Source organism: Sporobacter termitidis DSM 10068 (genome assembly GCF_900130065.1).
Taxonomy (GTDB): Bacteria; Bacillota; Clostridia; order Oscillospirales; family Oscillospiraceae; genus Sporobacter; species Sporobacter termitidis.
Genome location: NZ_FQXV01000004.1, coordinates 228,745 through 286,415, shown reverse-complemented (window position 1 = coordinate 286,415; position 57,671 = coordinate 228,745). Strand labels below are relative to the sequence as shown.

Genomic DNA, 57,671 nt, shown 5'->3' with positions numbered 1-57,671 from the left:
ATACTCCATTGTTATCCCCCCTGCCCTTCGCTCATGTCGGTTTGTCCAGTGTATAAAATTTGCCGCTCCAAGTCAATACGGGCTTGAAGCGGCTTGGTTTCATGCGCGGGGCTCTCAGGCGTCCTCGGTGACGACAAAGTCCCGGAGGCGGCCGTACGTGTCGGGGTTTAGAACGGCCTCGATCTCGATACCGCTCTCCAGATAATCCGTCCGCAGGACGGACGCCTCCTTGTGCAGCGTCTCGACGACGCCGCCCTTGTCGTAAGGGAGGCGGAGCGTGACCTTCCTCTTCGTCTTCTGGAGAATCTGCTCGATCTTTTCAAGCAGATCGTCAAGGCCACGGCCCGTTTTGGCGGAAAGCTCGACGATGTCGTCCCCGCGCGGGTGCGTGACGGACAGGTCCAGGTCGCACTTGTTGAACGCCTCCAGCCGGGGCGTCTCCTCCGCGCCCAGCTCCAGGATGAGCTCATCCACGACCTCCGCCTGCTGTATCCACAGCGGATTCGAGGCGTCGATAATGTGGACGATGAGATCGGCGTATCTGAGCTCCTCCAGCGTGGCCTTGAACGCGTCCACCAGGAGGTGTGGCAGCTTGCGGATAAAGCCGACCGTGTCGGAGACGAGGACGGTGAGCGTGTCGCTGATCTTCAGCTGGCGCGTGGTGGTGTCCAGGGTGTCGAAAAGGCGGTCCAGCGCCGGGATGCCGGCGTCGGTGAGCTTATTCAGGAGCGTGGACTTGCCGGCGTTGGTGTAGCCGACGAGGGCCACCACTGGGACGCCGTTTTTCTCACGCTTGCGCCGCTGGGTGGAGCGGATCTTGCGGACCTCCTCCAGCTCCTCCTCCAGCTTGGAGATTTTCCGGCGGATGTGCCGCCGGTCCGTTTCCAGCTGCGTTTCGCCGGGGCCGCGGGTACCGATGGGGGCCGAGGTGCCCGCCTGGCGCTCCAGGTGGGTCCACATGCCGGTGAGCCGCGGCAGAAGGTATTTATACTGCGCCAGCTCCACCTGCAGCCGCCCTTCCCGCGTGCGGGCGCGCTGGGCAAAGATGTCCAGGATGAGGCCGGAACGGTCCAGCACGCGGACGCCCAGGTCCTCTTCCAGAGCGCGGGCCTGCGACGGCGACAGCTCGTTGTCGAAGACGACGAGCGTGCAGCTCTCCGCCTGGACCAGCGCCTTCACCTCCTGCACCTTGCCCTCGCCGATAAACGTCCTTGGGTCAGGCGTCTGTTTTTTCTGGAGAATACGCCCCATGGAGACGCCGCCCGCCGTTTCCAGCAAAGCCTCCAGCTCGTCCAGGCTCTCGTCCGTCGTGCGCTCCCTGAACTCCATGCTGTCGGCGGATAATCCCGCCAGCACGGCTTTTTCCAAGTCTTTATTTGTTGTGTTGTCTATAAATTTCACCTGTTTCTTAAGCTGTATCGTATAAAGCTGATTTTGCATCCGCGCGAAAGCGGCGCGGCGCAAAGCACTCCTTCAGGCAGACTAAAGGGGGTCCGGGGCGCAGCCCCCGAATCGGGGCCTGGGGCGGAGCCCCATCAAGGGGTCATAGGGGGCGCAGCCCTGTGAGCGCCAGCGAGATTTATGCCGAGGCGGAATTCATTTCCGCCGGCAGATTAAATTAAAAGGGGCCCCCCGCGCGGCCTGCCGCGTGGGGAAATTGGGCGGGCTATTTGGATAATACCTCGACGATCTCCCCCACATACATGCGGTGATAATCCCCGTTTTCATACGTGCCGGCAATCTCGGGCACGAGGAATTTCTCCGGGTCAAAGTCCTGAAAATAGATTTTCCTGCAGACGAGCACCAGCTCCGCTTCCTCGAAATAGACGGCGCCGCTGTCGGCATAGCACGGCGTCAGGCCCGTCTCCTTGACCTTGTCGATATCCCTGCCGCTCTTGGAGCCGCAGAGAAACAGCGCGTCCCTGTATTTTTCGCCGAAGAAGCTGAGCGTATAATACTGCCCTTCATCCATGAACTTGCGGGTATACCGCTGCGGCCGGACATAGCAGTGCGTCACAGGCTTCTGCCAAAGGACGCCCGCGCCGCCCCAGCTGGCGGTCATCGTATTGAAACCAGATTTGTCGCCGCCGGTGACCAGCATCCACTTGTCGCCGATCAGATCGAAGATGTTTCCCTGAATGTCCTTTGCCCCGATTTTTTTAAACATGTGCACAGCCTCCTGTTACATTTCATATGCGTTCATTATATCGCATGAGGACAAAAAAATATACCCGCACGTAAAGTGCGGGCAACTTTCTTTTGGTTATCTCAGGCCGAACTTCTTGTTGAACTTGTCAACGCGTCCGCTGGTGTCAATCAGCTTCTGCTTGCCTGTATAAAAAGGGTGACACTTCGAGCAGATTTCCACTTTGATATCCTTCTTTGTGCTTCCCGTCTCAATAACCTCGCCGCAAGCGCACTTAATCGTCGTCTGCTGATAGTTGGGATGAATCCCTTCCTTCATCATGTTCACCTCTTTCGTATTATGATGCGCAGGAAGAATAATAGCATAGATCACACGAAATTGCAACATCTATTTACATCTTTTATTCAACCTCGGCCACAGCGTCGAGCGCGAAGAAATAAATGAGCCTGCTCCGCACCGGGAGACCGACGATGCGCTCCATGGCGCGGGCGTAGGCGGTCAGCTGCGGCGCGTAGAGCCTTGTTTTCTCCGCGACCGTCTCCGGCGTGACGTGGTCCGTCTTGAAGTCGATGACGTGGAGCGCGCCGCCCTCCTCAAAGCAGCAGTCGACGACGCCCTGAAACAGGAGCTCGTCGTCTCCCCCGTCCGCAAAATACGCGTCAGCCCGGACAAGGAGCGAAAACTTGAACTCCCTGTAAAGCCTGTCGGCGCCCATGACGCGCTTTCCCAGCGGCGAGTCAAAGAACGCCAGAAGCTTCGCCGGGTCGACGGCGTCGGCCTGTTTGGCGCTCAGGTAGCTCTTCTCCCGGAGCCGCCGCAGCTCCTCCCTGACGCTTTCCAGATCGCCGCACTTATCATAGTCGATAAACTGCATGGCCAGATGGAGCGCCGTCCCGCGCTCGGAGGGCGTCAGCGCCGTGCGCCGGGTGATAAAGGCCGGGCGCTCGGCGGGCGGGCGGTGCCTGGCCGCTTCATGGAGCTGCGCCGCCTCCTCCGCCGCCTCAAAGTCGGCAAAGCGGCCCTTCAGGCCCGTCGCGGTCAGCTTGGAGGGGATTTCCGCGGCTTTTATGTACGGATACTGGTAATCCAGGTTCCGCCGCAGCGCCGCCACGTCCTCGGCCCGCGCCGCGATATGCGGCTCGGCGGGTAGCGCCTTCCGCCGCCGCGCCGCCGGGGCCTCCGTTATGACGATTTTTCTGATATCCCAGGGCGCGCCGCAGTCTGTGGACAGCGGCACGGGCGCAAGGCGCAGGCATTCGGCCTCCGGACGCGTCAGCGCCGGGAGCAGGACAAGGCTTGCCATGCCGGCCGCGTTTTCCAGCACCTGCGGCGCCACGGGCGCCACGGCGTCCTTGGACAGCTTTAAAAGCTCCTTGTCGGCGTCGGCAAAGGTGGAGACGACGACGAGCTTTTCCCGGGCGCGGGTCATGGCCACGTACAGGACGCGCAGCTCCTCCGACAGCATCTCCTGATTGAGCTTCCGCGCTACGGCCATCCGGGCCAGCGTCGGATATTCGATCCGCCGCATAAGATCGGTCCGCTTCGCGCCGACGCCCAGCGCCGCGTGGATGAGAAGCGGCGCCGCCGCGTCTTTTTTATTGAATCGCTTCGTCGTGTCCGCCAGAAAGACGACGGGGAATTCCAGCCCCTTGGACTTATGGATGCTCATGATCTTCACGGCGTCCCCGGACGGCGTTTCGCTGCTTCCAAAGGGCTCCTCGCCCTTTTCCATCAGCTTGCGCACCAGCGTCATGAAGCCGAAAAGCCCCTTGTAGCCGCCTGCCTCACACCGGACCGCCAGCTCCACCAGGCGCATCAGGTTGCTACGGCGCCCGCCGCCGCCCCGGAGGGCGCCCATGACGGCCAGCATGTCCGTCTTGTTGAAGACGTGCCAGATAAACCGGTCGGCCGGCATGTCGGGCGCGATGAGCCGGAAGGACGCCAGCGCGTCGAGGAATGCCCGGCACTTGTCGTTCGTCTCCGCCGCCTTGACCAGCGCGCCGTAAAAGTCGGCGCTTTTGTCGGCGGCGCGGATCACGGCCAGCTCGTCGGGCGTGAAGCCGTAGACGGGGCTGCGCAAAACGGCGATCAGCGGGATATCCTGCATGGGATTGTCGATGACGCCCAGGAGCGAGAGCGTGACGGAGACCTCCAGCGACGCAAAGAAGCCCTCGCCGCCCGGCAGCGCCGCCGGGATGTCCCGATCCGCCAGCGCTTTTTCGTATAAGGCGGCCTTGTCCTTCACCGAGCGCAGCAGGATGGCGAAGTCCCCGCAGGCCACGGGCCGCGTCCCGCCCTTCCCGTCCGGCACCGGCGTGCCGCTTTGGAGCATTTCCGCGATCCTGGCGGCGATAAAATCGGCCTCTACCGCCGTCTTCTCGGGGCTCTCCTCGTCCTCTTCCGTCTCGATGCCGCGCATGTCCAGCACATCGAGCTCCACGGCCGGCTCCGGCGATTCCCCGTCCGTCCTGCCGGGGTAGAGGAACTCCCGTTCCGTATAGGCCATTTCGCCGAAGTCCTCGGACATGACGTTTTTAAACACGTGGTTGACCGCCTCGAGGACGCCCGCCCTGGAGCGGAAATTCGTCGACAGCAGGACGCGCCGCCCCTCCCCCGGCTCGGCTTCCTCCGCGTCCTTATAGCTTTTGTATTTTGCGAGAAAGATGGTCGGGTCGGCCAGACGGAACCTGTAGATCGACTGCTTCACGTCGCCGACCATGAAGATGTTCTCCCCGCCGCGCGACACGGCGTTGAAGATGAGTTCCTGGACGCGGCTCACGTCCTGATACTCGTCCACCATGATCTCCCGGTAGCGCCGGGAGACGGCCAGCGCCGTTTCCGTGGGAGCGCCGGTCTCAAAGTCGGTCAAAACCCGCGCCGCCAGATGCTCCAGGTCGGAGAAATCCACGAGGCCGCGCTTCTTTTTGGCCTCCGCGTATGCCTTATCAAATTCCAGCACCAGCTTCAAAAGCTCGGTTACCGCCGGGCGCACCGCCGCCATGTCCTCCAAAAGGCCCTCGGAAGCGCACTCGAAGACGGCGGCGAGCTTTTTGAGCGCGTCCCTGCACTTGGTGCGGATTTCCTTGAGGTCTTCGTAGCCCTTGACGTTTTTGGCCCGCGGGAAGTCCACATTGGCGCACCCCCTGGCCTCGTCCCAGGTGCGGGACAGGGCCGAGGCGAAAAGCTCCAGCCCGTCCAGCGTGGCGCCGATGCTGTCCCCGTACGCTTTTTCAAAGTCGGGATGCGCGGTCGTTTCCGAGCGCAGCCGACGCATGACGCCGCGCCAGTAGAGGGCCTTTTTCCGCGCGTCGTCCATGAGAAAGCGGCCCCACACCGTTTCCGAGGCGTCGCGCAGCGCGCCGGTGTCCAGTGCTTCGAGCTGTTCCTCCGCCCATTTCTGGGGGGCGGCGTGGCTTTGCAGCTTGGCGTACGTCTCCAGGACGATTTCCTTCAGCCTTTTGTCGTCCCGGCCGGCCGACATGGTATCCACCAGCAGCGCAAAGCCGGGCGTCTCCGCGACGGTCTCGTACCGCCGGTCCAGAAGGTCCTCCAGAACCTTGTCCTTCATGATCGCCGCCTCGCTCTCGTCGGCCACGCGGAAATCGGGGGTGAGGCCGGCCAGGTGGGCGTTTTCCCGCAGGATATCGGTGCAAAAGCCGTGGATGGTGCCGATGGAAGCCTCGTAAACGAGGGCGGCCTGCCGGCGCAGGTGCCTGTTGTCCGGCTCCAGCGCGAGCTTTTCGGAAAGCTCGTCCAGAATCCTCGACCGCAGCTCGCTGGCCGCGGCGCGGGTATAGGTGATGATCAGGAAATCGGTGACGTCGCAGCTGTCCTCCCGGCCTGAAACGTACCGCAAAAGGCGCTCGACGAGCACCCGCGTCTTGCCGGAGCCGGCCGCGGCCGATACCAGGAGCGCGCCGCCCCGGGTCTCGATCGCCGCCAGCTGCCGGGGCGTGAATTCAGAAATTCCGCTCATTCTTCCGCCTCCCCCATGATCCTGTGCCAGGCCTCGTCCGTTTTGACCTTTTTCAGGTAGCGCCGCCTGTCTCCGTCGGCCTCGCTGAAATGGCAGGCCTGGGCAAAGTCGCAGAACAGGCAGGCGTTGTCGTTTTGGTTTTTAAAATATGGCTCGGCCTGGATGGCGCCTTTACGCACGTTCCCGGCGATCTCCAGGAGCATTGTGTCGATGTGCTTTGACAGCCTGCCCATCTGTTCGAGCCCCGCGAGGCTCTCGCCGGAAAGCCCGTCCTTCGTGCGCTTTACCGGCAGGTATTTCTTGTCCGGACCGTGCTCCATGGCCTCGATGACGTCGTCGTCACCTAGAATCAGGCCGCTGCGCCGGAGCTTTTTGGCGCGGGCGTCGGCAATCTCCTCATCGCAGGCGTCGCGGGAGGCCTGGATGAGCTCCTCCCGCGCCGGGGCGTACAGGACGCCGGCGGGAACGATCTCCCCGCCGTAGCGCGCCGCGCCGTTTTTATGCAGGGAGAACAGATAGATCAGCATTTGCATGTTCATGCCGTATAAAACGTCGGACAGACTGAAGGATTTTTTACCCGTCTTGTAGTCGACGATGCGGAGATAGAGCCTGCCGTTATGCTCCCAGCCGTCGACCCGGTCCACGAAGCCCTTGATCTTCACGTCCATCCCGCCGCCCGCGAGCACATAGGGCGGCAGCTCGGCCGTGTCGGAAAAGCCCAGCTCGAAGTCCAGCGGCCTGAAGCCCGAATTTTTCAGTTCCCGCACCATGTCCAAAACAATGAACGACGCGTCCTTGACGAGCCTGTTGAAGAGATATTTGAACCGGCTGGACTTGTCCTTGAAATTGTCCAGCACCTGGGTCACGTATTTTTCGACGTAGATTGACGTGAGCTCCAGGCACTCCGCGTCGGTGACGCCGTCGAACCCGGCGCCGTCCCGTATCTCCCGGGTGACGTTTTCCAGGAGGTAATGCATGAACGTGCCCGCCGTGGGCGCGTCAAAGCCATACGGCTTGCGGGGGCGCGCGTTCAGCCCGTACTGCAGGAAATACAAAAAGCGGCAGGCGTAGAACTTATCGATCCTGGACGCCGACATCACAAGGTTTTGCCCGTATAACGCCGATGCCCGCCCCGTCGACAGCCGCCCCCGGTCCAGCCGCTTGGCGCCGGCGATCCTGTCAAGCTTCCCGGCAGTCTCCGGCTGCTCTTTAAAATATTCCGCCGCGGCCGCGGCGACGCCGTCCGCGCCGCTCCGGTGGGACGCGGCCAGCTCAAAGGCCGGAAGGCGCGCGCTTTGCCGGAAGGCGCAGGCGTCGTCGGTCTGCTCCTCCAGGGAAAACATGGCCCTCAGCCGCCGCACCACAAAGGACGGGCGCTTTTCCCCCCCGCCCGCGCCGGACCTGGGATAGGTGACGACAAGCCTGTCCGACGGAATGGTGAGCGCGGCGTAAATGAGGCTCAGCGCACGGTACAGCCGCTCCTCCGCGGAGCCCGGGAGCGTCAGGCCGAGACTCAGGATATCCCGGCGCTCGCCGTCGGACAGCAGCCCGTCGCCGCCCCCGGCGGCCGGCAGCGCGTCGTCGCTGGCGCCGATGACGATGAGACACTTGCTCCCGCGCCGGCGGATGCGGGTCATATCCCCCAGGCCGGCCCTGTCCAGCGAGATCGGGATGGAGCCCAGATCGTATTGGGAAATGAGCAGCTTCCACAGCCGCAGGAATTCGGCGGTGCTCCCACCGGCATCGCCGAGAATCTCGTAAAACTGTTCCATCGCGCGGATGAGCACGTCCCAGAGCTGGGCATAGGTGTCGCTCAGCTGGAGCTCGCCCTTTTCCAGAAACGCCGCGGATTTTTCCGCGATGCGCTCGGGCAGGCCAAGCTTTTCCAGGAAATAATAGACCGCCCGGATTTTTTCGCCGTATGTTGAAGCGGACTTCAGCGCCCTCTGGAGTCCCCGCAGCGGCAGCATGACGGCGCGGCGAAGCGCGTTGATCCGCTGAAGCCGCGCCGCGTCGCCGCCGCTCTGGTCCTCATAGCCCGAGGGCGGAAGAGTCCAGTCCTCGTCCCGCGCCCAGATACCGCCCTTCAGATTCCACTTCAGGACGTAATTTTCCAGCGCGTCGACATCGTCCGGCACAAGGCCGGTGAGCCCTGTTTTCAGGTAGGCGAAAACGGCCTCGTATTCCCAGCCGCCGGTGACGATCTCCAGGGCGTATTCCACGAGGGCCACCGGCGGCATGGCGCGGATGTCCTCTTTATTGCCGACAAAAACGTCGACGCCGTATTTTTCAAAAATGTTTTCGGCCAGCGCGCCGTATTGGCCCCAGTCGCAGACAGCCACGGCGATATCCCGGAGCCTGTAGCCCTCCCGGAGCAGCGCCAGCACCTTTGCCGCCGCGTATTCGCACTCCAGGTCGGGCGTAAGGGCGCGGAATATCTCGACGGCGCTGCTGTCGCCCTCAAACTTTTCCGAGTCATATAAAAACAGGTTCTTTTCCAGGAAAAGAAGCGCGTCTGCCTTGCCGCCGGTTTCGACGCCCGGCGTGACGAGCTCCGCGCCGACGCCGAGAGTGGACGCCATCCGCAAAAGCTTGAGCGCCGTTTTTCGCGCCGGCTCAAATATCTCCTCGCGCTCAACGAGCCCGTCGCACGTCAGGCAGACGGTCATCCCGGCGTCCTTTTTCATGAGCTCCTCGATGACCCGCAGCTCCTGCGCCGTAAAGTCCGTAAAGCCGTCAAACCAGAGATGGCCGCCGTCAAACACAGCCGAATCCTTGATGGCGCCGGCCAGGCGGCCGAGCCGGCCGTCCGGGTCCGCCATGTCGCCCGTAAAGCAGGCGTCGTAGGCGGCCGTGATGAGCTGAAGGTCCAGGAGCTTTTCCCTTAGAGGGCTTTCCGCCGCGGCCGCGGCCTTCTCCAGGTCGTCGGGCGTAACACAGGCGCTTTTGAATTCCTTTGAAACGGCGACGAGCCGCTCCAGGAAATCGGCCGTCTGTTCGTTTTTCCCGTACATCCGCAGCCGGCCCGACAGATTGGACACGGCGCGGCTCATCAGAAGAATCCGGCCGCCGTCGTCCAGCATTTTCGCGCCCAGACCGCCCGTCTCGGCGAAAACGCGGCTGCACAGCCTCGAAAAACTCAGGACCTCGCCGCGCAGACTCAGCGTGTCGCCGCAGATTTTGAGAAGCTGCCGCTCGGCGTCGTGGGAATACTGTTCGGGAACGATAAAATAAAGATGCTGCCGGCCCTTTTCCATCTCCGACCTGAACATGTCCATGGCGTATGTCGTTTTGCCGGAACCGGCGCGTCCCAGGACGAGCTTGAGCATATGGCACCCTCCCGCTATCGCTTTGATATGTTCCCATTATAGCAAATTTCAAGCCGTCTTTGGCCGGCAAATCGGACAATTTTTCCGGTGCGGGCCGGGAACTCGATATTTTATGGCATTTTAACCCAAAATTAATACAAATTCTGTCGAACTTGATACTTTTTTAATCAAATTGTAACGTATTTGGGGGCCACGGCGTGTATAATGTCACCATAAGAACAGCGTATCTTTTAGAGGATTGGGAGTATATATCTTGACTTGTCTGAAACGTCTTTTGCCGGCGCTGATCGTACTGGCGCTGCTGGCCGGAATCTCGGGCTGCGGCATCAAGCTTCAGTATCAGGGCGAGCCCGGCGGCGCAGCTTCGCCCAGTGCCGGCGCAGGCGTCTCAACGCCGCCCAGCGCGGATGCGTCCGCATCGCCGGAGGATGACGGCGGTGCGTCTCCGTCGCCGTCCGTACCGCCGTCGCCGGAGAATCTCGTCCCGTACAACGGCGTCGTCGAGCACCTCTTCTTTCACCCCGTCGTCGCTTATCCTGAGCTGGCCTTTGACGGCGACAGCCAGCAAAAGGGCATCGACGAATACATGGTGACCGTCAGCGAATACGACAAGATGCTGCAGAGCATGTATGACAAAAATTACGTCATCGTCGACTGGAACGACGTCTGGTCCGAACAGACCGACGTTGCAGGCAACGGCCGCATGGTGAAAAACACTCTGATGATCCCGGCGGGCAAAAAGCCGCTCATTCTCTCCTACGACGACGTCTGCTACTACGACTATATGCGTCAAAACGGCTTTACGTACAAGCTCGTCATCAAAGACGGCGCGCTTTGGAGCTACGGCCTTGACCCCAAGGGCAGCGCCGTCTATTCCCAGGACCTGGACGCCATCACGATCCTGGACAAATTCGTCAAACAGCACCCCGACTTTTCTCTGAACGGCGCCAAGGGCTGCTTATGCCTGACCGGATACCAGGGGATTCTCGGTTATCGCACGATGACGGACGTGAACAATAAGACCCCCCAGGCCGAGGCGGCGCGGCAGAAGGAGATCGAGGCCGTGAAGCCGATCATCGCCATGCTCAGGGCGACCGGCTGGTACTTCGGCTCCCACTCCTGGGGCCACATCAACCTGTCAACGGTGAGCCTTGCCGCCGTGCAGCGCGACACGGAGCGCTGGTTTGACGAGGTCGGCTCCCTGATCGGCCCGACGAAGCTGATGATCTATCCCTTCGGCGCGCGGCCGGACGGCGGCGACGTCACCAAGACCGGGCCGATCTTCAAATACCTGCAGAGCAAGGGCTTCCGGGTTTTTGCCTCCGTGGGCATCGACGCCTTCTCCAAGATCAAGCCCGATATCGACGCCGTCATCAACGACAGGATGCACGCCGACGGAGACACCCTCCGCGGCCAGCGCGACAGATACCTCAAGTTCTACGACGCAAAGCTCGTCTTCGACACCGCCCGCCCCAACTACGGCGTCAGCTGGGACAAATAGATAGAAAATACCGCCCGGTCTACGCAGACAGGACGGTATTTTTATTGATGTCGACAGGCGCGGCGGGAGCAAGCCCCTACCCTACAGTGCTGCTATGTATAGCGTACCCATCACAGCCCGTCGGGGAAGCTGGTGGACGCATGGGGCTCGTCGAGGGGGATCGGGCCGCCGCCGGCCTGGATGGATTTGAGGAGCCAGGCCATATTGGTGCCGAGGCGCCGCATGATCTGCATGCCCTCCAGGTCCTTTTTCACGTCCTCCGGCGTAAAGCCGTGCACGCCGTTCCAATATTGGGAGGAGACGACGGGCATCTGGGTGATGGTAAAATACTTGTTGATCCGGTCAAACGCGGTGGCGTTGCCGCCCCGCCGGCAGCTGACGACGGCGGCGCCCGGCTTGTATTGCAGCTTATCGCCCGACGAATAGAAGAGCCTGTCGAGCAGGGCGCTCAGCGCGCCGTTGATGCCCGAGTAGTACACCGGAGAGCCGATGACGATGCCGTCGGCCTCGGCGCAGCGGGCCGCCATCTCGTTAAGTATGTCGTCGTCAAAAACGCACCGGTCGAGCTCGCTGCACTTTTGGCAGGCGGTGCAGCCGTGGACCGGCTTGGTGCCGATCTGGAATATCTCCGTGTCGACGCCGTTTTTCTCGAGCGCGCCGGCGACTTCCTTCAAGGCCGTGTAGGTGCAGCCTTCCCTGTGGGGGCTGCCGTTGATAAGGAGAACCTTCATTTATAGATCATTCCTTTCGGTTTATTACAAGCTTGTCGGCGTTCTCCAGCCCGTTTTCCGTGAGCCGGTATACCTTTGCGGAGACCTCGTCGATATACTTTCTGTCGTGGGAGACGCTGATGATCGCGCCGCGGTAGGATTTGAGCACGTCGCGGATGACGGGGTTCGACATGGGGCTGAAGTTTCGGGTCGGCTCGTCCAGCACCAGGACATTGCAGCCGTCCAGGATCATTTTGACGAACATCAGCTTTGCCTTTTGCCCGCCGGAAAGCTCGCCCACCGTGTGCTCCATCTCGTCGGACGTGTATTTCATGCTGCCTAAGTAAGAGCGGATCTTTGTCCGTTCCGCCTTTTCGCCCGTGTGGTTCAAAAACTCAACGGGCGTTACCGACAGGTCCAGCAGCTCCTCGTAATTTTGCGGCATGTAGCCGCATTTAATATCCCGCCGCGCCAGCAGCTCCTCAGCCAGGAGGCGCAGAAGCGTCGTTTTGCCGGCACCGTTTTTGCCGATGATGCAGATCTTTTCCGGTCCGGTGACGTTCAGGCGGATATCCTTTGACAATACCCTTCCCTCGACTGTGAGCGTATCAAGGTGAAAATCCAGGATAGTCTTGCCGTTGGGCACCGAGGCGCTGTCCTCAAACCTCATGAGGATGGCTTCCTCCACATCCGGCAGCTGCGTCATCTCCGAGCTTTCGCGCTCGATGCGCTTTTCCAGGGATTTGACGGCCTTCATCTTCTTTTTGAGAAGCTGCCCGCCGTGAGGGTCGCCGCGGGAAATCGTCTCCTGGCGGTGCTCCACCGTCTGCTGGATACGCTGGAACCGCTCCAGCTTATCGTCCAGCGCGCGTTTTTCCTCCCGGGCCATCTGCTCCTGATGGGTAAGCCTGTTCAGGCGCGTCTCGACGTATTCTCTGTAAGGCAGCTTTGCCACGGTGTAGCGGGGCATCGTCTTCCGGCGGACCTGCTCGATGTGGATGATGACGTTGGCCGTCTTTTCAATGAGCGTCTCGTCGTGGGACACGAAAAGCACGGGCAGGGCGCATGTTTTAATAAAATTCTCGAGCCATTCCAGCGTCTCAATGTCGATGTCGTTGGACGGTTCGTCCAGCAGCAGGACGTCCGGCTGCTCTATGAGCAGCCGCGCCAGCTGGAGCTTGACGCGCTCGCCGCCCGAAAGCGCGCCGACGCGCTGGTCGGCGTAGAATAAATCCTTGCTGAGCCCGAGGCGGCCGGCGATGGACGAGAGCTCCTTTGGCGTCTGGTCATAGAAGTCCGGCACCGCGCTGAAATAATCGCAGACGGCCAGCGCCTTCTCCCCGTCGCTCAGCTCCTGGGCCAGATAGCCCAGGCGTGTGCCGTGCTTTACAATTTCACCGGTGTGCTCGGCATAGCCGTCCACAAGCCCGGGGTCGCAGATCAGCTTTAACAGCGTCGATTTCCCGTTCCCCTCCTCGCCGATGATCACGGCCTTGTCGCCGTCGTTCAGCGTGAAGGAAAAGTCCGAAAGGATCGTCCGCAGGTCTTTTTTCAGCGATATGGTGAGGTTTTTTATTTGCAGCATTTTTTTCTCCGTGTTCTGAAGCTTATCGTCACCTATGATACAACAAATTGCCGCGCAGAGCAACAGCGCCGTAGCGGCAAAAGACTCCCCGCCTGACGGCCCGGAATGACGTTGTCATCCCGGGGGGCTATTGCCCCGGAGAATCCTTTTGATGCTGTTATCTCATCGACGATGCTATGTCATTACCGCCCATTTATGTCATTCCCTCGAAGGCGGGAATCCAGGCCCCCGTACAGGAGAACGTGGATTCCCGCCTTCGCGGGAATGACAACATTTTGGAAACAGCCTTACTGCAATGACAATATCTTTGAAGCGGACCGCGCCGCTATATCTTCAGAAAGGCTTTCAGCTTGTCGAGCAGCTCGATCGACTTGAATTTCAGCACATATTCCGGTTTGTCCTTTGTGATCAGCTTGACCTGATCGTCGGTGAGAATCTTCAGTGTCTGGGCGTCGCTGGTGGCCGCCGTGGTGCAGAGCGGCGGGAAGATGACGCACCACCAGTTGTGTCCGGCGCCGGCGCCGATCACCACGCGGAGCGAGGTATACTTTCCCGCCGGCAGCGAGAACGTGTCGTACTCCCGCGTCGGGAATTCCTCCACGGCGATTTTCCCGGTCACGTTGTAATCGTAGCCCTCCGACGTCACGACCTGCTTTGAGTCGGCGACGATCTCATCCATATGGGCGTTGATCAGCCCCACGGCCTCGTCCCGGTCGGTAACGCCGTTCAGCAGGACAGTGATGTCGCTGAGAATTTTGTCGCGGACCTTGAGCTTGAGCGCCTGGTCGGCGTCGGAATCGGAGTTGGCCACCACATGCAGCCGGATGAGCTTTTCGGACAGATTGTCCTGATCCTTCGACAGGGCGGCGCCGCACAGAAATGTCACGGCGAGCGCGAACATGAGCGCCAGCTCCCATTTTTTCAATTTCATAAGTAAAACCCCCACGATAATTTATGTATCCTACACAAATTATCGCCGGGGTTTCTGTATCCTATACCAATTTTTGGAATTATATTGAAATTCTGCTTGAAATCTCTGTTAAATAGCACTCACTGTACTGCGCTTTCAGCGCCTCGAAGGCGTCTCCGGCGGATTTATCATCCTGAAAAAGCCCGAAGACGGCGGAGCCCGTCCCCGTCATGGCGGCGCCCAGCGCGCCGTGGTCTCCGAGGGCATCCTTGATCTCGCCGATAGGGCCGGTGCCCTTTGGCAGCACGTCTTCAAAGACGTTGTACATCCGGCGGGCCACACCTGCCAAGCTCCGCTTGTTCAGCGCCTCGACGAGGCCGTCTGTATCGGGGCGCAGATGGATCTTGTCGCAGACGATGCGTGAAAACAGCTCCGGCGTCGAGATGGCAAACGCCGGCTTGCAGATGACGATCCGGCAGTCCGGCAGCGGGGGCAGGTCGGTGAGCTTCTCCCCGCGCCCCTCGGCCAGGGCCGTGCCGCCGGCAACACAAAAGGGCACGTCAGAGCCGATCTTCGCGGCCAGCTGCTCCAGCGTTTCACGGCCGAGCTTCGCCTCAAACAGCGCGTTCAGCGCGCGCAGGACGGCGGCGCCGTCGGTGCTGCCGCCGCCGAGGCCGGCGCAGACGGGAATACTCTTTTTGATGTCGATATCGGTCCTCCAGCCGGTAATGCCCGTGTGGCTGAAGAATACGGACGCGGCGCGGGCGGCGATGTTCCGCTCGTCGCCGGGGAGGTATTTCAGGTCGGTGGTCACACCGATTCCCTCTCCGGGCGTACATGTCACGGTAAGCTCGTCGTGCAGCGCGACGCTTTGCATGACCATGCGCATGCTGTGATAGCCGTTTTCCATACGCGCCACAATGTCGATGGACAGGTTGATTTTCGCAAATGCTTTTTCCTTAATGATCATTTCTCTGTCTGCTCAAACAGCATCCCCATCAGTTTTATGCCGGCGTCGACAAACGTCCCGGCCTCGCCGTCCGGCTCGGAATAAGTATGTCCCGATTTCATGTCCTTCCGGCTGTCGTACAGGAGAAACGGCACCGGATCGCCGTCATGCCCGCGGGTGGACGTGAGCGTTTTATGGTCGGACAGGACCAGGAGCCTGTAGCTGAAGTCGGCCGCTTCGAGCTTTTTGATCAGCGGCGCGACCACGCGGCTGTCGATCCACTCGATGGCCTGGAGCTTCCCCTTGAGGTCGCCGTTATGGGTGCACTCGTCCGGCGCCTCTATATGGACGGCGGCAAAGTCATGGGTTTTCAGGGCGTCCAGCGCGGCGTCCACCTTGCCCTCGTAATTCGTCTCCAGTTCGCCGGTGGCGCCCTCCACAGTGATCACATCCAGGCCCGCCAGCGCGGCGATGCCGTGACAGAGCGGCACCGCGGAGACGACGGCGCCCGTTTTCCCATAGGACGCGTAAAACTGCGGCAGGGCCACAGCCGTCCCTTCGGCCCAGAACCAGACGCCGTTGGCCGGCAGCTTCCCGGCGGCCCGCCGGGCCTCGTTGATCGGGTGGTGCTTTAATATCTCGTGGGCTTCGATCATCAGCTCCTTGAGAACGGCGGCGTTGCCGCAGCCGGCCGGCAGCAGCGGCCCGATCGTCTCGCCCAGATGATCGTGGGGCGGCCTCAGGACGATTCCCTTGATGTCGGCCCCCTTCTGCACGGCGATATGCCGGAACGACAGCGCCGGATACACGGTCATCCCCGCCTCCTGCGCCAGCTTCTTGAACCGGGGATGGTCAAAGAGACCTTTGATAAGCCGCGCGGATTCCGCCCCCTCGATGGAGCCGGCGGAGTGAGAGAGTATCTTTTTCTCCTCGAAAGGCGCGCCTGTGTCCTCGTATGTGACCATGTTGCAGCGGTACGCCACGTCGCCGGGCGACAGCCTGACGCCGCCGGCGGCGGCCTCCAGCGGCGCGCGCCCCGTATAGCAGACGCGCGGGTCACAGCCGAAGATAGATAAAATCGCGGTGTCGCTCCCGGCCGGCAGTCCTTCCGGGACGTTCAGCACACTGCCGACGACGCCCCGCGCCGCCAGCGCGTCCAGCGCCGGAATCCCGGCAAACTCCAACGGCGTTTTTCCGCCCAGCTCCGGTACGGAGTTGTCCGCCATACCGTCGCCGATGACCAGCAAATACTTCATCTCACATGCACCTCTCTTTAAATCCTGTTATTTTGTTTTTTTAAAGTCCGGCATCTGATTAAATCTTTTTTAAAAACCGCCCCAGCCGGTCCAGCGCCTCGGAGATATTGCCGATGGACGAGGCGTAGCACATGCGGACAAAGCCCTCGCCGCTGGCGCCGAACGCGCTGCCGGGAATGACGGCCACCTTTTCCTCCAGGAGAAATCTTTCGCAGAATTCCTCGGAGGTCAGGCCGGTATTCCGAATACACGGGAACATGTAAAACGCGCCCTTCGGCTCGAAGCAGGAAAGCTCCAGCGACCGGAACCTGTCCAGCAGGAACCGCCGCCTGTAGTCGTAATCGCGGCGCATGGTCTCAACGTCGTTGTCGCCCTCGCTTATGGCCTCGATCGCCGCGTACTGGCTCGTGGTCGGCGCGGACATGATGGCGTACTGGTGGATCTTCAGCATCTGCACGATGACCTGGGAGGGCCCGCAGACATATCCCATGCGCCAGCCGGTCATCGCGTGGCTTTTGGAAAAGCCGTTGACAACGACCGTGCGCTCGTACATATCGGGTATATTCGCCATGGAGACGTGGCGCTGGCCGTATGTAAGCTCGGCGTAAATTTCATCGGACAGCACCATGATGTCCGTGCCGCGCAGCACCTCCGCCAGAGCCTCCAGATCGGGCTTTTCCAGAATACCGCCGGTGGGATTGTTCGGGTACGGCAGCACGAGGAGCTTCGTTTTCGGTGTGATGGCCGCCCTGAGTTCCTCCGCCGTCAGGCGGAATTCGTTCTCCACCTTTGTCTCGACGTAGACCGCCTTGCCGCAGGCCAGCTCCGTGATGGGCCCGTAGCAGACAAAGGACGGGACCGGGATAATGACCTCGTCGCAGGGATTGACGAGCGCGCGCACGGTCAGGTCGATGGCCTCGCTCCCGCCGACGGTGACGATGATCTGGTCTTTAAAATTATACTCAAGATTGAAACGGCGTTTCAGGTACGCGGAGATTTCCTTGCGAAGGCGGGACAAGCCGGCGTTGCCCGTATATTTCGTAAAGCCCTTTTCCAGAGAATAAATGCCGGCGTCGCGGATGTGCCATGGCGTGACAAAATCCGGCTCGCCGATGCCTAAGGAAATAGCGTCGTCCATCTCCTCGAGAATATCGAAAAACTTGCGGATGCCGGAGGGCTTCAGCCCCTTGACATTGTCGCTGAGTAAATTTTTGTACTCCATCATATGAAAAGCATCCTCTCTTCCTGCTCGGGCGCGACGGTGAAAACGCAGCCTTTCTCTTTGTATTTCTTGAGAATAAAGTGCGTTGCCGTGGCTGTGACGCCTTCGATAGGCGCAAGGCGGGCAAAGACGAACTGCGCCACGTCCTTCATGGACTTTGCCGTGATGTAAACGGCCAGATCAAAGGCGCCCGACATCAGATACAGGCTGTCGACCTCTTCGTACTGGTAAATGCGCTCGGCGATCCTGTCGAAGCCCTCGCCCCTCTGTGGCGCGATCTTGACCTCGATGAGGGCCGTGACTGCTTCCTCGGCGGCCTTGTCCCAATCCACAAGCGCCGTATATCTTAAAATGACGCCGTCGGCTTCCGCCTTGGCGATGGCTGCCGCCACGGCCGCCGCGTCCATCCCCAGCATGGCTGCGATCTGCGGGGCCGTCAGCCGGCTGTCTTTTTCCAGAAGCTTCAGAATTTCGTTCATTGCAATACCCCCATTTTCAATATAAATCCCGGCATCGGATATTTTTGAAACCATACCAAAGCCGGCTTACGGCAATGGTATGGTCATGAGCTCTTTATCGCTTTAGTCTGGCTGAATACATTACCTGTATTGAGGTATTATACATTGATTTGCGCGCTGAATCAAACAATAATTTTTGAAATTGCCAAAGGCGCCGGCTACAAATGCGCCGGCCGATTTTCTGTGAAATGGCCCTCGTGCATATAATAGAGTCCGCCCGGTTATATTATGCATGTAACAAAAAAGGAGGAAACGGCTATGATTATGGATAGAATCGCGCTTGTCCTTGCAATCATCGGCGGTCTCAACTGGGGTTCTGTCGGATTGTTCAAATTCGATTTCGTGGCATATCTGTTCGGCGGTCAACTGTCTTCTGTCAGCAGAGTCATATATACCCTCGTCGGTCTTTCGGCTATTTGGCTGATTTCACTGTTATTCAGACACCGCGAAGAAGAACGCGAAGATCGCGTATAAAGATATCCAGAGGAAGACACTCCTCTGGATACATACTAAAACCTAATTCCGGCTGTTCCGCTCTGGACGCCGGAATTTGCTTTTTTTTGCTTTTTGTGCATAATTAGACCATACGCCAATCATTATGGGAGGTCTCGTATGGTACGCACCGTCAAGCGGCTGCCGGAAATCGCGGCGTTGAACGTCATGCTCTGCCTGCTTGTGGTCTTCATCCACGTCACGTCGGTGCCCGTCACCGGCTACGACAAGAGCAGCCTGCAGTTTGCCGCGGTATTTTTCCCGTGGCGTTTTTCCGGCTTCGTCGTCCCCGGTTTTATTTTTTTGAGCGGACTACGGATGTTTTTGAAAGGCGGCAATATCGATTACGGAAAATTCTATTTAAGCCGCCTGAAAAGAATCGTCCTTCCCTACATAGCTTGGAATGTGATCTATTACCTCTATTTCATCCTGAATGGCTACGTCCCTTTCTCGCTGCCGGCGCTGGGGCTTCATCTCTTCCGGGGCGATCTTGTCGGTCCGTTTTATTTCATTGTCGTGATCGTCCAGCTTTACGCGCTGGCTCCCTTGTGGTCTCTGCTCGTCAGAAAGGCGAATGTTCCGGCCGCGCTCCTTATCGCGGCGGCGCTCACCTTTTTTCTCGGACAGCACCTGCCGGGACTCCTTGCCCGCATATTCCCCGGCGCGGCGTTCCAATATAACGACAGGGTGCTGACGACGTACCTGTTTTACTGGGTCGCCGGCTGTTTTGCCGGGGCAAATTACGAAAGGGCCAAGGCGTGGCTGCTCGAACAGAAAAAGCTCGTTTTTATCGCCTTCGCGCTGGTGGGGCTGGCCGAAGAAATTTTCAGCTATATCTCCTTCTCCGGCCTCCGCTATATCGGCTGGCTGGAGAGCCTCCACTTTTTCTACTGCGTTACCGCCGTTTTCTTTTTCTTCACGGTCCTTACATACCGCTACCGGAATAAAGACCTGACAAGCCGGCTCGCCGCAGGGATAGACGGCGCGGCCTATCCGATCTTCCTCGCCCACTGCCTGGTGCTCTTTGTCGTGAACGACGTTATGGCGCGGGCCGGCGTGGGCAGCATCACCCTGGCCTACGCGATCCGGATCGCGGCGGTCTACACGGTCACGCTGGGCCTCTGCATTTTGTGGGAAAACGCCGCAGCGGGCATCAGGCGGCGGCGCGCCGCGAACCGGGAAAAACCGGCGCTGCGCGTTTGACGGCCGAAACGCTATGGACGGCAGGATAAAGGGCGATCACAGATCGCCCCTACGGTACGCGTCACGCGGGCGATCTTTGATCGCCCGTTTTTTGCAGCGAAAGGACGCCGGAGCGTCCTTTCCTTTTTATTACTTTTCTTTTTCCGCCGCTTCCAGCGCGCGCACGCGCTTGTTGTACATCGGCAGGATGATAATAAAGCTGACGAAAGCTAAAACGACCGGAACGATAGCCGATTTGAACATGAACGCGAAGCTCGTATGCTTGTATACGACGCTGCCCAGCAGCGGGCCGAGGAAAAGCCCGACGTCCATGCCGACATAGATCGTGTTGCTGGCCACGCTCCGCTTGAGCGGCACCTCCGTCTGGATGCACATGGCCTGCAGCGGCGGCTGCGTCGCGCCGACGCCGATGGCGGCGACAACGGCCCCGACCAGCGCCATACCCAGGGTTTTGCTGAAGCCGACAATGAGAAACGACACCGCAAACAGGGCCATGCCGGGCAGAATGACCTTCGCCACGCCCAATTTGTCGGTCAGCAAGCCGGAAAGCGGCCGGGAAAAGATCAGCGTCCCGGCCATCACCAGATAGAAAACGCTGACGTTGCCGATGCCCTGCTCGTCGGCGAAGTTGACGATATACGAGTTGTACAGCGCGTAGCTCATGATCACGAAAAACATGACGACCGTCACCGGAACGGCATATACCGTAATGATGTTTTTATACCAGACGCCCGTGCTGGCCACGTCCTCCTTCGTTTTGGCGTCGGGCCGGAGCATGACGCTGGGGATCACCGCCAGCGACAGAACGACCGCCGCGAACAGGAAGACCAGGGTAAAGCCGAAATCCTCGTTGTTCAGCGTCTTTATGCCGAAATTCAAAAGACTCGTCCCGATAAATGGGCCGAACGCCGTGCCGATGGCGCCGCCGATCCCGAAGATGCCGATGCCGGAGGCCATTTTTTCCTTCGGTAGGCTGTCCGCCGCCACCGTCATGATCAGCGAGCCGACAAAGCTGTACTGTACGCCGTTTAAAAATCTGAAGACGACAAAGGCCGGTATGCTGTGAAACAACGCGTATCCGATGTTGACGACCCCGCCCAGGGCATAGATGAAAATCATCAGCTTCCGCTTGTCGATCTTCGTGATCATCGGGCCGGAGACCGGCCGTATCGCCAGGGCTACGGCAAAGAACATGCCTGTCAAAAGCCCCATGATGACAGGCGCCGCGCCGAGAAACGTCGCATAGGTCGCCACGAGCGTGTTGACGGAAAAGTGCGCCACGCATAAAAAAAGATTGGCCAGAACGGCACAGATAAAATTTCTGTTCCAGATCGTCACCTTCGCCGGTTTGAGTACCACTGCGGGGTCCATGAATAAGCCTCCAATTCAATCGCGGGAAAATTTCAATTGGTACAATTCTATCAGCTGCACCCCGGCGCGTCAAACAAATACGGCGAAGGAACCATAAAAGATTCTTCGCCTCCGACTGATAAAGACAAAGCCTCGCAGAGTTTGCCGCCGAAGCGGCAAATAAATTCATCATTTGTCACGCAGGAGGACATGCGCCTCCGGAGTGAGCTTCTCATGCAGCGCGCGGCTGAGCGCGCTGCATGCATCCCCTTGCCGATAAAGCCCAAAGGGCTTTATCGGCTACTCGTCACCGACAAGATCGCCGTATTTTCCCCGGAACAGCACCTTCAGCGGGTTTTTCGGCGGGCCCTCCAGCAGCTTGCCGTCGTGGGCGTACCGCCCGCCGTGGGCCGGGCAGTCCCAGGTCTTCTCGGCGTTGTTGAAATTGAGCTCCGTGCCCATATGGGTGCAGGTGATGTCCAGGATCGTCACATCGTCGTTCAGGTCCCGGTAAACGCCCGCCTTCTCGCCCTTGAATCGGATCACCCGTCCCTCGCCCGGCTGCAGGCCCTTGAGGTCTTCCGTCCCCTCCAGCTTCGATTTGATGAGCTCGACGATGGGAGACAGCGCACCCTGGAGGGCGTTGGCAGGAGATGAGAAAAGGTCTGGACGCATTTTTGAATAGAGCTTTTCATGCTTGCAGCCGCCGGTCGTGATAAGGTCGGCGAGCATGCTGCCCGCCAGCGAGCCGCTGGAGAGCCCCCATTTGCGGAATCCCGCGGCCACGTAGATCGTCGAGTTTTCCGACAGCCTGCCGATATACGGGAGCTGGTCGGGCGTCTCGTAATCCTGCGCCGACCACATGGCGACGACTTCCCGGACACCGGCGAGCCTGTCGGCGTACTGCATGAGATTTTCAAAGTGCTCCGTCTGATCCCCGCTGTCCCGGCCCGTGTCGTGGCCTTCCCCGACGACGATCAGAATACGCTCGCCGTTCTCGACGTGCGTCCGGAAGGAACGCGCCGGGGCGCCGGCGTTGATAAAGCTGCCGTCCGGCCAGTCCCTTTCGGCCCGGACGGCGATGGCGTAGGTGCGCTTGGGATACAGCCGCGCGAAAAACAGGTTGGGGCCGTCGTAAACGGGATACTGCGTGGCCTGCACGACGTGGCGCGCCCGGATGACGCTGCCATCCTCGCAGGTGACGGCCTTGACGTCGCCGTTTTCAATTTTGACCGCCTTTGTGCGGTCATAGAGCACGGCGCCCTGCGCCTGCGCCGCCCCCGCCAGCCCGGCCACATACCGGACGGGATGGAAGACGACCTGATCCTTAAAGCCCGTCATGATGAAGTTGGGGACCGGAAAATCGGGGTTCCTGAGGAGTGACGCGTCGATGCCCGCCTTAACGGCCGCTTCATGCTCCTCCTCGACCGCCGCCACGTCGCCTTCAGCGGACGCGTAGATATAGGCGGTGTTCTCCCGCAGCTGGCAGTCGATCGCCTCTTTTTCGACGGTCCGCCGGACAAAATCCACCGCTTCCCGCTGGGACCCGGCATAGTCCATGGCGGCCCCAAGCCCGTATTTCCCGATGATTTTGGAGTAAATGATGCCGTGCTGCAGCGTGACCTTGCCGGTGGTATTGCCCGTGGTGCCGCCGCAGAGCGCGCCGGCCTCAATAAGCATCGGCTTGACGCCCTTTTGCGCCAGGCAGTACGCGCACGTCACCCCTGTAATGCCACCGCCGATAATCAAAACGTCCGTTTCGGTACTTTCGCCAAGGCTTGGGCAATGCGGTCTGACCGCTGTTTGATTCCAGTATGATATGGTGTTGTTCTTCAAATCCGTAACCTCCCGGGATACTCCTCAAAATTTGATAAGCGCTTGTGACTATACTGATTAGTGTCGATAAACACGCCGTAATTATGCGTGCGCTCTCATATCCCGGCTTTTTTGTGCATATAGTCTAGCATGACTATTGCTGGGAGTGATGTTTTTGAAATCCAACATCGAAGAACGCGCCTGTGATTTGGCAGCTTACATAATAGAAAGCAAAGCGACGGTGCGCTCAGCAGCAAAAAAATTCGGGATTAGCAAGAGTACGGTGCATAAAGATCTTTCCGAGCGGCTGGAACACATCAACAGGCCGCTATACCTCCAGGTCAAGGAGGTTATGGAATTCAACAAAGCCGAGCGGCATATACGGGGCGGACTCGCCACAAGGCTAAAATACAAAGGTGTCTGATGAAGTGAAGCCCGGCTGATGCCGGGCTTCACTTTTTGATGCGCGGCGGACTGATTTTTTATACGATCTGAGCTACCGCTCTCCGGGCCGCGTTCTTGACTTTGCCCGGGGCCATGCTAAAATTTACCCTATGGGATGAAATTCTTGCCAATGAAAGGAGACTGAGCGCATGAAATACGAAAGGCCGTCCTTCCGCGCCCCAGGCGTGCCGACAGAACGGAAAAAGCTGTTATTTTTAAGCGAGGAGACCGACGTGCCGAAATTCGATTACCCCGTCACGCCGCTGGAAAACTTCCGGCTTGCCGCCGCGCACAAAACGCCGTACTGGATGCCGAATTCCATGACCGACGACCAGTTCGTCGCGGCGCAGGAGCTTGTCACCGGCGACGTGCGCGGCATGCAGGTCAGCGCCGACTTTACGCGGGTCGTGACGGAGAGCTACACCTTCAAGGACTGGTTCAACACCGATTGGACATGGGTCCCCTCCGCCGGCGGACCGATGCTGACGCCGGGCACCTGCCTGTGCCAGGACATCACCGCCTGGGAAAAGACGGTCAAATTCCCGGAGCTTCGGGAGTGGGACTTTACGACCTTTGCCGACAGCTTTATGAAAACGGTCTACGACCCGGCAAAGGTCCTGCACATCGACCTGGGCCAGGGCGCCACCGAGCGTCTTATCTCCATCGTGGGCGGCTATACGGAGGGCATGCTGGCCCTTGCCATGGAACCCGACGCCGTCCGCGATTTCCTGAACCGCTTTGCTGATTTCACCATCGAGTACGTCGACCTGGTCACAAGCCTGTACCCGGTAAACATGATCACCTATCACGACGACTGGGGCACAGAGAAAGACACCTTCTTCAGCGAAAAAATGATGGAGGAGATCGTTTTCGGACCTACCAAACGCATCATCGACCATATCAGATCGAAGGGCGTGCTGTTTGAGTTCCACTGCTGCGGCAACATCACGCGCTTTATCCCCTACATGATCGGCCTCCAGGTGGATTTTCTGCAGATCCAGCGCCGCGCCGTCGACATTCCGGCGATGAAAAAGAAATACGGCGACAGGATCGGCTTTAACGTCTGGCCCGAGGCGCTCGAATTCGGCGTGCCGCATCCCAAGGACGAGCTGGTTCAAAAACTCAGGAACACGGTGGACCTCTACGGCACAGGCGGGGGCGCCTACGTCAATATCATGGAAAGCGACCCCGTGCTCATCTGGGACATGGTGAGCGAGCTTTACGCTTACAGCCGCGAGTTTTACGACAGCGAGCGCTGAAATTTTTACACCAAACTATTGACACCTGAGTTTAATGGCGTTAGACTAAACACAGTCTAACGCCATTAAACTCAGGAGGCGATATTATGGAAGATTATAAATTGGGCGCTATGGAAACAAAATTCGCCGAGCTGATGTGGGCGCGCGAGCCCATATCGTCCGGCGCGCTGGTAAAGCTCTGCGAAAAAGAGCTGACATGGAAAAAATCGACGACATACACGATGCTGCGCCGTCTTTGCGACCGGGGGATATTTCAAAATAAAGACGGCACCGTTACATCTCTGATGAGCAAGCAGGAATTTGCCGCCCTGCAGAGCGAAAAGTTTATTGCGGAGACCTTTGACGGGTCGCTCCCGCAATTTCTGGCGGCGTTTACCCTGCGAAAGAGGCTGTCCGAAAAAGAAATCGGTGAACTGCAAAGGCTGATCGACACGAATCGGGGTGACTCCTGATGTGGATGTCCGCGCTGCTGTTTAAAATTCTGAATATGAGCCTTACGGCGGGAATCGTTATCGTGCTCGTGCTGATTGCCCGCTTACTGCTGAAAAAAGCGCCGAAGATATTTTCATACACTCTATGGGCCGTCGTGTTGTTCCGGCTGGTTTGCCCCGTGTCCTTTTCATCTCAGTTTTCGCTGATGGGCCTTTTTCCGGCCCCCGCCTCAACGGCCGGCAGCAGCGCCTACAGCAGCATCAGCTATATTCCATCGGATATCGTTCACGCGCCGTCCCCGCAAGCGGATTTGCCTCTTCCCGGAGCGGCCGGCACCGAAAACGACGCCTTGCCTCAAGGCGGGGCGCAAGCTTCCGCGGACCCGCTGCAGGGCTGGATCGCAGCCGCGGCGTTTTTATGGCTCTCGGGCATTGCGCTGATGCTTATATACAGCGCGGTATCGCTGATTCGCCTGCGAGGAAAGCTCGTCGGCGCCGTATGGCTGCGGGACAATATCTATCTTGCCGACCATATCGCCTCGCCGTTTGTCATCGGCCTCTTTCGTCCGAAAATATATCTGCCGTCAACACTGCGTGAGGAAGAACAAAGCTATGTCCTCCTGCATGAGCAGACGCATATACGAAGGCTTGACCACGTTTTTAAAATACTGGCTTTTCTCGCGCTGGCCGTACATTGGTTCAATCCGCTCGTGTGGGCGGCGTTTGTGTTTGCCGTCAAGGACATGGAAATGTCCTGTGACGAGCGCGTCTTAAAGCAAATGGGAGGTGAGATCAAAGGGGCTTATGGGGCGTCGCTTTTCTCTCTTGCAACAGGCCGGCGTCACATTAACGGCAGCCCGCTGGCGTTCGGTGAGGGAGACATCAAGGGACGCATCAAGAACGTCATGAACTTCAAAAAGCCCGCGGCCTGGGTTGTCGTCATTTCGGTGCTTGCGGTCATTATCGCTGCCATATGTCTTTTAGCAAACCCGATAAAGAATTTGGAATCACCTAACGCGTCATTACAGGACATTGATATTAGTCCGTTTACATACGTTTTTACATCAAGAATAGTCGAATCACCTGGTAAACAACACGCTGTCCAGATCACAATCTATAAGGATGCTGAAGATAGCGACAGTACCTACATTATGGGCAACATTGGTTCTTTGGATGATAGAAAAGGTTACACCAAGGATTCAAGAACAATCTTCTGGCAAAAAGCAGATAGTAATAGTATTGAGGATAAAACCGTTGATGGCGAAACCCTGGATAATTGGATTGAAGTCGCATGGCTTGACGAACAAAACATAAACATAAACGGGATTTCTCTCAATATAAATAATGTCTATGATTATCGCAGAGACCAAAGCACGTTGAGCGCAGCCAACTCGGAAAACACAACCGGTAAAAGCGAGTCTTTCGATTACGGTGGACTCCATCTTCAAGCGACAAACGTGAGTAATGTCCGAACGGAAAGCACGGTGGACGAGGGAGGAACAGGTACCCGGGAATATACCGTTTTTGTCTGCAATCCCGGTGCTGTCGTTAAAGTTCTGGATGCCGATATGAGCGATCCTGCGTATAGTGAGGATGGAAAGGCGCATCCGGAATGGGCTGTAGCAACGACGGCAAGCGAATTGTCGGGCGAGCGGATATATATCGTAGACGGCATGGACCCATTTGAAATTACCCCCGACACGCTTGGAATCTATGACCCGGAATCCAGCGCGTATGTATTGAGATTTGAGATAGCGGGCGTATTCAAAGCAAATGTGGCGGCCGCGTATGTGGATGAGACGCTGTCGGAGACGGAAGCGCGGGCCCTGCAGAGCAGGATTGAGCAGAACCCCAATGTGGAATACGCCGATTTCGTGACCCGTGAAGAGGCGATGAAGATCTTTGAGGACAAATACACGGACAAGTCCCTGTTCGAGAACATCGACTCCAGCGCTTTCCGCCACAGATACTACATCTACATACGCGATATTTCCCTGGCCGAGTAGACGACGAACGATATTTCGCACATCGCCGGCATCGCCATGGTCAGTGCCGGCGAATAACACAGGGCCGTAATCAACTTATGGGCAGGCTTTTTATATAGTGTTTTATTCTTAATTTTAGTACTTCCGCACTTTTGTCTCATCAGTATCTTTACATTCGACTTATTATTTCCGATAATATATACAGATAATTAAGTAATTTAGTTATCAATTGGAATGAGTCGGGGTATCTGTTATGAATATGTACAACTGGATCGAACAGGTCATATACACTGAGCGGAAAAAGCCTTTGCCGATCCTGAGCTTCCCGGCGGTACAGCATCTTTACGTCACCATGCGGGAGCTTGTCGCCGACAGCAATCATCAGGCCATCGGCATGCGCGCCATCGCCGACAACTACGACATGCTTGCGGCGCTGAGCTACATGGATCTCTCCGTCGAAGCCGAGGCCTTCGGCGCATACACTGTCTTCAAGGCCGACGAAATCCCCACGATTATCGGCAAGCTGATTTCGACAGAAGCGGAAGCGGAGGCTCTGGAGGTGCCGGAAGTCGGCGCGGGCCGGACGGGCGAAAATGTGGAGACGATCCGAAAAGCACAGATGCTCATCAACGACAGGCCCGTCATTGCGCAGTGCATCGGCCCATTCTCCCTGGCCGGCCGCCTGCTGAACGTCAACGATATCATGCTGCAGTGCTATGAAAATCCCGAGCTTGTCCATATGGTCCTCAAAAAAGCCGCGGCGTTCATTACCGCATACGCCACCGCCCTTAAAAAGATCGGCGCCGACGGCATCATCATGGCGGAGCCGCTGGCGGGACTCTTGTCCCCCCAACTCATCAAGGAGTTTTCAACGCGCTATGTGCGCGAAATCGTCGGGACGCTGCAGGATAAGCATTTCATCGTCATTTATCACAATTGCGGGGGCGCCGTGCCGCATCTCATGGGTTCCATCATGGATACGGGCTGTTACGCCTTCCACTTCGGCGACGCCGTCGATATGGCGAGCATGCTCGAAAAAATACCACGCAACTACCTTGTCATGGGCAATATCAGCCCGGCCAGAGTCTTCAACAAAGGCACCGCGGAGCAGGTCCGCCTGGAGACGCTCAAGCTCCTCAACCAGTGCGGCAGCTACAATAATTTCGTTATTTCCTCCGGCTGCGACATTCCGCCGGACGTGGACCTGGACAACGTCAACATGTTTTTCAAAACCGTCGAGGGCTTTTACTACAGGCAGAGCCTCAGAAACGCGATATCGTAAGGCAAGACGCAGAAAGCCCGGCGGTTTTTTTCCGCCGGGCTTTGCCGCCGCTATTTGCGGCGGCCTGTTTTTTTATTCCGGTCCTTTTGAGGGACGGGTTTGCTGCTGTTTCCCGACGGCCGCCGCTGCGGCGGGACGAGGCAGCGCTTGCCGTAGCCGATCAGGTCTTCCCTGCCCGCCTCGCGCAGTGCCTCAAGGACGAGCTGGCGCTTATCGGGCCGCTTCCACTGCAGCAGCGCGCGCTGCATGGCCTTTTCGCGGGGCGATTTGGGCACGTAGATAGGCTGCATCGTGCGCGGGTCGTAGCCGGTGTGGTACATACAGGTGGACAGCGTCCCCGGCGTGGGATAAAAATCCTGCACCTGCTCGGGCTGGACGCCGCGGCGGTTTAAGTATTCCGCCAGCTGGACGGCATCTGACAGCGTCGAGCCGGGGTGGGACGAGATGAGATACGGCACGAGAAACTGTTTTTTCCCGTACCGCTCGTTCAGGCGGTTGTATTTTTCCTCAAAACGCGTATAAACGTCATGGTGCGGCTTGCCCATGTAGTCCAGCACCTCGTCGACGCAGTGCTCCGGGGCGACCTTCAGCTGCCCCGAAATATGGTTTTTGACGAGGTCGGCGAAAAACTCGCCGTTTTTGTCCGCCATCAGGTAGTCGAAGCGGATGCCGGAGCGGATGAAAACCTTTTTGACGCCGGGGATGGCGCTGAGCTTGCGCAGCAGCTGCAGATAATCCGTGTGGTCCGCCTCGAGATTTTTGCAGGGTGTCGGCGTCAGGCAGCTTTTATCGCGGCAGAGTCCGTTTTTCAGTTGGCTTTTACAGGATGGGCTCCGGAAATTCGCCGTGGGGCCGCCCACGTCGTGGATATACCCCTTGAATTCCGGGTGCTTCACAAAGCCCTCGACCTCCCGGATGAGGGATTCGTGGCTCCGCGACGTCACCATCCGCCCCTGATGGAACGCCAGCGCGCAAAAATTGCAGGCGCCGAAGCAGCCCCTGTTGTGGATGACCGAGAACCGGACCTCCTCGATGGCCGGCACACCGCCGAGACTGTCGTATATCGGATGGACCTCGCGCGTGTACGGCAGCGCGCTGACGCGGTCGAATTCTTTCGTCGTGAGCGGCGGCTGGGGCGGGTTGACGACCAGCACCTTGTCCCCGCAGCGCTGGAGGATGGCCTTCCCCCGCACCGGGTCATGCTCCTCGTACTGAAGCTTGTTGGCCTCGGCGTATTTCCGCCTGTCGGTGGACACGTCCTCGCAGGAGGCGCACTCGACGTAGGGAAACCGGCAATCATCGATTGTGGCGGCGGCAAAGCCTGTGCCCCTGATGTCCGTCAGCTCCTGCACCCGGTTGCCGCCGGCCAGGCGCCCGGCAATCTCGCGCGTCGCGTTTTCGCCCATGCCGTAAACGAGCAGGTCGCCCCTGGCGTCAAACAGGATCGGCCGGCGCACCTTGTCCTCCCAGTAATCGTAATGGGCAAAGCGCCTGAGGGACGCCTCCAGCCCGCCGATGACCACCGGCAGGTCGGGGAACGCCTCCCGCACCCTGTTGGCGTAGACGATGGTGGCCCGGTCCGGCCGGAGTCCGGCCTTTTTCCCGGGAGAATAGAAATCCTCGCTGCGCGGCTTCTTCGCCGCCGTATAGTGGGCCACCATGGAGTCCAGATTGCCCGCCCCGATAAGCGCGGCGTACCGCGGCCGCCCCATCGCCAGAAAATCCTTGGCGCTCCTCCAGTCCGGCTGCGCCAGCACGGCGACCCGGTATCCGTCCGCCTCCAGCACACGCCCGATGACAGCCGTGCCGAAGCTCGGGTGATCCACGTACGCGTCCCCCGTTATAAGCAGAAAATCATAATAATACCAGCCGCGGGAACGCATGTCCTCCAGCGAGACCGGTAAAAAAGCGCTGTTTGTCATAGTCGCCTCGTTATCCCCTACCGCACCGTGATGTCGAGTTCCAGCACAATGTACCGGCCGCCGTCGCCGGTGTATTCGCCGGTCTTCTCAAAGCCGTACTTGGTGCAGAAGCCGAGCGTCTGCTCATTTAACGCGTTCACCGTCATGCGGAGCTTCTCCCGGCCGAGGGGCCTGTAGACGGAGACCGCCTGGCCCAAAAGCTGGACGGCGATGCCGGTGCGGCGATGCTCCGGAAGCATATAGAAGAAATCGATGACGCCGGCTTTTTCGTCCGCGCCGCTTTCCACGTCCAGCTCTACAAGGCCGGCGGGCGTATCGTAGATCAGCGCCAGCGACAGGGCCCGCGGGTGCGCCGCGGCGTGACGGTGGGCACGCTCGAGCCAATAGCTTTCCCGGCCCTCCGCCGCGCCGTATCCTGTCTCCCCGCCGTCGCGCCGGAATTCCAGGTACCGCGCCGCGTCGTTTTCGAGGCTGAAGGGTTCGAAGCGGAGATTGCTGCTGTCGAAGGTCGTGTTCTCCCGCCACCACTTCTGATGGGCAAAGGTGGACAGCTCCTCCGTCAGGTGCGAATTATCGCCGGCATATTCTATGTCTATATTTCCGTTGCCGATGCGCAAAAGCGTCACGGCCGTGTTGTCGTAATGCTTGATACGGCTTATTTCCTGCGGGGGGACGCCGTAAATGCCGCAGACAAACGCGCGGATCGCCGTACCGTGAGAGACGATCGCCGCCGTTTTGCCGTCATGGCGCGCGGCGATATCAAGTATCGCGCCCGTCAGACGGCACTGGAGGCTGTCAAAATCCTCGCAGCCCTCCACCGTCCACCGGGACGGGTCGTTATTAAAGTAATCCAACTGCTGCGGCTCGAACCGCTCCACCTCGCCCCAGGTGCGGTCCTCCCAGACGCCCATGGCCACCTCCCGGAGCCGCGCCGTCGCCGACAGGGGCAGGCCGCGTGCCGTTACCGCGCCGGCCGTGGCCCGCGCCCGGAAGAGGTCGCTGGAATACACAAAATCCACCGGGACGTCGGCAAACCGCTTTTCAAGCTGCGCGATCTGCTTTTTACCGCGCTCCGTTATGATGCTGTCATACTGTCCGTGGATGCGCCGGTAGAGGTTGCCCTCCGCCTCGGCGTGCCTGATGAGATAAATTGTTGTCATTTCAGTACGGTAAAATCCTTCCAGTCAAATCTGTCACTGACTTTATATTTTTTCTTTCCATAAAAGCTTTTATCCCCCGCGTGACGCTGAGGGGCGCATAAGGGTCCGCAAACAGCGCCGTGCCGACGGAGACCATATCGGCCCCGGCGATCAGCATCTCCACGGCGTCCGCGCCCGTGCTGATGCCGCCCATTCCCAGTATAGGTATGGAAACCGCGTTTGCCACCTGCCAGACCATCCGCAGCGCCACGGGGAAAACGGCGGGGCCCGACAGCCCGCCCGTGTTGTTGCGCAGGACCGGCCGGAACGTCTCGATATTGAGGCGCATACCCAAAAGGGTGTTGATCAGAGACAGCGCGTCCGCGCCCGCCTCCTCCACGGCGCGGGCGATCTCCGCAATGTCGGTGACGTTGGGCGAGAGCTTCACCATCACCGGCACCGCCGCGTGCTTTTTGACCTCCCGCGTCACCAGCGCCGCGGACTGGCACGAGGTGCCGAAGGCCAGCCCACCCGCCTTGACGTTGGGGCAGGAGATGTTTACCTCGATGAGGTCGACCTTCGCCGACGAGAGCTTTTCGGCCATCTCGCAGTACTCTTCCACAGTATTTCCCGAAATGTTGGCAATAATATTGGTGTCAAACCGCCGGAGATTCGGCAGTTCCCCGCTGATAAAAGCGTCCACGCCCGGATTCTGCAGGCCGACGCTGTTTAAAATCCCCATCGGCGTCTCGGCGATCCGCGGCGGCGGATTGCCGGGGCGTTCCTTTACCGTCAGCCCCTTGACGCAGATACCGCCGAGGTCGTTAAGGTCGAAGTATTCGCCATACTCGCGGCCGAAGCCAAAGGTCCCGGAGGCGACGACCACCGGCGTTTTGAATTTCACGCCGGCAAAAATGAGAGATAAATCCGCCGTCACCACACGACCTCCTCCGCCGGGAATACGGGTCCGTCCTTGCAGACGCGGCGCATCTTTTCCTTCCCGTCCACGACCGTTTTGCAGGCGCAGACGAGGCAGGCGCCGACGCCGCAGCCCATCCGCTCCTCCAGCGACACCTGGCAGGGCACCTTGTACGTTTCAGCCAGAGCGGCAGCGGCCTGCAGCATTGGCCTGGGGCCGCACGCCAGAACGGCGCTGCAGCCGCCCTCCCTGAGCAGGCGCTCCAGCGGCCCGGCTACCGTCCCGTGTTCGCCGAGGCTACCGTCATCTGTCGTTATGTAAACCGCTTCGCAGACGTCCCGGAATTCCTCCGCGAGAATGGCGTTTTCCCGGCTGCGAAAGCCCAGGACGGCCGCCTTTGCCCCGGCCGCGCGCGCGGCGAACAGCATCGGCGGCACGCCGATGCCGCCGCCCACGACGATTATATTTTTATGACTCAGGTCAAAGCCCCGCCCGAGAGGGCCGAGAACATCGAGCATATCCCCCGCGCGCCGCTGCGAGAGCCAGCGCGTGCCTTCCCCGCGGACCTCCAGCACAACGGTGAGGACGCCGTCCTCTGCCCGGCAGATGCTGACAGGCCGGCGGAGCAGATTCCCCTCGCCGCATTTTATATGAACAAACTGGCCGGGCCGGGCCGCGCGCGCCAGCTCAGCCGACTGAAGCCTCAGCGCGTGCACGGTTTCCGTCAGCCTCCGGTTGTCGAGTACGGTGGGCAGATATGTTTCCGGCATTCGTTTCCTCCTCTGATCATCATTGTTGCTATTTTAACTCAAATATCAAACCTTTACAACAGGACGTTGTTAATTATCACAAATTTAACGTTTTGTTATTGTAAACCTTGAAAATAAAGCCTGTTTATTATACTATACAAGCATAATTGCTGAATTTTACGTGAATTTCATATTTGCCGCCGAAAGCACTGCGCGGGCGAATATTTACAGCCGCATACCCTGACGCCGGTCCGCCAAAAAGGGCCGAAACAGATGAACAGCAGCTCCCAAACCGGGAGTCTTAAATTTTGCGCCCCGGCGCATTGGAGGTTCATATGAAAAAAGTTGCCGTCATCATGGGGTCGGACAGCGATCTTGCCGTTGTTTCAGGTGCGATCAAGCGGCTCAAGAGCTTTGAGATACCGTTTGAAGCGCACGTGATTTCCGCCCACAGGACGCCGGAGGCCGCTGAAAAATTTTCAAAATCCGCCAGGAACAACGGCTTTGGGGTTATTATCGCCGCCGCCGGAAAAGCCGCGCATCTGGCCGGCGTCATCGCCGCGTACACGACGCTTCCCGTTATAGGACTGCCCATAAAATCCTCTACAATGGATGGCTTGGACAGTCTTTTATCAATTGTGCAGATGCCCTCCGGCGTTCCCGTGGCCACCGTTGCCATCGGCGGCGCCGACAACGCCGCGATCCTGGCCGCCCAGATCCTGTCGCTTTCGGACGAGGCGCTGGCCTCGCGCCTTGAGGAATTTAAGAAAAATATGGCTTCCGCCGTTATCGAAAAGGATAAAAAATTGCAGAGCGAGGTTGTCGATATATGAAAAAGCTGGAACAGATTTACGAAGGAAAAGCCAAAAAAGTTTTTAATACGGACGATCCCGACCTTCTCATCGTCGACTATAAGGACGACGCCACCGCCTTCAACGGTGAAAAGAAGGGCACGATCGTGGGCAAGGGCGTCATCAACAACCGCATGACAAACCAGTTCATGCGTCTGCTGGCCGCCGACAGCGTGCCGACGCATTACGTCGAGGAGCTCTCCGACAGGGAAACGCTCGTCAAGGCCGTTAAAATCGTCCCGCTGGAGGTCATTGTCCGCAATATTGCCGCCGGCTCCTTTTCCAAGCGCTTCGGCGTCAGGGAGGGTACCGTCTTCAAAAAGCCGACGCTGGAATTTTCCTATAAAAACGACGATCTGGGCGACCCCATGATCAACGATTCCCAGATCTACGCCATTGAGCTCGCGACCCCATCCGAGCTGGCTCTGATCCGCGAATACGCTTATAAAATCAACGATTTTCTGAAATCCACCCTTCTGGAATGCGGCATCACGCTGGTCGATTTCAAGCTGGAATTCGGCAAAACCAGCGACGGGACAATCATCCTGGCCGACGAGATTTCGCCGGACACCTGCCGCTTTTGGGACGCCAAGACCGGCGAAAAGCTGGACAAGGACCGCTTCCGCCAGGACCTCGGCAACGTGGAAGGCGCCTATCAGGAGATGTCCAGGCGCCTCTTCGGCAAGTAAGTCCTCCCGTCACGAAAGGAAGAAAAGATGCTGAATTCATTTTCCGACAGCTACGCCGCCGCCGGCGTGGACGTCACTGCAGGCTATGAAACGGTGGAGCGGATCAAGCCTCTTGTCAAAAGCACTTTCCGCGAGGGTGTCCTCGGCGGCCTCGGCGGCTTTGGCGGCCTGTTCGAGCCGAATATCGCGGGCATGGAACGGCCCGTTTTTGTCTCCGGCACCGACGGCGTCGGCACAAAGCTGAAGGTCGCGTTTATGATGAACAAGCATGACACCGTCGGCATCGACTGCGTGGCCATGTGCGTCAACGACATTATCTGCTGCGGCGCGGAGCCGCTGTTTTTCCTGGACTATCTCGCCCTGGGCAAAAATATCCCCGCGCGCACGGAACAGCTCGTCAAGGGCATCGCCGACGGCTGCCGCCAGGCCGGCTGCGCGCTCGTCGGCGGCGAGACGGCGGAAATGCCGGGCTTTTATCCCGAGGACGAGTACGATATGGCCGGCTTCGCCGTCGGCGTGGTGGACCACGGCAAGATCATCGACGGCAGCACCATAGCGCCGGGCGACAGGCTCATCGGCCTGGCCTCCTCCGGCCTGCACTCCAATGGGTTCTCCCTTGTCCGCAAGGTGCTCGACCTGACGCCGGACTCTTTGGAGCAAAAAATCCCGGAGTTTTTCGGCACGCTGGGCGAGGAGCTTATCAGGCCCACCCGCATCTATGTCCGCCAGGTCCTGCACCTTATTAAAACACTCAAGCTGAATATCAAGGGCATCTGCCACATCACCGGCGGCGGGCTCTATGAAAACGTCCCGCGTATGCTGCCGGACGACATCACCGCCGTCATCCGGCCGTGTGATTTCCCGGAAAGCCGCATTTTCTCGTATCTTACCTCCATCAGTGATATCCCCGTCCGGGATATGTACAACACCTTCAACATGGGCATCGGGCTCGTCATGGCCGTCGACCAGGCGGACGTGGGTGAGGTCCTCAACGCCCTCATTCAGATCGGCGAGCATCCATATGTGATCGGCAGCTGCGTAAAAGGTGAAAAAGGAGTTGAGCTCAGTTGGTAAAGACGGCGATTCTTGTCTCCGGCGACGGTACAAATCTGCAGGCCATCATCAACGCGCACAATTTCGGCAAGATCAAAAACTGCGAGCTGACGGCCGTCATCTCGTCGCGCCCCAACGCTTTTGCCCTGGAACGGGCCAAAAACGCCGGCATCCAGACATTCGTCGTTGACTACAGCATGTTCCCCAGCCGCGCCGGCTTCAACGAGGCGATTTACCAGAAGCTCAAAAGCCTCGATATTGAGCTCGTCGTAATGGCGGGCTTCATGGTCGTGCTGGGCTCCCCCGTCGTGGAGGCGTTCGAGCACAGGATCATCAACATCCACCCCTCCCTTGTCCCCGCTTTCTGCGGCAATGGGTTTTACGGTATCCGCGTCCACGAAGAGGCGCTCAATTACGGCGTCAAGGTCTCCGGCGCGACGGCGCATTTCGCCACGGCGGTGGCCGACGCCGGTCCCGTCATCCTCCAGCGGGTCATCGACGTCCGCGAGGACGACACGCCGGCCTCCCTGCAGAAGCGGATCATGGAGGAGGTCGAATGGAAGATACTCCCCGAGGCCGTCTCACTCTACTGCGAGGGCCGCTTAAAGGTCGTCGGGCGCATCGTCCACATCAAGGACGCATAAAAAATCGGAATGGGGCTAATGAGAAATGAAACCCTTTGATATTACAAACGAGCTTAAAGCAAACACTTATCCGGGCCGCGGTATCGTACTGGGCCGCAGCGAGGACGGCTCCCGCGCCGTCCTTATCTATTTCATCATGGGCCGGAGCGTCAACAGCCGGAACCGCGTTTTCGTCACGACGGACGACGGCATCAGGACCGAAGCCCACGATCCCGCGCTGCTATCGGACCCGAGCCTTGTCATTTACCATCCCGTCCGCTTCAGCGACGGTTATATCGTCGTCACCAACGGCGACCAGACGGACACGATCCGGGATAATCTGAGCGCCGACAACAGCTTTCACTCGGCGCTTTTAAAGCGGGAGTTCGAGCCCGACGCGCCAAATTATACGCCGCGCATCTCCGGCCTGGTGATGCCGGACGGGAGCTACAAGCTCTCCATCCTCAAGAGCATGAACGGGGACCCGGCCTGCTGCTGCCGTTATTTTTACGAGTACGACGCGCCTGTGGCCGGTATGGGCCATTTCATCCACACCTATAAAAGCGACGGCGATCCCATCCCCTCCTTCGAGGGTGAGCCGAGAACCGTGGCCGTGACCGGCACGCTCAGCGAGTACGCCGGCGCGGTCTGGGACGCTTTAGACGGCGACAACAAGGTCGCTCTCTACGCCTATTCAAGAGACCTGAACACCGGCGAGAGCGAGAGCGTCATCATCAACAAAAACTCCTGACGAGGTGCTGTCATGAACGAGCTTGAACTGAAATACGGCTGCAACCCCAACCAGAAGCCGGCGCGGATTTTCACGAAAAGCGGCGCGCTGCCCATCGATGTCCTGAACGGGAAGCCCGGCTATATCAACTTTCTCGACGCGTTCAACAGCTGGCAGCTTGTCCGGGAGCTCAATGAAGCCACCGGCCAGCCCGCCGCCGCCTCCTTCAAGCATGTCTCCCCCGCCGGCGCCGCCGTCGGCACGGCGCTGACCGATATGGAAAAGAAGATATGCTTTGTCGAGGGTCTGCCGCTGTCCCCCGTTGCTTCCGCCTACGCCAAGGCCAGGGGCGCCGACAGGCTCAGCTCCTACGGCGACTGGGCCGCCCTCTCGGACGTCTGCGACGAGGAGACCGCCGCGCTGCTGGCCCAGGAGGTCTCCGACGGCGTCATCGCCCCCGGCTATACGTTGCGGGCGCTGGAAATCCTCAAAACGAAGCGCAAGGGCGGCTACAACATCGTCAGAATCGACCGCGGCTATGTCCCCGAAAAGCTGGAGCACAAGGACGTCTTTGGCGTCACCTTCGAGCAGGGCCGCAACGACCTGAAAATCGACGCGGGCATGCTGTCCAATATCGTCACGAAAAATAAAGAGCTCACCGAGAGCGCCGTACGCGACCTGGTGATCGCTCTTATCACGCTGAAATACACCCAGTCCAACTCTGTCTGCTACGTGAAGGACGGGCAGGCAATCGGCATCGGCGCCGGCCAGCAGAGCCGCATCCACTGCACGCGCCTGGCCGGCAGCAAGGCCGACAACTGGTGGCTCCGCCGTCACCCGAAGGTGCTGAACCTGCCGTTCCGCAGCGATATCAGCCGCCCCAACAGGGACAACGCCATCGACGTTTATATCTCCGACGAATACGAGGATGTGCTCGCCGATGGCGTCTGGGAAACGACCTTTACTAAAAAGCCGCCGGTACTGACCCGCGAGGAGCGTCAGAGCTGGATCGCCACGATGGGCGGCGTGGCCCTCGGCAGCGACGCCTTCTTCCCTTTCGGCGACAACATCGAGCGCGCCAAAAAGTCCGGCGTCAGCTTCATCGCCCAGCCCGGCGGCTCCATCCGCGACGACAACGTCATCGCCACCTGCGACAAATACGGCATGGTCATGGCCTTCACCGGCATCCGCCTGTTCCATCATTAATAACCCACCCGTTTTCCCCACGCGGCAGGCCGCGCGGGGGCCCCTTATGATTTTATCTGCCGGGCGGAAATGAATTCCGCCTCGGCATAAATCTCGCTGTCGCTCGATTTAACCGCGCCACCCGGCGCGGCGCGCTTTCGCTCGCTGAGCTGCGCCTATGACCCCTTTATGGGGCTCCGCCCCATACCCTGTTCGGGGCTGCGCCCCGGATCTTTTTGCGATGCTTACCTATTCAGATGAGCGCGAAATACCCGGATTCTACTGTACGGGCGATTATCAATCGCCCGTCCGTCTCTTCGTCTGCGTAGCCGCGGCATCCTTGACGCGCCTTTCTTGTCGGCGCGGCGGGGTATCCGATAATTTTCCAATCTGGAGGTCACACCATGAATGTTCTTGTTGTCGGCGGCGGCGGGCGGGAGCACGCCATCTGTTGGGCGCTGAGAAAGTCGCCCCGCGTGGATAAGCTTTACTGCGCGCCGGGCAACGGCGGCATCGCGCAGCTGGCCGAGTGCGTGGACATCAAGGCCACCGATATTGACGGTATCGCGGGGTTTGCGAAAAATAACCCCGTGGACTTCGTCATGGTGGCGCCGGACGATCCCCTGGCGCTGGGCCTGGTGGACGCGCTGGAGGATAACGGCATCCGCGCTTTCGGGCCGCGCAGGAACGCCGCGGTGATCGAGGCCAGCAAGGTGTTTTCCAAGAGTCTGATGAAAAAATACGGCATTCCAACGGCTGGCTACGAGGTCTTTACCGAGCTGCAGGAAGCCGAGGCCTATATCCGCGAAAAGGGCGCGCCCATCGTTGTAAAGGCCGACGGGCTGGCGCTGGGCAAGGGCGTCGTGGTGGCGCAGGATGTGGAAACGGCGATCGAGGCCGTGCGCTCCATGATGCTGGATAAAAAGTTCGGCGACAGCGGCCTCTCCGTCGTCATCGAGGAGTGCATGACTGGCCCCGAGGTCACCGTCCTGGCCTTCACGGACGGCAGGACGATCGTGCCCATGCTGTCCTCTCAGGACCACAAGCGCGCCCTGGACAACGACGAGGGGCCCAACACCGGCGGCATGGGCGCCTTTTGCCCGAGTCCAAACTATACGCCGGATATTGCCGACGCGTGCATGAAGACGATCTTCCTTCCCACGATCGACGCCATGAAAAAGGAAGGCCGGACCTTTAAGGGCGTCATCTACTTCGGGCTGATGCTCACGCCAAAGGGGCCGCGCGTCGTGGAGTACAACGCGCGCTTCGGCGACCCGGAGACGCAGCCCATCCTGTCCATGCTGGAAACGGATCTTTTGGATATTTTCGAGGCCGTTGTTGACGAACGGCTTTCCGATATTGACATTAAATGGCGGCCCGGCGCGGCCTGCTGCATCGTCATGGCCAGCGGCGGCTACCCCGGCAGCTATGAAAAGGGCTGCGAGATTTCCGGCCTTGACGCCGTGCCGGCCGACATTACGGTATTTCACGCCGGTACAACGCTGAAAAATGGGACATACTATACGAGCGGCGGGCGCGTGCTCGGCGTCACGGCTGTGGCCGGTTCCCTGCCGGCGGCTGTCAAACACGCCTACGAGGGCGTCGGCCGCATCAGCTTCAAAAACGCCCATTACAGGACGGATATCGGGCGAAAGTAGGACCGGATGTTTTGCGCGGGCAAAACGGAGTACATATGAATCAAACACTGAAAAAACGACTCAATAAAATCTGGCGGCATATGAAAACAACCGCAAAAAGCCATCCCCGCCTTTTTGCGCTTTACTTTTTTCTGCGGCTGTTCGTCGTGGTCGTCATGATAGAGCAGCTGTTCAATCACGAATATACAAACGTGTTTCTCTGCTTTCTGACGCTCATTTTGTTTACAATTCCCACGTTCGTCGAACGGCGGATCAAGGTGGATGTGCCGGATACCCTTGAGGTTATCATTCTGCTGTTCATCTTCGCGGCGGAAATTCTCGGCGAGATCCGCGAGTATTACGTCAATGTCCCCGGCTGGGACACGATGCTGCATACGATCAACGGCTTTTTATGTGCGGCCATCGGCATCGCGCTGATCGATATTCTAAACCGCAACGACCGCTTCTCCATCAGCATGTCTCCCCTGTTCGTGGCGGTTGTCGCCTTCTGCTTTTCCATGACCATCGGCGTACTGTGGGAGTTCATCGAATTTTTCAGCGATCAGCTCTTCAGAACCGACATGCAGAAGGACGCCATCGTCCATTCCATCAGCTCCGTCATGCTGAATCCCAATGGGCGCAACATCCCCGTCATCCTGAACGGCATCACAGGGTCCATCATCACCGCATCGTCAAACGGGCAGACCACGCAGACCACCATCAATGGTTTTCTGGACCTCGGCCTTCTTGATACGATGAAGGACCTGTTCGTGAACTTTATCGGCGCCGTCGTCTTTTCCGTCATCGGCTATTTTTATATCAAGTACCGCAAGGCGGGTAAAAACAGCAAATTCGTCAGCCGTTTTATGCTGACCAGAATCCTGGCCAGCGAGGCCGACCCCGCCCCTCCCGAGACCGCGTCTCCCGGCGCTGGAGACGATAAGGAGCGGCCATAAGGCGCACCCTTTCAGCCGGTTTGCGCCGGCAAAAGGCCGGGCTATTTACGCGCTCTTTTATCGTTGACAAGGCTGTCGTTTTATGTTAATATACTCTAGCGTCTGGATGAGATACGGAGAGATACCGAAGCGGTCATAACGGAGCGGTCTTGAAAACCGTCGTACGGCAACGTACCGTGGGTTCGAATCCCACTCTCTCCGCCAAATTTTCCGCTTAATTCGAATAGATTCGATAAATTTGCCTTGGAGAAGTACCCAAGAGGCCGAAGGGGCTCCCCTGCTAAGGGAGTAGAACGTGATGAGCGTTGCGAGGGTTCAAATCCCTCCTTCTCCGCCAATCAATGAAGCAAAAGGACCGAACTTGAAGTTTGGTCCTTTTGCTTATGTTTTTTGCGGTTTACGCGATACTACAAAGTGAAGTCATCATTAAAGTTTTTTGCCTGTAATATTTTTGAGATATACAATCTGCCTTCCATATTGCAATCCGCGTAAAATACCTCACTAAAATCATGGATGCCGGCCTGATCTAATTGTGAAGCGAGCCAGGATCTGTCACGCTGAAGTTGCTGAAGATTGCTGTCATGAACCTTTCCGTCAATAATAAGGGGAACGGATAGGCCTTTTGTATCAGGCTTAAGCTTCATATCTGCAAGAGTCAACGGTAGAAACTGAGACCTTTTGAGAACGCTGATATTGCCGCTGCCCTCTACAATAGCGTACTCAACCTCATTCAAGTCGAATATATCCTTTTCCCTCAATGCCATTAACACATTTTCTATAGAGTATTTCAGCCTTTTCATGTTTGACTTGATAAACTGGCCGTTCTGGATAATGACAGTGGGGCCGAAAGTGATTTTACGCGCAATTTTTTTGTTGTTTATCAATAGACAACTTACCAGATATTGCAGAGTGACGATAAGTATCACCGCAAACAATGTGGGAAGATGAGGAATATTTGGCTCCGCAATGTCTGCGCCGATGACGCTTCCAATGACGATAATCGATAAAAAGTCATAAACAGGAAGCTCGGCGATCTTGCGTCTGCCTGTTTTCAAAATCAAAAACAGAAACAGTACCATAACAGAAATAATTCGGACCGTGATGATTAAGTAGACCAAACTTATTCACCTCTTGTTCTTTATATTCATTATGGTCAATGTAGGACTCGTTTAAAATATTAGCCGGATATTTGAAAAGCAGCACTTCGCAAGCGGAAAACGGAATGCATAGGCGTGGCTAAAGCAGGAGGGGCCGGCATCTTTTTTCACCTAACTTCTCAAAAAAGTCTTGGAATCATACGGTTCCAAGACTTTTTATTGCTTTTTGACAGCTGTCTGCCCCAACGTGGGCACTGTTATTCCTGCAGGTAATCCTCGGGGCTCGGGAAGCACGCGCCGCAGATGTTGCAGCGTTTTTTGGCGTTGTATTTACAAAAGCGCACGTTGTCACCCATATAATTATATGTATGCATCCTGGCGAAGGGCATTTTCTCAAGCACCTCCGGCGGAATTTCAGGCTTGTTATCGTCCGGCGCCTGCGTGATCGTCCCCCAGGTGCCGGACAAAAAGGCCGCCTGGAATACGAGCGGCTTGTTCATCTTGCGGAACTTTATCGGGCAGTGCCAGACGTTTGCGGGAATCCGCACAACCGTCGGTTTGGTGATGATTTTGCTTTCCAGATGATCGGGATCGTCTCCGAAGAACATTTCAATCTCGCAGTCGAAATCGAAAATGTTCATCGGGTCGGCGCCCATAAAGAAAATATACTCCTCAACGCCCTGATGTATATGCGTATCCTCCATGTCGTTCGGACCCGCGAAAACCTGCCAGCCGACGTGGTACGTCGCGTCCTCCATATACGTTTCGCCGCGGAAGTACGCCTGCGGCGACGGGCACCAGGCGCCCCATCGCGTCTCTTCCTTCGGAAGCGCAAGAATACACTTGGCGGTCTCCGGCGAGAGCGGGGGCTTTTTGGCTTTCAGTTTTGTCGCGTCCGAATAGGGTTTCGACTTATACTCGGGGGTAATGACGCAATCAGGCGACGCAGGCGCCTTTGCGGCGTCATAGGCGCCGGTGTCCGTATAGGCTTCTATGCCGTCTTCGTTGACAACGGTCCATTTCACATATGAATACGGCAGCTTCGGCCGCTCGTCGGGATGCGAGAAGCAATAACCGCAGTAGTTGCAGCTTTTATGAGAATCGAAAATGCAAAGGCGCGTTTCGTCCCCCGTGAAGATATACTGCCGCTCGCCGTTTTCACGCTCGACGAGCTTGACGCTCCCCTCCTTGCCCGAAAGCATAACAGCCTGGAACAGCAGGGGCTTGTCAATGCGCACGAAATTCAGCGGGCTGTGCCACCAGCCTTTCGGGAGCTTTATGATCGTCGGCTCCGTGATAACGATTTTCTCCATCGTCTCAAGCGTTTTGCCCATGAAGAAGTGCACCTCCGCGTCAAAGGAGGAAAACACGTCGGGCAGCTTCGCGCCGAGAAACACAAGATACTCGTCCTCTCTGTGGAAGTGCGGCTCGCGCTCTAAAAGCACCGGGGCCTTGAACACCTGAAAGCCGACGTTCATGGCGGCGCCGGGCAAATCCTTTTCGCCCCGGAAATACGCCTGCGGTGAATGACACCAGTCGCCCCAGCTTGTTTCCTGCGGTACGAATTCATAAAACAGCTTTTCATACTTTTCCTGCATTATTTACTCTCCTTTATTGGTTATTCTGATTCCTGCGGGCCGATATCCGCAAAAACCGCTCCTCTATGCAAGCAGCAACCTGCTGAATAGAGGAGCGGCTTCGTCATACATCTATGAGCCTCGAGGCAAACTGATGTCTTTTAGAATGACATGCTCTGATAATTCATGTTTCCGCCCAGCATATATTCGACGCCCTTGAGATCTTTGGAGTACGCGTTCATGGCCGGCCCTTCGCATATGCCGTACCACGGGTCCTGATCCACAAAAATCTTCAGCATATCATAAATCAAATCACCGCGTACTTTCGTGTCGTATGTGGCGAGGCACTGCGCGCCGAGCGCCATATACTGATCGTGCTCAGGACCCGTCCAGCCCAGCGGGATGAGGGACAGGTACATACCTAAGATGTCCGCCGCCATAACACTCGGAGCCGACGGCTGGAAGACCGCGACATCGAACCTGCTTGCGTCCATCAACACCGAAAAATACGTGGCCTGATCGTAGTTGATAATGTCCGCTTTGACGCCGATATCCTGGAGATTGCCCTGTATGATTTCCGCTGTCGTAACATTCGGCGCCGCGCCGTTTGTAATAATGCGGAGCGTTTTACCCGTGAGGCCGGTCTGCTCGGCCAATTGTTTCGCCTTGTCGGGGCTATATCCGGTTGTATAGAGATCACTCATATTGTCAAACCGGGACTCCTTGTCAATGCAGGTATCCGAGATCGGCCAATTGAGAACCTTGGACTGGCCGCTGTAAACGACGTCCACAACAGCCTCGCGGTCGATGGCATAGGAGACGGCATAGCGGGCTTCCTTTGTACCGAGCGCTCCATCCGGCGTCATATTGAAGAACACAGTCTGCGCCACACCGGCATTGAAAGGAGCAACTTCGTAATTCCCGAGAGATTTGACATAATCGGCATCCTTAATGGGAATCGCCGCCATATCGACGTCGCCCGTTTCAAGGGCGTTTACCCGCTGCTCGTCCTCGTTCAGGGTTTTGAAATTGATTGTCTTGATGGTGGGCGCAGTGCCCCAATAGTCATCCCGGGCCTTCACTGTCACGTGGCTGTTGACAATGTAATCCGTCACCACATACGGGCCGGTTCCTATCGGGTGGAGCGACGCCGTATCCGAATTGTAGGACTCGGCGTCAAGGATTGGCATCTGGCTGAACCCGACTTCCTGCGCGGCATTATAGGTCGTATACCAAAGATCGATCGTATAATCGTCGATTTTCTTTGTCTTGTCAAAATCGATGGCCTTAACATTCAGGAAAAACTGCGGGTCATCATGGTTGAGCTTCATTGTGTACATGACGTCGTCAGCGTTAAACGGATTGCCGTTGGAAAATTTTACGCCCTCACGCAGGTGCATCGTGTACTCAATGTCGCTGATGCGATCGATGCCGGTGGCGAGAATCCAGACGCGCGAACCATCAGATTTGTTGTCGAGCAGCGGCTCCATATAGGTATGCACGACGTTCAGGAATCCGCCCGCTCCCGTGACGCCGAGCGGATCGAGCGTACCGCTGTCAAGCGATACGGCGATGTTGAGGGTATCTCTTGCGGGGCCGGACGTGCCGGTACCGGGGGCGGGACTGCCCGCGCCGACGGTTTCACTGTTGCCGCACGCCGCGAGCGAGGAAATGATAACGCAGGCGAGTAACAGTGCGAGCAGTTTCTTTGCAGCCTTTTTCATTTTGATTCCTCCATATTATTAATAGCCTCATATTTAACAGCCTCATATCTGCAGCACCCGACAAAGTGCCCGGGTGAGCATTCCACGAGCGTTTGCTGACAGGCACATTCGCCCGTCGCGTACTGACACCGCGCCATGAACCGGCATCCGGGCTTCGGATTGATCGGCGATGTGATTTCGCCCTGCAAAAGGATGCGTTTTTTCTTGTCATGGATACTGGGAATCGGGATCGCCGACAGCAGAGCCTTGGTGTACGGATGAAGCGTATTGCGAAACAGCTCCTCCGCGGGCGCTTTTTCAACCATTTGCCCGAGGTACATCACCATGATGTCATCCGATATGTACTTGACAACAGAGAGGTCATGGGTGACGAACATGTACGCAAGGCCGCGCTCTTCCTGCAAGTCGAGCATCAGATTGATGATCTGTGCCTGAATGGAAACGTCAAGCGCCGATACGGGCTCGTCACAAACGATAAACTTCGGTTTCAGCGAAAGCGCCCGGGCGATACCGATACGCTGACGCCGTCCGCCGTCAAGCTCGTGGGGATACGAATTTTCAAACCGGGCCGCAATGCCGACCGTGTCCATCAGCTGCCGTGTTTCGGCAAGCATATCCGCCCTGGACATGCCGCCGCGCAGAATAAGCGGCTCCATAATGGCTTCGCACACCGACATGCGCGGGTCGAGGGACGAAAACGGGTCCTGGAAGATGATCTGCATATCCTCGCGCATACGGTGCAGCTCGCTCTTATTGGGATTCGTTATGTCCCTGCCCTCGAATAACACCTGCCCGCCCGTCGCGTCGAGCAGATGCAATATCGTGCGGCCGAGCGTTGATTTTCCGCAGCCGGACTCACCGACGACGCCGAGCGTTTTACCCTCGTTCAGCGTAAAATTTATGCCGTCCACGGCATGAAGCATGCCGCCCGGGGTTTTGAAGTATTTCATCAGGTCGTGGACTTCGAGTAATGCCGCCATATCACTTAACCCTCGCTAATATACATTTTACAATATGCCCGGGCGCGATCTCGATTTCTTCGGGCGCAGCTTCGGCGCACTGCGCGGTTGCTTCGGGGCAGCGGTCGCAGAATCGGCAGCCTTTCGGCAGATTCGTCGGGTCGGGCATCAGCCCCTTGATCGGTTTAAGCCGCCGCGACTTGGAGTCGAGCCTCGGCAGAGAGCCGAACAGGCCGATCGTATATGGGTGCGCGGCAAAGTCAAAGATGTGCTCGACGGTGCCGCGCTCCACGATTTCACCGGCGTATACGACGGCGACGGAATCACAGAAATCAGCGACGACGCCGAGGTCATGCGTAATCAGCATGACGGACGTGCCGAGCCGCTCCTTCAGCGACTGCATCATTTCGAGCACCTGCGCCTGAATCGTGACGTCAAGCGCCGTCGTCGGCTCGTCGGCCAGGAGCAGCTCCGGATTGCAGGCCAGCGCCATAGCGATGACGACGCGCTGCTTCATTCCTCCGGAAAACTGGTGCGGGAAGTCGCTGAAGCGCTCCATTGGTATACCGACCATTTCAAGCATATCGCACGCGCGGCGTTCAGCCTCCACACGCGAAATCCTGTTGTGCAGCTTGATTGTCTCCGCGATTTGAAAGCCGACCGTCTCGATGGGGTTGAGCGCGGTCATCGGGTCCTGGAAAATCATCGCGATCTTGTTTCCGCGGATTTTTCTCATTTCTTTCTCCGAGAGCCGCAGCAGGTCGTTGCTCTTGTAGAGTATTTCCCCCGAGACGAGCCTTGCCGGAGGCGTCGGCAGTATGCGGAGAGCGCTTTTTGCGATTGTCGTTTTTCCCGCGCCTGTCTCGCCCACGAGGCCGATCGTTTCGCCTTGCTTAATCGTCAGGTTTATATTGTTAACGGCATAAATGACGGCGTCGTCGGTATGGTATTCGACCGCGAGATTGTGTATTTCAAGTAAGTTATCAGTCATTTGTTTACCTCAATTTTTAAGGCGCGGGTCCAGCGCGTCCCGCAGCCCGTCTCCAAGCAGATTGCAGGCGAGAACGCTGATCATAACGCAGATACCGGGGTACAGCGCCAGCGTCGGATGCTCGCGCATGACGTTCCGCGCCTCTGAAATCATCGCGCCCCACTCGGGCGTCGGCGGCTGCACGCCGAGTCCGATAAAGCTGAGCGCGGAGCCCGCCAGGATACAGGCGCCGACGCCCATTGTGATTTCAACGATAAGCGGCGCCATCGCGTTGGGCACAATATGCTTGAGTATGATGCGGGCGTCTCCGGCATTGATGGCTCTCGCCGCCTCGACGTATTCCTTTTCGCGTACGGTCAGGACCGACGCCCGCATCAACCGCGCGTAGCCGGGCACCGTGCCGATACCGAGTGCGATGATCGCGTTTTGGAGGCTTGGGCCCAGAATCGCCGCCAGCGTAATACACAGGAGAAACATCGGTATCGCCTGATAAATATCTAAAAGACGCATACACAGGTTGTCGACCCATTTACCGTAAAATCCCGCTATTGCGCCGATCGTCATCCCGATGACAGCCGCGATAGCGACCGCAATGACGCCCATTTCAAGCGACTGCCGCGTGCCGACGATAAGCCTGCTCAATATGTCGCGCCCGAGCTTATCCGTGCCGAGCAGATGCTCGGCGCTCGAATCGGCGTAAGCCTGCTTGGCGTTCTGCTGTTCGTAGGGGTGAGGCGCTATGTAAGGCCCTAATATCGCTATCAGAACAAGCAGAACAAGTACGACAAGGGCGACGACAGCGAGCTTGTTCTTTTTCAACTGACGCCAAACGTCATACAGTCTCGACTGCTTGCGTTTCTTTTTCAAATCGCTTACCCGCCTTTCTTTTTCCCTTTCCGCTGTACTGCGAACGAATTCGAGGATCTACCAGCGCGAATATCGCGTCGACGATGAGAATGACAATCGCAAACAGCGTCGACAGTATCAGGACGCTGCCCTGAATAACGGGATAATCCCGGTTGAAAAGCCCCGTCATCGTGTACTGGCCCAGTCCCGGTATCGAGAAGATGACCTCGGAGATCATGGCGCCGCCCAGGAGGGAGCCGAATATGCCGCCGATAACCATGATGACCGGTATCATCGCATTTTTAAGCGCGTGGCGGTAGATCACCTTGCCCTCCGAAAGTCCTTTTGCCCGCGCCGTTGTAATGTAATCCTGCCGTATGACTTCCAGAAGGTTGGACCGCGTTTGCCTCGCTATACTCGCGATAAGACCGAGCGCCATCGAAACGCACGGCAAAACCCACCCCTTCCAGCTGGCTATTCCGGAGATCGGCAGCCACCTCAAATTGACGCCGAACCATCGTATGAGCAGCAGCGCGAACCAGAAGCTGGGCATCGAAACGCAGAACAGCGAAATGAATATTGCCGCGTTGTCCTTCCACGTGTACTGGTGCGTCGCCGCGAAAACGCCAAGCGGAATTCCGAGAATTATGGAAATCCCGAGGCTGATCGACACGAGCAGCAGCGTATACGGAAAGCGCTGCATCATCTCGTCAAATACGGGGCGCCCCGTCATATACGAGGTGCCGAAGTCGCCGTGCAGCACGTCCCAAATAAAACGGCCGTAACGTACCGGCAGCGGATCGTTCAGCCCCAATTCCTCGCGAACCTCCTGCACCTTCTCTTCCGTCGCCTGCGTACCGAGCATCATTCTGGCGGGGTCGCCGGGTGTGATGTTGATTAAAATCAGCACAACCAATGAGATGCCCAACAAGACGGGTATCAGCATCAGCAGCCGCTTTGCTATGTATCTTGCCATCTTTACGCCTACCTCTGTTCAGGATTGATGATGAGTTTAACTTCTCCAATCTTCCTCAAGGCACTTGCCGCAGGAATCACACTTCTTTGATGAAGTATACTTACAGGGAACAGGGCCGTTGTACCGCATTTCTTTAACACCGTCGGGCGTATCGTATAGCCCGCCGAACATAGGCTCCATAAGCGCCGCCTGGAAAAATACCGGCTTGTCGACCCGCTTGAAGTTCAGTGGACAATGATAGACGCCGGCGGGAACGCGGATGATCGTCGGCTTCGCGATATGGAAAACCTCCGCGTCAGTGCCGACCTGACCGAGCGTGAATTCAATATCGGCGTCAAAATCAAAAACATTCGGAAATAAGCCGCCTAAAAACACAAGATATTCATCCTCTTTGTGGCGGTGAGGCACACGGTCAAGAAAAAAGGGTTTGACGAAAATCTGAAAACCGACATTGAATCCCGCCCCCGGAATCTGTGACGCTCCTCGAAAATACGCCTGGGGCTTGATGACAAAACCGGGATCGTCACCTTCGGCCACGACCTCATTGTTTTCCTGAGGAAAAGGGAACACGAGTTTTTCGTACATTAATTCAAGTCCTTTCTGATATTTCTATCGCGCTTGACGGCTTTTATTTCCAGTCCCTTTCAATACAGCTGCGGCAGCTGTCGCATTTTTTCTCGGGATTTAATTTGCAGGGCAGCGGACCGTTATACCAAAGCTCCTTTTGCCCGCCGTCCTCGGTGTCATACGTGCTGCTGAACATATCCTGCATCAGCCCGGCCTGGAAAAAAATCGGCTTGTCAACCCGCTTGAAGTTCAGCGGGCAATGATAGACGCCGGCCGGAATGCGGATGACCGTCGGCTGCGTGATATGAAAAACCTCCGCGTCGGTACCGATCTTGCCGATCGTAAACTCAATTTCGGCGTCAAAATCAAACAGATTCGGAAAGGTTCCGCCCATGAACACCAGATATTCATCCACACTGTGGCGGTGCGGAATCCGGTCAATGAAAAAGGGCTTAACAAATATCTGAAATCCCACATTATATTTAGAGCCCGGTATCTGAGAGGCGCCCCTGAAATACGCCTGAGGAGATAAAATAAAGCCCGGATCGTCTCCCATGGCGACAAGCTGGTTATACTCGGCAGGAAATCCAAACACCAGTTTTTCATATTTTTTACTCATCTTCATACCCTCTCCCCTAAAAATCACGCCATCTCACAATTCTTCCTACGAAATATTCGTTTGTGTATTTAGCGCTCGCTTAATAAAAACAAATAAAAAAATAAAACCTTGCGGATGATTTAATAATATATTTCTTTAGCTAAAAAAGTCAATGCCAAAATAATAATTCAGGTATTTTTAGTTATATCGCTGTTATACCACTTTGCTTTTCGTTTTTACATACAAATTATCCGTGAATTTCTTATATTTTTTATCACTTTAATGAGCGCTTTTTATAAAAATTAAAAACACTCTTGAAATTGAAAAATGAGTATGAGAAAATTTAAGTGATAGTTTATTAAATAAGTGATTGCTTAAATTTATGAATATGTATTATGAAATATATAAAGTCAGAGGCCTACCAATTTGAAACAGACGATTAAGAAAAACTACATCATTGAGAAATGCTACGAGTGTTTCGTGAAAAACGGAATTGAAAATACGACAACGCGCGATTTCTGCGCCGCGGCCGATGTCAATGCCAATACCCTTTATTATTATTTCGATTCGAAAAATGAAATTCTTGTCGAGTGTGTCAATTATGGATACATGCAGCTGGAAAGCACGCTTTTTGACGCTCTGAAGGAGTTTGACAAATCGTCTTTTGACATATTCCCGAGGCTGACGAAAATCGGGCTTGACTATGCCCCGAAGATGCGATTTCTGCACCAGGCCGTATCAAGCCCCGCCTATGAGGAATACAGAGAGGATCAATTTAAAAAGGTCAACGCCTTTTATGACAGATTGGGCATGGAGCTTGCCGAGCGGTTCGACTGCCCGTATGAGCTTATAAAAGACTATATTTACGAAATCATGACGCTCCTGTCCTACTTCTCGCTCTGGGGCAGCCGGGATATGGCCGCGATACAATTCAACAGGATCTTCATCGATTTTAAAAACGCAATAACCAATTACAGGGAAATACGCTCCCTCATGGAATAAACTTTCTCAGCTTGTCAAAAAACCTGCATGCATCTCCTTGCCGATGGTTTTCTGTTGAAAACCATCGTTTCTTTCTGTGGCGGTCAAATTGCAGGATAAATATTAATCAGCACCGGCTTTCTTACGATAATAATTTACAGTAGGACCGTGTACATTCGTATAAAGTCCTTTTGATAAATTTCTGTTTACATATTCGCCCTGCTTCATATAAAATCAATTTTAATAGAAATACAGTCCATCGGAAAAAGAGGTCTGCTCATGAGTGACTCATCCAAAAAGCGGCTGAAAGCACAACCGAAAGGCATGATATTTGCTCTTGATATTGGGACCCGCAGCATTATCGGCATTGCGGGCACCGTGGAAGGCGAAAAGCTCCGGGTCATGGCCATGGAAAAAGAAGAACACACGCAGCGTTCCATGATCGACGGCCAGATTGAAGATATCGAGCAGGTCGCCAAGGTCGCGCGCACCGTTACAAGCCGGCTGGAGGCACAGCTCGGCTTTAAGCTGAAACGGGTCTGCGTCGCGGCGGCGGGGCGCGCGCTCCGGACCCAGCGCGCTTCGTACAAAATGGAGTTTCCGCAGCCCCAGCGGCTGGATAAGGAAATTATCAGCCAGCTGGAGGCGGGAGCCATCAGCGAGGCGGAAGCCGCCTTCACCAGCGGGCTGGACATCGACAGCCGGCGCCAGTTCTATCTGGTGGGACACACCGCCGTCCAGTATTACATGGACAATTACCCCATTTCCAGCTTACTGGATCACCAGGCCCGGCAGATTCAGGCGGACGTCATTGCCACCTTTCTCCCCAGCGAGGTAGTGGAGAGCCTGTACGCGGCCATGCACAGAATCGGCCTGGAGGTTGCCAGCCTCACGCTGGAACCGATTGCCGCCATCAACGCGGTGATCCCGAAAAATCTCCGGCTGCTGAACCTTGCGCTCGTGGATATCGGCGCGGGCACGTCCGATATCGCCGTTTCAAGAGACGGCGGCGTTGTGGGCTACACCATGGTCACCGTCGCCGGAGACGAAATCACGGAAGCGCTGATGAAGAATTATCTTCTCGATTTCAACGCCGCGGAATCGGTCAAAATGCAGCTCGGCGCGCAGAAGTCCGTATCCGTTACCGATATTCTCGGTATCGAGCAGACCATCACGCAGGACGATATGATGCACTGCATCGAAGAGTCCGCGGCGACGCTCTGCCGCGAAATCGCCGAGCATATCTGCGAGGTCAACGGCGGCCCCGCCTCGGCCGTGTTCCTGGCCGGAGGCGGCAGCAAGCTGGCGAGCATCCGCGCCGGCATCGCCAGCTATATGAATGTGGATGTCAACCGGGTGGCCATTGCCGGAAACAACTTTCAGACATATGCCTTCTCGGATACTTACGATCTCAACGACCCCGAGTACGCCACGCCGCTGGGCATCGCGATTTCCGCGGGGCTGAACATGATCACCGAAAGCTTTCACGTCACCTTAAACGGCAGCCGTGCCAGACTCTTCCGCAACAGCACGATGACCGTTCTGGACATTCTCATGATGAACGGATTTTCCTATCAGGACCTGCTGCCCCGGACAGGACAAAAGCTGACCATTCTGCTCAACGGGAGCCAGACCGTGTTTTACGGCACGCCCGGCGACCCCGCCGTGCTCCTGTTAAACGGCCGGGAAGCGAAAATCTCGGATGTGGTATATACGGGAGACAGCATTGATTTCACGCCCGCCGTGCACGGGCAGCCCGCCCAGTGCCGACTGAAGGATCTGCTGGCGGGCAGTCCGGACCAGGCCGCCACCGTCAACGGCGGCGTCGTCCCCCTGGATACCCCGCTGAAAAACGGCGATGCGGTGATAACGGCATCGGGCGCGCCCGCGCCGGGCCGCCCGTCCCCGGCGGCGGAAACGGCCGGCGAACCGGCGGTGAGCGCGCAGCCGGCGGCAACTTCCGAGCCTGACGCCCCCGTTTCCCCGGCGGGCGGTATCGAGCTCATTTTGAACAACAAGCCCGTCGTCCTCCCCGGCAAACCCGACGGTTCGCCGTATTATCTGATGGACATGCTGGAGTGGTCCGGCATCGATCTGGAGAACCCGACCGGAGAGATCGTCCTCCGTGTCAACGGCTCGGACAGCACCTTTCTCCAGGATTTAAAATCCGGTGACCGCCTGGAAATTTTCTTTGCTCCCGGCCACGCCGGAAAGCCAAAATAAATCATCTTCGCAGAAAACCCCTGTAACGCCGGTTCCGGCCGTTACGGAGGTTTTCACTTTTTCAGAATAGCTCTGCGCTGTCTTATGTAAGCCCGCGGGCCGCAGCGCCGCCTGTCCTCCTATGCGCCGTCATGCATAATCGAGAACATCGGTATACCATACTCATCGGCGACGGCATACAGCCTCTCGAACTTCTCCCAATCCCCCTGACGCAAAATCGCCGCGTTGGGAAAAATATATTCCACAAATATGACCGTGTCGTCTTTCAGGAGACAGGCATATAACGGCAAGTCACTCAAAGGGTCGCCGATAAACACGACATAGCTGTGTTCGATAAGCGCCTTTGCCTGCAGATAATTTTGGACCGTAATGAACTTGACCGTTTCGACACCCCCTCGTCGTAGATCGGTTAGTTCATTATATAGTCCGGCACCCCGGGAGGTTCAGCGTCGTTTTTACCCGCCCTGAACAGGCGCGGCGCCGTCATGTACGCCGCTGATAACGCGTACGTGCCCTTCGGCACAGGGCAATTCCTTTTTGGCGCAGCCGCGCCGTCCGGCAAACACCGGGCGCGCCTACTGCTTTGGATACGTCAGATGCAAAACGTTTGTGATAAAGCTTTGCAGTCCCTTGATCGGGCTGGGCAGGGTGACGCCGGACGTCTGGAGCGCCGCCAGCACGAACACGAAAATATATACACCGGACAATATGGTCACCTCATACCATCTTTTATCCTTGATGAGCTTTGGAAAATCCGCCAGCGCCATTATTATAAAAATGAGGATGATCAAAAAAATCATCGCAGGGCCCTCCTTCTTGGGTGCTAGTCCAGCTTCAGTGGCTCGTCATTCGCGTTCTTTTTGGCGTTTTTCCTGATCTCAGAAACGATCAGCGTGATCAAAGGGAGCAGAAACAGGAAAAACGTTGAATAGGCCGGGGCGGAGTTGGTCCATTTGACATGCTCGCTGCTCGACGTGAACATACCGTTGGCATAGACGACGACCAGCGCCAAAAAGATATAGATAAAAATCTTGTACTGCTCGATGTTAAATATCTGGCCGAAGCTCGACACTGTCGAGAAAAACAATATACTGACTTTAAAGAACAGCATGGTCATGAGCGCGACGGCAAAGATGATTTCCAGCCGTGTGAGTATATCTCCCACATCGATCAGCCGGATCGAGTTATATGTCGGCGATGAGGTTGTAAGCGTATAATTCCCGAGAACAATAATATCCCTGAGAATAATCACCAGAAGGACGACGAAACCGATCATCAATCCCCTCTTCATCGCCTTACCCATTTCGTCCGGTTTCTGCATATATGGCGCGAACATGAGAAATGCCAGGACTTCGCAGTACGACAGCATGGTGACAATATGCGCGCTCATCAGATAGTTTTTCACCGGCAGGATAAAAGCGGGCAGCAGATTTTCCAGGTGCATTCTGTTGATCAGGAAAAATGAGTTGATCACAACCGCCGCAATATACAAAACCGTCAATAAAACGGCGTAGCGCGTCATGGCGACGGCACCCTTCCTGCTGGCGAAAGAACAGACAAACAAAAATACAACGTAGATGATCGTGATAGGCGTGCTCTGCAGAATAAAGCCCTTGACAAAGTCGCCCAGGTCCTCGGTGTTTAAAATAAGGAGCATCAGAAAATTGAAAACATAGAAGGCCGAAACGATTTTGCCGAGCACGCTGCCAAAGACCGCGTCGTTGATATGAATCAGGGAGAGGCCGGGGTGATTCCTGGCCAGTCTGCCGTAAATGGATATAATGATAAAACTTAAAACGAAGCCGATGATGACCGGTATCCATGTTTCGTTTTTTGTATATTGATATAAAAATCGCGTTTGCAGGCTGGACGCAATGATGAAAGCCGCCGCGGCGTACGTCATTTGTTTCGTAGATATCTTGTGCTGCAAAAGCCAGTTACCCCCTTTAAGACTCGTTTTTAACAGCAGGCACCTTGGCACTGCGAAAGCCGCGGCATTCCGCCACGATCAAAGTCAGCAGCGGCAGAAGCACCATGAAAAACGTTTGGAAATATTCGGCGCCGCCGCCGACGAGCCATTCGGAATGCTCGGCGGCAGACCCGAATACCGCTAAGGAATAGATCATCAGCAACGCTCCAAAGCTAAGTGTGAGGAACCGATAAGAGTCAAATTTCATCAGCCGCTGGATGCTGTTCACGCTCGCGTAAAACAGTGCGGACACCTTGTAAAACATCATCGCCAGCAAAATCGAGATATAAATAATATCCATTCTTGTTATGACGTCTCCGACATCGATCTGCTGTATGGAGGAAAAAGTAGGGTACGTTTCCAGCGCGCTGACCCGCCCCAGGATAGTAATGTCCCTGAGCACAATGAACAGCAGGACCACGGCGCCGAGCGTCAGTCCTTTGAACATGGCTTTTCCGAATTCCTTCGGGTGGCGCATATCCGGCGCAAACATGAATAGGGCAAACGGGTCGCACAGAGGCAGCATCGCGACAGAGTACGTACCGAAAATATAGTTCTGCAGCGGCATTTCAAAAGCCGGCTGAAAATTTTTGAGATCGGTGTCCTTGAGGAGCAGCAGCGAATTGATGATGATAACCGCCGTGCTCGCATACACGAAGAGCGCGCTGAATTTCATGAGATTGACGGGGCCCCGCCTGGCGGCATAGATGCACACGAAGACAAACACGAAGAGAATCAGCGCCATAGGCGTATTCGGCAGGACGAGCGCCTTGATAAAGCTCGAGATGACGTTTGTATCAAAGCATGCCAGTGTGAAGAAGAAAAACACATAGAGCGCCGAAACGATTTTTCCGAAAAACCGGCCGTAGACCGCATCATTGATGTCGATGAGCGATTCGCCGGGGAATTTGCGCGCAATGCCAGCGTACACCAGATAAAGTAGGACGTTTACCAGGAAACCCGCGACGACAGCAAACCATGCGTCATTTTTCATAAACGTATAAAGCGGCTTTGTCACAAGGCTGGTTGCGATAATAAACGTGGCCGCGGCATACATCAGTTGTTTTGATGTTACTTTACTTTTCATTGAATGGCCTCATCGGGAGCGATCGGTTTGACGGTGCGGCCGCTGCCGTCCCCCTTCGCAACGACGGTGACGTTGACCTTGATATTTTTATACAGCTCGTCCCATTTGTCTTTCATCTGGTTCCACTGCTCCGGATATTTGCGGTATATATATTCCCCAAAGCCAAAAACGTCCGCTTCGAGCTCTTTTGATTTATCCACGGCCTGCTGGATTTCGCTCTTGATAACAGCCTGCGACGCGTTCAGCAGGTCCTGCGTATGCTCCGGGTCGGCCAGATTGTAGGTACCGCTCTGGTCGCCCAGCCCGACCGTGACTTCTTCCCTGACATTGAATTCAGCCGTTCCGTCGGTGTAGAGGATAGGCGTTACCTTGCATTGCCCATCTCTGATCTCGATCGTCGCCGTTTCGCCCTGAATGTCGGCAAGAAACACGCCGTTCTTGACCTTTCCCTGTACAAACAGCAGACCCCTTGTATCCGTCTCGTCCATCTCGCCGACCATTTTACTCTGCTTAAATACGGCACAGCCCGAGACGATAAGCCGCTCTATGCCGCCGTCGTTGATCACCGAAACGATCGGCGCCACAGCCGAGGTCGTCTTGCTCATAAGGTTGGTGACAAAATCAAATTCCGTCGTCATTGGCGCATGCGACGTGACCTTCTGGTCCCGCAGCATTTTGGCAAGCTCCATGCTGGGGAGCTGCTCGAATTCCGGTTCGATCTCCAGAATATCCTTCGCATTTCCCTTTGAGATAAAAACAAAGGGCGTCATTCGGGCTTCAGCCGCCCTGGCGAAAAAATCAAGGCAGTCGCGGACGCCGGCCCGCGCCAGCTCCTCGCTCATAACGAGCACCTCGCTGTGGGCCACGTAAATGCGCCGGCTCATTTTATTCTGCATTTCACGAACAACAAAGTTCATGTTTTTGCCGGCATTGGAAACATTGATGTATGCGCTTGACGAGCCACTGGACCCGCCGCCGTCCTCTTTGGACGCCTTTCCCTTTGACTCGGATTTTCCACCCGAAGGGTTCGCCATCTGCACGGTCAGCTCCGTATCGCCTTCATCCTTGCCCTTGTCTATCGCCACGCCCATCACAATGCCCAGCGTGTCCAGCTCGCGCCGGTCAAAGCAGCCCGTCAGGCAGGATAAGCAGGCCAGGAGCACCGCAGTATTCAGAACATATCTCCAGAGTCGCTTCATGTTCAGCTGGAAGCCTCCCCGCTGTCGTTGTTGTTCGCCTCTGTTGGCGGAACCTTATATT

51 protein-coding genes and 2 tRNA genes (2 of these 53 only partly in view) are annotated in these 57,671 nt (G+C 57.0%); 20 read left to right on the top strand and 33 right to left on the bottom strand.

Annotated elements, in window-relative coordinates; translation table 11 throughout:
* The 6 genes from BUB60_RS08205 to BUB60_RS08180 form a co-directional block, all read right to left on the bottom strand.
* Nucleotides 1-9: the 5' end (the start) of an IMPACT family protein gene (locus tag BUB60_RS08205; protein ID WP_073077587.1), read on the bottom strand. The gene continues 633 nt to the left of window position 1, outside the view; 9 of the gene's 642 nt are visible here — the first part of the coding sequence; it begins with the start codon at nt 7-9; its stop codon lies off the left edge, out of view.
* 105 nt (nt 10-114) lie between these two features.
* The gene (gene hflX, locus BUB60_RS08200; RefSeq protein WP_242941171.1) at nt 115-1,401 is read right to left on the bottom strand and encodes a GTPase HflX; all 1,287 of its coding nucleotides are present in this window, start codon (nt 1,399-1,401) and stop codon (nt 115-117) included.
* Nucleotides 1,402-1,666: 265 nt separating this feature from the next.
* Nucleotides 1,667-2,167 (bottom strand): flavin reductase family protein, encoded by a 501-nt coding sequence (locus tag BUB60_RS08195; RefSeq protein ID WP_073077583.1) that lies wholly within the window; start codon nt 2,165-2,167, stop codon nt 1,667-1,669.
* Nucleotides 2,168-2,263: 96 nt separating this feature from the next.
* Complete coding sequence (rpmE, locus tag BUB60_RS08190; RefSeq protein ID WP_073077580.1) at nt 2,264-2,464, bottom strand: 50S ribosomal protein L31; 201 nt, start codon at nt 2,462-2,464, stop codon at nt 2,264-2,266.
* Nucleotides 2,465-2,546: 82 nt separating this feature from the next.
* Nucleotides 2,547-6,122, bottom strand: a complete 3,576-nt coding sequence (gene addA / locus BUB60_RS08185; RefSeq protein ID WP_073077579.1) for a helicase-exonuclease AddAB subunit AddA — start codon at nt 6,120-6,122, stop codon at nt 2,547-2,549.
* Nucleotides 6,119-9,451: a PD-(D/E)XK nuclease family protein gene (locus BUB60_RS08180; RefSeq protein ID WP_073077577.1), complete on the bottom strand. Its 3,333-nt coding sequence runs from the start codon at nt 9,449-9,451 to the stop codon at nt 6,119-6,121. Before BUB60_RS08180 ends, addA begins: the two co-directional genes overlap by 4 nt.
* Before the next feature lie 253 nt (nt 9,452-9,704).
* Between BUB60_RS08180 and BUB60_RS08175 the strand changes: the two genes are divergently transcribed.
* The gene (locus tag BUB60_RS08175) at nt 9,705-10,952 is read left to right on the top strand and encodes a polysaccharide deacetylase family protein (protein ID WP_242941170.1); all 1,248 of its coding nucleotides are present in this window, start codon (nt 9,705-9,707) and stop codon (nt 10,950-10,952) included.
* Between the two features lie 110 nt (nt 10,953-11,062).
* Here the strand turns inward: BUB60_RS08175 and BUB60_RS08170 are convergent, their stop codons facing one another.
* The 7 genes from BUB60_RS08170 to BUB60_RS08140 form a co-directional block, all read right to left on the bottom strand.
* On the bottom strand, nt 11,063-11,683 hold the full coding sequence (locus BUB60_RS08170; protein ID WP_073077575.1) for a flavodoxin family protein: 621 nt from the start codon (nt 11,681-11,683) through the stop codon (nt 11,063-11,065).
* 7 nt (nt 11,684-11,690) lie between these two features.
* Complete coding sequence (locus BUB60_RS08165; RefSeq protein WP_073077573.1) at nt 11,691-13,247, bottom strand: ATP-binding cassette domain-containing protein; 1,557 nt, start codon at nt 13,245-13,247, stop codon at nt 11,691-11,693.
* Nucleotides 13,248-13,572: 325 nt separating this feature from the next.
* Nucleotides 13,573-14,178, bottom strand: a complete 606-nt coding sequence (spoIIR, locus tag BUB60_RS08160; RefSeq protein WP_073077570.1) for a stage II sporulation protein R — start codon at nt 14,176-14,178, stop codon at nt 13,573-13,575.
* Nucleotides 14,179-14,257: 79 nt separating this feature from the next.
* The gene (gene ispE / locus BUB60_RS08155) at nt 14,258-15,127 is read right to left on the bottom strand and encodes a 4-(cytidine 5'-diphospho)-2-C-methyl-D-erythritol kinase (RefSeq protein WP_073077568.1); all 870 of its coding nucleotides are present in this window, start codon (nt 15,125-15,127) and stop codon (nt 14,258-14,260) included.
* A complete protein-coding gene (locus BUB60_RS08150) occupies nt 15,124-16,362 on the bottom strand; it encodes a cofactor-independent phosphoglycerate mutase (RefSeq protein WP_073077565.1) in 1,239 nt (412 codons plus the stop codon). The genes ispE and BUB60_RS08150 overlap by 4 nt, the downstream gene beginning before the upstream one ends.
* Before the next feature lie 58 nt (nt 16,363-16,420).
* Nucleotides 16,421-17,584: an aminotransferase class I/II-fold pyridoxal phosphate-dependent enzyme gene (locus tag BUB60_RS08145; RefSeq protein WP_073077650.1), complete on the bottom strand. Its 1,164-nt coding sequence runs from the start codon at nt 17,582-17,584 to the stop codon at nt 16,421-16,423.
* On the bottom strand, nt 17,584-18,063 hold the full coding sequence (locus tag BUB60_RS08140; RefSeq protein ID WP_073077651.1) for an Lrp/AsnC family transcriptional regulator: 480 nt from the start codon (nt 18,061-18,063) through the stop codon (nt 17,584-17,586). Before BUB60_RS08140 ends, BUB60_RS08145 begins: the two co-directional genes overlap by 1 nt.
* Before the next feature lie 297 nt (nt 18,064-18,360).
* Between BUB60_RS08140 and BUB60_RS08135 the strand changes: the two genes are divergently transcribed.
* Together BUB60_RS08135 and BUB60_RS08130 are read left to right on the top strand one after the other, a co-directional pair.
* On the top strand, nt 18,361-18,576 hold the full coding sequence (locus BUB60_RS08135; RefSeq protein ID WP_073077563.1) for a DUF378 domain-containing protein: 216 nt from the start codon (nt 18,361-18,363) through the stop codon (nt 18,574-18,576).
* Nucleotides 18,577-18,714: 138 nt separating this feature from the next.
* Entirely contained in the window at nt 18,715-19,797 is a 1,083-nt protein-coding gene (locus tag BUB60_RS08130) for an acyltransferase (protein WP_073077561.1), read from the top strand.
* 129 nt (nt 19,798-19,926) lie between these two features.
* Here the strand turns inward: BUB60_RS08130 and BUB60_RS08125 are convergent, their stop codons facing one another.
* A complete protein-coding gene (locus BUB60_RS08125; RefSeq protein ID WP_073077559.1) occupies nt 19,927-21,168 on the bottom strand; it encodes an MFS transporter in 1,242 nt (413 codons plus the stop codon).
* Nucleotides 21,169-21,447: 279 nt separating this feature from the next.
* Complete coding sequence (locus BUB60_RS08120) at nt 21,448-22,983, bottom strand: FAD-dependent oxidoreductase (protein WP_073077556.1); 1,536 nt, start codon at nt 22,981-22,983, stop codon at nt 21,448-21,450.
* A 154-nt stretch (nt 22,984-23,137) separates the two neighbouring features.
* Here BUB60_RS08120 and spoIIID point away from each other — a divergent pair, with 154 nt between their 5' ends.
* The 5 genes from spoIIID (at nt 23,138) to BUB60_RS08095 (ending at nt 28,363) form a co-directional block, all read left to right on the top strand.
* Nucleotides 23,138-23,386: a sporulation transcriptional regulator SpoIIID gene (spoIIID, locus tag BUB60_RS08115; RefSeq protein WP_073077554.1), complete on the top strand. Its 249-nt coding sequence runs from the start codon at nt 23,138-23,140 to the stop codon at nt 23,384-23,386.
* 169 nt (nt 23,387-23,555) lie between these two features.
* The gene (locus BUB60_RS08110) at nt 23,556-24,665 is read left to right on the top strand and encodes a uroporphyrinogen decarboxylase family protein (RefSeq protein WP_073077552.1); all 1,110 of its coding nucleotides are present in this window, start codon (nt 23,556-23,558) and stop codon (nt 24,663-24,665) included.
* A gap of 86 nt (nt 24,666-24,751) precedes the next feature.
* Nucleotides 24,752-25,117 (top strand): BlaI/MecI/CopY family transcriptional regulator, encoded by a 366-nt coding sequence (locus BUB60_RS08105; protein WP_073077550.1) that lies wholly within the window; start codon nt 24,752-24,754, stop codon nt 25,115-25,117.
* Nucleotides 25,117-27,102: a permease-like cell division protein FtsX gene (locus BUB60_RS08100; RefSeq protein WP_073077548.1), complete on the top strand. Its 1,986-nt coding sequence runs from the start codon at nt 25,117-25,119 to the stop codon at nt 27,100-27,102. Before BUB60_RS08105 ends, BUB60_RS08100 begins: the two co-directional genes overlap by 1 nt.
* 232 nt (nt 27,103-27,334) lie before the next feature.
* A complete protein-coding gene (locus tag BUB60_RS08095; protein ID WP_073077546.1) occupies nt 27,335-28,363 on the top strand; it encodes a uroporphyrinogen decarboxylase family protein in 1,029 nt (342 codons plus the stop codon).
* Between the two features lie 50 nt (nt 28,364-28,413).
* Here BUB60_RS08095 and BUB60_RS08090 read toward each other — a convergent pair whose 3' ends face one another.
* Genes BUB60_RS08090 through BUB60_RS08075 form a run of 4 tightly spaced genes read right to left on the bottom strand, consistent with a single transcriptional unit; the run spans nt 28,414 to nt 33,113 of the window.
* On the bottom strand, nt 28,414-30,285 hold the full coding sequence (locus tag BUB60_RS08090) for a YgiQ family radical SAM protein (protein ID WP_073077544.1): 1,872 nt from the start codon (nt 30,283-30,285) through the stop codon (nt 28,414-28,416).
* Nucleotides 30,286-30,302: 17 nt separating this feature from the next.
* A complete protein-coding gene (locus BUB60_RS08085; RefSeq protein WP_073077542.1) occupies nt 30,303-31,445 on the bottom strand; it encodes a GNAT family N-acetyltransferase in 1,143 nt (380 codons plus the stop codon).
* A gap of 1 nt (nt 31,446) precedes the next feature.
* Nucleotides 31,447-32,364, bottom strand: coding sequence for a dihydroorotate dehydrogenase (locus BUB60_RS08080; protein WP_084726340.1), 918 nt, complete (start codon nt 32,362-32,364; stop codon nt 31,447-31,449).
* Nucleotides 32,358-33,113, bottom strand: coding sequence for a dihydroorotate dehydrogenase electron transfer subunit (locus BUB60_RS08075; RefSeq protein WP_073077538.1), 756 nt, complete (start codon nt 33,111-33,113; stop codon nt 32,358-32,360). Before BUB60_RS08075 ends, BUB60_RS08080 begins: the two co-directional genes overlap by 7 nt.
* Before the next feature lie 314 nt (nt 33,114-33,427).
* On the opposite strand from BUB60_RS08075, the gene purE reads away from it, so the two are divergent.
* The 10 genes from purE to BUB60_RS08025 all read left to right on the top strand — a co-directional run bounded on the left by purE (nt 33,428) and on the right by BUB60_RS08025 (nt 41,153).
* Nucleotides 33,428-33,925 carry a 5-(carboxyamino)imidazole ribonucleotide mutase gene (purE, locus tag BUB60_RS08070; protein WP_073077536.1) on the top strand — a complete coding sequence of 166 codons (498 nt, stop codon included), beginning with the start codon at nt 33,428-33,430 and terminating at the stop codon, nt 33,923-33,925.
* On the top strand, nt 33,922-34,632 hold the full coding sequence (purC, locus tag BUB60_RS08065; protein ID WP_073077534.1) for a phosphoribosylaminoimidazolesuccinocarboxamide synthase: 711 nt from the start codon (nt 33,922-33,924) through the stop codon (nt 34,630-34,632). Before purE ends, purC begins: the two co-directional genes overlap by 4 nt.
* Before the next feature lie 27 nt (nt 34,633-34,659).
* Entirely contained in the window at nt 34,660-35,706 is a 1,047-nt protein-coding gene (gene purM / locus BUB60_RS08060; RefSeq protein WP_073077532.1) for a phosphoribosylformylglycinamidine cyclo-ligase, read from the top strand.
* Nucleotides 35,700-36,329 carry a phosphoribosylglycinamide formyltransferase gene (gene purN, locus BUB60_RS08055; protein ID WP_073077530.1) on the top strand — a complete coding sequence of 210 codons (630 nt, stop codon included), beginning with the start codon at nt 35,700-35,702 and terminating at the stop codon, nt 36,327-36,329. Before purM ends, purN begins: the two co-directional genes overlap by 7 nt.
* Before the next feature lie 25 nt (nt 36,330-36,354).
* Nucleotides 36,355-37,059: an IMP cyclohydrolase gene (locus tag BUB60_RS08050; protein ID WP_073077527.1), complete on the top strand. Its 705-nt coding sequence runs from the start codon at nt 36,355-36,357 to the stop codon at nt 37,057-37,059.
* 12 nt (nt 37,060-37,071) lie between these two features.
* On the top strand, nt 37,072-38,244 hold the full coding sequence (locus BUB60_RS08045; protein ID WP_073077525.1) for a phosphoribosylaminoimidazolecarboxamide formyltransferase: 1,173 nt from the start codon (nt 37,072-37,074) through the stop codon (nt 38,242-38,244).
* Nucleotides 38,245-38,627: 383 nt separating this feature from the next.
* A complete protein-coding gene (gene purD, locus BUB60_RS08040; RefSeq protein WP_073077524.1) occupies nt 38,628-39,881 on the top strand; it encodes a phosphoribosylamine--glycine ligase in 1,254 nt (417 codons plus the stop codon).
* A gap of 80 nt (nt 39,882-39,961) precedes the next feature.
* Nucleotides 39,962-40,816: a DUF2238 domain-containing protein gene (locus BUB60_RS08035; protein ID WP_159435368.1), complete on the top strand. Its 855-nt coding sequence runs from the start codon at nt 39,962-39,964 to the stop codon at nt 40,814-40,816.
* A gap of 115 nt (nt 40,817-40,931) precedes the next feature.
* Nucleotides 40,932-41,020, top strand: a tRNA-Ser gene (locus BUB60_RS08030).
* 41 nt (nt 41,021-41,061) lie between these two features.
* A tRNA-Ser gene (locus BUB60_RS08025) sits at nt 41,062-41,153 on the top strand.
* 70 nt (nt 41,154-41,223) lie between these two features.
* Here BUB60_RS08025 and BUB60_RS08020 read toward each other — a convergent pair.
* The 9 genes from BUB60_RS08020 to BUB60_RS07980 all read right to left on the bottom strand — a co-directional run bounded on the left by BUB60_RS08020 (nt 41,224) and on the right by BUB60_RS07980 (nt 50,178).
* Nucleotides 41,224-41,934 (bottom strand): DUF421 domain-containing protein, encoded by a 711-nt coding sequence (locus BUB60_RS08020; protein ID WP_073077522.1) that lies wholly within the window; start codon nt 41,932-41,934, stop codon nt 41,224-41,226.
* Between the two features lie 236 nt (nt 41,935-42,170).
* On the bottom strand, nt 42,171-43,511 hold the full coding sequence (locus tag BUB60_RS08015; protein WP_073077521.1) for a hypothetical protein: 1,341 nt from the start codon (nt 43,509-43,511) through the stop codon (nt 42,171-42,173).
* 140 nt (nt 43,512-43,651) lie between these two features.
* A complete protein-coding gene (locus tag BUB60_RS08010) occupies nt 43,652-45,214 on the bottom strand; it encodes an ABC transporter substrate-binding protein (RefSeq protein ID WP_073077520.1) in 1,563 nt (520 codons plus the stop codon).
* Nucleotides 45,211-46,194 (bottom strand): ABC transporter ATP-binding protein, encoded by a 984-nt coding sequence (locus BUB60_RS08005; protein ID WP_073077519.1) that lies wholly within the window; start codon nt 46,192-46,194, stop codon nt 45,211-45,213. The genes BUB60_RS08010 and BUB60_RS08005 overlap by 4 nt, the downstream gene beginning before the upstream one ends.
* Nucleotide 46,195: 1 nt before the next feature.
* Nucleotides 46,196-47,164 (bottom strand): ABC transporter ATP-binding protein, encoded by a 969-nt coding sequence (locus BUB60_RS08000; protein WP_073077518.1) that lies wholly within the window; start codon nt 47,162-47,164, stop codon nt 46,196-46,198.
* Between the two features lie 9 nt (nt 47,165-47,173).
* Entirely contained in the window at nt 47,174-48,031 is an 858-nt protein-coding gene (locus BUB60_RS07995) for an ABC transporter permease (RefSeq protein ID WP_200796613.1), read from the bottom strand.
* Entirely contained in the window at nt 47,997-48,986 is a 990-nt protein-coding gene (locus BUB60_RS07990; protein WP_073077516.1) for an ABC transporter permease, read from the bottom strand. Before BUB60_RS07990 ends, BUB60_RS07995 begins: the two co-directional genes overlap by 35 nt.
* Nucleotides 48,987-49,022: 36 nt before the next feature.
* Nucleotides 49,023-49,571 carry a hypothetical protein gene (locus tag BUB60_RS07985; protein WP_073077514.1) on the bottom strand — a complete coding sequence of 183 codons (549 nt, stop codon included), beginning with the start codon at nt 49,569-49,571 and terminating at the stop codon, nt 49,023-49,025.
* A 43-nt stretch (nt 49,572-49,614) separates the two neighbouring features.
* Nucleotides 49,615-50,178 (bottom strand): hypothetical protein, encoded by a 564-nt coding sequence (locus tag BUB60_RS07980; RefSeq protein ID WP_073077511.1) that lies wholly within the window; start codon nt 50,176-50,178, stop codon nt 49,615-49,617.
* Between the two features lie 399 nt (nt 50,179-50,577).
* On the opposite strand from BUB60_RS07980, the gene BUB60_RS07975 reads away from it, so the two are divergent.
* Entirely contained in the window at nt 50,578-51,153 is a 576-nt protein-coding gene (locus BUB60_RS07975; RefSeq protein WP_073077508.1) for a TetR/AcrR family transcriptional regulator, read from the top strand.
* A 258-nt stretch (nt 51,154-51,411) separates the two neighbouring features.
* Nucleotides 51,412-53,355 (top strand): cell division protein FtsA, encoded by a 1,944-nt coding sequence (locus BUB60_RS07970; protein WP_073077506.1) that lies wholly within the window; start codon nt 51,412-51,414, stop codon nt 53,353-53,355.
* A gap of 575 nt (nt 53,356-53,930) precedes the next feature.
* On the opposite strand, the gene BUB60_RS07960 is transcribed toward BUB60_RS07970, so the two are convergent.
* The 5 genes in view from BUB60_RS07960 to BUB60_RS07940 are tightly spaced (at most 23 nt apart) and all read right to left on the bottom strand, a layout consistent with a single transcriptional unit that may run on beyond the window.
* Nucleotides 53,931-54,155: a hypothetical protein gene (locus BUB60_RS07960; protein WP_073077501.1), complete on the bottom strand. Its 225-nt coding sequence runs from the start codon at nt 54,153-54,155 to the stop codon at nt 53,931-53,933.
* A 23-nt stretch (nt 54,156-54,178) separates the two neighbouring features.
* On the bottom strand, nt 54,179-55,285 hold the full coding sequence (locus tag BUB60_RS07955) for a GerAB/ArcD/ProY family transporter (RefSeq protein ID WP_073077499.1): 1,107 nt from the start codon (nt 55,283-55,285) through the stop codon (nt 54,179-54,181).
* Between the two features lie 16 nt (nt 55,286-55,301).
* Nucleotides 55,302-56,411: a GerAB/ArcD/ProY family transporter gene (locus BUB60_RS07950; protein WP_073077485.1), complete on the bottom strand. Its 1,110-nt coding sequence runs from the start codon at nt 56,409-56,411 to the stop codon at nt 55,302-55,304.
* Nucleotides 56,408-57,610: a Ger(x)C family spore germination protein gene (locus BUB60_RS07945; protein WP_073077483.1), complete on the bottom strand. Its 1,203-nt coding sequence runs from the start codon at nt 57,608-57,610 to the stop codon at nt 56,408-56,410. The genes BUB60_RS07950 and BUB60_RS07945 overlap by 4 nt, the downstream gene beginning before the upstream one ends.
* A gap of 2 nt (nt 57,611-57,612) precedes the next feature.
* Nucleotides 57,613-57,671: the end of a spore germination protein gene (locus BUB60_RS07940; RefSeq protein WP_073077480.1), read on the bottom strand. 1,543 nt of this gene lie beyond the right edge of the window; only the last 59 of its 1,602 coding nucleotides appear in the window; its start codon lies beyond the right edge, outside the window — the gene reads right to left on this strand; its stop codon occupies nt 57,613-57,615.

Coding starts and splice junctions, on each gene's coding strand:
- BUB60_RS08195 (WP_073077583.1), bottom strand. CDS start 2,167: ATGTTTAAAAAAATCGGGGCAAAGGACATTCAGGGAAACATCTTCGAT.
- rpmE (WP_073077580.1), bottom strand. CDS start 2,464: ATGAAGGAAGGGATTCATCCCAACTATCAGCAGACGACGATTAAGTGC.
- addA (WP_073077579.1), bottom strand. CDS start 6,122: ATGAGCGGAATTTCTGAATTCACGCCCCGGCAGCTGGCGGCGATCGAG.
- BUB60_RS08180 (WP_073077577.1), bottom strand. CDS start 9,451: ATGCTCAAGCTCGTCCTGGGACGCGCCGGTTCCGGCAAAACGACATAC.
- BUB60_RS08170 (WP_073077575.1), bottom strand. CDS start 11,683: ATGAAGGTTCTCCTTATCAACGGCAGCCCCCACAGGGAAGGCTGCACC.
- BUB60_RS08165 (WP_073077573.1), bottom strand. CDS start 13,247: ATGCTGCAAATAAAAAACCTCACCATATCGCTGAAAAAAGACCTGCGG.
- spoIIR (WP_073077570.1), bottom strand. CDS start 14,178: ATGAAATTGAAAAAATGGGAGCTGGCGCTCATGTTCGCGCTCGCCGTG.
- ispE (WP_073077568.1), bottom strand. CDS start 15,127: ATGATCATTAAGGAAAAAGCATTTGCGAAAATCAACCTGTCCATCGAC.
- BUB60_RS08150 (WP_073077565.1), bottom strand. CDS start 16,362: ATGAAGTATTTGCTGGTCATCGGCGACGGTATGGCGGACAACTCCGTA.
- BUB60_RS08145 (WP_073077650.1), bottom strand. CDS start 17,584: ATGGAGTACAAAAATTTACTCAGCGACAATGTCAAGGGGCTGAAGCCC.
- BUB60_RS08140 (WP_073077651.1), bottom strand. CDS start 18,063: ATGAACGAAATTCTGAAGCTTCTGGAAAAAGACAGCCGGCTGACGGCC.
- BUB60_RS08135 (WP_073077563.1), top strand. CDS start 18,361: ATGATTATGGATAGAATCGCGCTTGTCCTTGCAATCATCGGCGGTCTC.
- BUB60_RS08130 (WP_073077561.1), top strand. CDS start 18,715: ATGGTACGCACCGTCAAGCGGCTGCCGGAAATCGCGGCGTTGAACGTC.
- BUB60_RS08125 (WP_073077559.1), bottom strand. CDS start 21,168: ATGGACCCCGCAGTGGTACTCAAACCGGCGAAGGTGACGATCTGGAAC.
- BUB60_RS08110 (WP_073077552.1), top strand. CDS start 23,556: ATGAAATACGAAAGGCCGTCCTTCCGCGCCCCAGGCGTGCCGACAGAA.
- BUB60_RS08105 (WP_073077550.1), top strand. CDS start 24,752: ATGGAAGATTATAAATTGGGCGCTATGGAAACAAAATTCGCCGAGCTG.
- BUB60_RS08100 (WP_073077548.1), top strand. CDS start 25,117: ATGTGGATGTCCGCGCTGCTGTTTAAAATTCTGAATATGAGCCTTACG.
- BUB60_RS08095 (WP_073077546.1), top strand. CDS start 27,335: ATGAATATGTACAACTGGATCGAACAGGTCATATACACTGAGCGGAAA.
- BUB60_RS08090 (WP_073077544.1), bottom strand. CDS start 30,285: ATGACAAACAGCGCTTTTTTACCGGTCTCGCTGGAGGACATGCGTTCC.
- BUB60_RS08085 (WP_073077542.1), bottom strand. CDS start 31,445: ATGACAACAATTTATCTCATCAGGCACGCCGAGGCGGAGGGCAACCTC.
- BUB60_RS08075 (WP_073077538.1), bottom strand. CDS start 33,113: ATGCCGGAAACATATCTGCCCACCGTACTCGACAACCGGAGGCTGACG.
- purE (WP_073077536.1), top strand. CDS start 33,428: ATGAAAAAAGTTGCCGTCATCATGGGGTCGGACAGCGATCTTGCCGTT.
- purC (WP_073077534.1), top strand. CDS start 33,922: ATGAAAAAGCTGGAACAGATTTACGAAGGAAAAGCCAAAAAAGTTTTT.
- purM (WP_073077532.1), top strand. CDS start 34,660: ATGCTGAATTCATTTTCCGACAGCTACGCCGCCGCCGGCGTGGACGTC.
- BUB60_RS08050 (WP_073077527.1), top strand. CDS start 36,355: ATGAAACCCTTTGATATTACAAACGAGCTTAAAGCAAACACTTATCCG.
- BUB60_RS08045 (WP_073077525.1), top strand. CDS start 37,072: ATGAACGAGCTTGAACTGAAATACGGCTGCAACCCCAACCAGAAGCCG.
- purD (WP_073077524.1), top strand. CDS start 38,628: ATGAATGTTCTTGTTGTCGGCGGCGGCGGGCGGGAGCACGCCATCTGT.
- BUB60_RS08035 (WP_159435368.1), top strand. CDS start 39,962: ATGAAAACAACCGCAAAAAGCCATCCCCGCCTTTTTGCGCTTTACTTT.
- BUB60_RS08015 (WP_073077521.1), bottom strand. CDS start 43,511: ATGCAGGAAAAGTATGAAAAGCTGTTTTATGAATTCGTACCGCAGGAA.
- BUB60_RS08010 (WP_073077520.1), bottom strand. CDS start 45,214: ATGAAAAAGGCTGCAAAGAAACTGCTCGCACTGTTACTCGCCTGCGTT.
- BUB60_RS08005 (WP_073077519.1), bottom strand. CDS start 46,194: ATGGCGGCATTACTCGAAGTCCACGACCTGATGAAATACTTCAAAACC.
- BUB60_RS08000 (WP_073077518.1), bottom strand. CDS start 47,164: ATGACTGATAACTTACTTGAAATACACAATCTCGCGGTCGAATACCAT.
- BUB60_RS07990 (WP_073077516.1), bottom strand. CDS start 48,986: ATGGCAAGATACATAGCAAAGCGGCTGCTGATGCTGATACCCGTCTTG.
- BUB60_RS07985 (WP_073077514.1), bottom strand. CDS start 49,571: ATGTACGAAAAACTCGTGTTCCCTTTTCCTCAGGAAAACAATGAGGTC.
- BUB60_RS07980 (WP_073077511.1), bottom strand. CDS start 50,178: ATGAAGATGAGTAAAAAATATGAAAAACTGGTGTTTGGATTTCCTGCC.
- BUB60_RS07970 (WP_073077506.1), top strand. CDS start 51,412: ATGAGTGACTCATCCAAAAAGCGGCTGAAAGCACAACCGAAAGGCATG.
- BUB60_RS07960 (WP_073077501.1), bottom strand. CDS start 54,155: ATGATTTTTTTGATCATCCTCATTTTTATAATAATGGCGCTGGCGGAT.
- BUB60_RS07950 (WP_073077485.1), bottom strand. CDS start 56,411: ATGAAAAGTAAAGTAACATCAAAACAACTGATGTATGCCGCGGCCACG.
- BUB60_RS07945 (WP_073077483.1), bottom strand. CDS start 57,610: ATGAAGCGACTCTGGAGATATGTTCTGAATACTGCGGTGCTCCTGGCC.